The following is a 56,717-nucleotide window of genomic DNA, read 5'->3' as shown; positions in this document are numbered from 1 at the left end:
AACGGCCGCTACTCCCCTGGACCCCGGGTGCGCACCTGGACCTGCTGCTGCCGTCGGGCCGCATGCGCGAGTACTCGCTGTGCGGCGACCCCGCCGACCAGGAGAGCTACCGCATCGCCGTCCGCCGCATCCCCCACGGGGGCGGGGGCTCGGTCGAGGTGCACGAGACCCTGCACATCGGGTCGACCGTGACGATCAAGGGCCCGCGCAACGGCATGCCACTGGCCGTCCCCGGTTACGGCTCGCCCGCACGCAGGATCCGTTTCGTCGCGGGCGGCATCGGCATCACACCGATCCTCTCGATGATGATCGCCGCGGAGCGCATCGGACTCGACTGGTCGATGATCTACACCGGCCGCTCCGAGGACACCATCCCCTTCATCTCGGAGGTCGAGCGCTTCGGTGACAAGGTCGAGGTACGCACCGACGACGTACACGGCATCCCGTCTGCGCAGGACCTCATCGGCGACACCCCGGACCCGACGGCGATCTACGCCTGCGGGCCGCTGCCCATGCTGGAGACGCTGCGCGTCGGCCTCATCGGCCGCATCGACGTCGAACTGCACTACGAGCGCTTCTCCGCGCCGCCGGTCGTCGACGGCCGGCCCATCAGCGTCACGCTCGCCTCGACGGGCGAGACGGTGGAGGTCGCCGCCGACGAGACCGTTCTCAGCGCGGTCCTCGCCCGCCGCCCGGGGGCGCCCTACAGCTGCCGACAGGGCTTCTGCGGAACCTGCCGCGTGCAGGTGCTCGACGGCGAGATCGACCACCGCGACCACACCCTGACCCCCTACGAGCGCGAGCACGGCCAGATGCTGACCTGCGTCTCCCGCGCCAAGGGCGACCACCTGACCCTCGACCTCTAGGACCTCACCAATGACGATCCCCGACCAGACGCGCTTCGACGTGGCCACGTCCGACGGGCTCACCCTCGCCGGATTCCGTTACGGCACAAACGACCCGGACCTCCCCACGGTGCTCGCTGTGCACGGCTACCCGGACAACCACCACGTCTGGGACGGCGTCGCCGCGCGGCTCGCGGGACGTGCGAACGTCGTGACCTTCGACGTGCGCGGCGCAGGCGAGTCCGAGGCCCCCGCGGGCAAGGCCGGGTACCGGTTCCCGCAGATCATCGACGACATCGCGCGCGTGATCGACGCGATCGGGGTCGACCGGGTGCATCTGCTCGGCCACGATTGGGGCTCGATCCAGGCCTGGCACGCGGTATGCGAGCCCGAGGTGGCGGCGCGCGTGGCGTCGTACACGTCCATCTCGGGTCCGAACCTCAACCACGGCGGCCGGATGTTCCGCTCCGTCCGGGACGTGCCCGGCGCCCTGTCCGCGGCGCAGCAGCTCGTGAGTTCGGCGTACATCCCCGTGTTCCTCACGCCCGGCGTCGCCGAGACCCTCTACCGGCGGGGCTGGGGCCAGAAGCTCATCGAGCGACTCGAGCGGCGCGGCGCGGGCCCCGTCGCCGACGGGGTATACCTGCGCAGCGACCGCGACTTCGTGAACGGCCTCAACCTCTACCGGGCGAACATGCCGCGCCCGTTCCTCCGACCCGAACCCGCGACGACGACCGTGCCCGTCCAGGTCCTCACCCCGCGTGGCGATCTGTTCGTACGGCGCGCCACACAGCTCGGCGGGCTCGACGCCTCGCCGCGTTCGCGTGACCGCGAGATCTCGGGCGGTCACTGGGTGGTGACGCAACGACCGGAGGCCGTGGTGGAACCGCTGCTCGAATGGGTCGGGGAGAACAGGTGAGTGCACCCCGGTTCATCACCACTGCCGGCCGGCGCGTCCGCGTGCGGACCACCGAGGCCGATGCCGGGCTACCCGTCGTGCTGCTGCATGGGATCACGCGCAGCCTCGAGGACTGGGACCCGTTGTTCGATCGACTCGGTGATCGGCGCCTGATCGCGATGGACCTGGCCGGGTACGGCTGGTCCGCGGCGCATCCGGACGGTGCGGACCTGCCGCAGCTCGCCGAGGGCGTCGGGCAGACCCTGGATGCGTTGGGCGTCGACGGGCCCGCGCACGTGGTCGGCAACTCGCTCGGCGGCGCGGTGACGATGGCGTTCGCGCGGCTGCGCCCGCACCAGGTCGAGACGATGACCCTCGTCGACCCCGCCGGATTCGGGCAAGAGGTCACACCGCTGCTGCGGCTGCTCGGCCTGCCGGTGCTGGGCCGCTTCCTCGCCACGCAGGTGAACCGCCCGTCCGCGGTGATCCAAGAGCGACTCATCTTCGCGGACAAGGCTTTCGCCACGCGCGAGCGCGTCGATCACGCGCTCGAGATCGGGCGGACCACCGACGCCGGCGTCACCACGTGGCGGACCTCGCGGGCGCTGGGATCACCCCGCGCAGGCATTCTCCCCGAGTGGCGAAAGGAACTCCTCGGCGTGATCAGTGCGGCCCCGCGCCCCACGCTCGGGCTGTGGGGCGACCACGACAGGATCCTGCCCCCGAAGCACCTCGAGATGTTGCGAAAGAGCCTGCCGCACGCCGAGACACACCTCCTTCCCGGGATCGGCCACATGCCGCAGCTCGAGTGCCCTGACGAATTCGCCGCACTACTCACCGACTTCCTCGCGCGAAACGCCGCCTGAGTCAGCGGTTGATCTGCCGCAAGACGCAGCGCTCAGCGTCGTTGCGCAATAGCCGACGTATCGACGCCGTCAGCGGGGCATTGCGGCAGTGCGGGCCGCTAGGCCGAGCTTGCGCCATGCCGGGATGCGGACGCGCTCGGCGCGCACGCCGGCCAGGCCGGCGGCGCGCAGGCGGGTGAGCAGTTCGCCGTAGACGTCGGCCGCCACGTACACCCCACGCCGCACGTCGCGCGGCAATCCCGCGATCGACGCACGGCCGGCGGCGAGATCGGCCTCGGCGTCGGATACGAACACGTCGAACTGTTCGGCCGTCATCGTCTCGGCGTCGGTGTCCGGGAAGTAGGAGCGGCCCAGCCGGCCGGCGTCGTACGCGAGGTCGCGCAGGAAATTGATCTTCTGGAACGCCGATCCCAACGCCCGCGCCCCCGGCGCGAGCTCGTCGTAGCGGGATGCCGCCGAGGGGGCGAGGTAGATCCGCAAGCACATGAGGCCGACCACCTCGGCAGAGCCGTGGATGTAGTCGGCCAGCGACGCCGCGGAGTGGGACGCAGCCACGAGGTCCGCGCGCATCGACGCGAAGAACGGCCGGGTGAGCTCGGTGCCGAAGCCGGTGCGGTGCGCCGTGTCCGCGAACGCGTGCACCACCAGGTTGGTGGAGAACCCGTAGCCCAGCGCCGCCTCGACCTCCCGCTCCAGCGCAGCGAGCTGTGCGGCGGGCGCCGAACCGGCGCCGTCGACCACCTCGTCGGCCACCCGGACCAGGCCGTACACGGACGCCATGTCCCTGCGCACCCGGCGCGGCATCAGGCGGGAGGCGAGTGTGAACGAGCTCGAATAGCGGGCGATGACCACGGCCGCCGACGCGTGCGCTGCGGCCGTGTATCGCTCGCGCGCCGCCTCGTCCACGGCCCCGATCCTATGCAGAACCTGTCGGTGGTCCCCGATACGGTGGACGCCATGCGCGTAGCCACCTGGAACGTCAACTCGGTCAAGCAGCGCCACGCACGGCTGCTGGAATGGCTGGACCAGCGGCAACCCGACGTGGTCTGCCTGCAGGAGCTCAAGCTCACGGACGACGCGTTCGCCACCCTGATAGGCCCGGATCTCACCGAGCGCGGCTACCAGTTCACCACTTTCGGCCAGCCGCAGTGGAACGGCGTCGCCCTGCTCTCCCGCGTAGGCCTCGACGACGTGGTGCGCGGTATCCCCGACGCGCCCGCGTTCGGCGCGGCATCCGACATCGAGGGCCGCGCGATCTCGGCCGTGTGCGGCGGCATCCGCGTGCACTCCCTCTACACGCCGAACGGACGCGAGGTCGCCTCCGACCACTACGCCTACAAGCTGGAGTGGCTCGCGAAGCTGCGCGACCAGGTGGCAGCCGACACGGTGCCGCAGCTGGTGTGCGGCGACATGAACATCGCACCCACCGACCACGACGTCTTCGATCCCGCCGCCTTCGAGGGGCACACCCACGTCACGCCGGCCGAACGCCAAGCCCTCGCCGATCTCGCGGAGCTGGGTCTGCGCGACGTGATACGCGAGCGCTGGCCGGACGAGACCGTCTTCTCCTATTGGGACTACCGCGCCGGGATGTTCCAGAAGAACTACGGCATGCGGATCGACCTCATCCTCGCCGGTCCCGAGGTCGCCGACCGCCGCGCCGCGGCATGGATCGACCGCCAGGCACGCAAGGGCAAGGGGCCGAGTGACCACGCGCCCGTGATGCTCGACCTCGACGCCGCCCCCGACGGTGACATCGGCCCGATGGTGCCGCCGCCCTCCGCCGGGCGTCCCGCCAAGAAGGGCGTGAAACTGCCGCAAGCGCAGTAACATCCGCCTGGTGCGCCGCCACCGAGACACGACGGATCTTCCGCGCGGCCAGGTCGCCGACATCGTCAAGGAGCGCATCTACGTCACCTTCACCGCCCTGACGGTGCTCATCGCGCTCGGGACGCACGACCACGTCGCGGCGGGTGACGCCCTGTGGACACTGATCCTGACGGTGGCGGGAACCGTCGCCGCCGTGACCCTCGCCGACGTGATCGCTCACATCGTGGCTCATGAGCGGCTGATGAACCGTGCGGAGTTCGGGCACGCACTCAAGGTCGCGATCGGCGCAGTGTCGGGCGTGTCCGTGCCGGTACTGCTCCTGATCGCATCCGCCGCCGGCGCCCTCGCTCCGCTCACGGCGGTGCGCATCGGCGAGGTCGTCCTCGCACTCTGGCTGGTCGGCATCGGCGTGCTCGCGGTGCGCCGGGTGTCACTGACGTTCTGGCACCAGGTGATCGTGCTCGCCGCCGAGGCCGCGCTCGGCCTCGGCGTGATCGCTCTCAAACTGCTGGCCCACTAGGCGAGCACGTCGTCGATCGGCCGCCGCAGGTGGACCTGCGTCCGGTGCCACGTCTACCGGCACAGCCCGTAGCCGAGCAGCCCTGCACAGCGACTCACCGCAGAGCGACTATGACGCTCCACACACCCCGCACCGATCGACTATGCGTGGTGGGCCACCGATTTCACCGGTGTCTTGCCATGTCCAGCGCGGCCTTGGGGCGCGAGAGGAGGTACTCGCGGGCGCGATTGCGCACCCAGGCTCGGCGCGTGCAGTCACAGGGGGCACGGACACCGTCGACGTCGAGGCCGAGGTGGCGGCCCAGCGCGACCGCTCGGCGCGCATGGAAGCCCTGCGAGACGACGAGCACCCGGGTGAGACCGAAGTCCTCGCGTGCGTGCCGGCACGTGAGGAACGTGTCGAGACCCACACCGTCGGTGAGCAGGGCGGACGCGGGCACCCCGCGGCTGCGGAGCCAGCCCGTCATGACCTCGATCTCGTCGCCCGACGTGCCTCCGGCGTTGCCCGACACCAGGATGCGCTGCACCCGCCCCGCCTCGTACAGCGCAAGGGCCGCCTCGAGCCGGCCCTCGACGAACGATCCGGGGCGCCCGCCCTTGACCGAGGCTCCGAACACTATGGCGACCGGGGCGGGCGGGGCGTCGTCGGGACCGTAGAGCGGGCCGTCCCCGCGCAGCCCGCGCGCCACCGAACTCGCAATCCACATCGTGCGCAGGCTACTTAGGCAATCCTGCACGATTCGCACGTCCCCGCCTACCTCTACCGTTGCTCTACGAGAGTGGCCAGTTTTCAGCACACCTTACTGGCGAGTAACATACAGCTCATGCCGGCTGGCCGACGCGAGCCCGGCACCGCAGCAGAAAGGTGCACGACGTGGAGCACGATGTGCAGCACCACTGGAACGCCGTGACCATCACCCTCGGCACGATCGGCGCCATCGCCTTCGTCGCCGGTTGGGCCGTCTACCTGTCCGGCGCCTGGCGCATGGTCCGCACGATCGCCCAGGGTCAGCCCGCCCCCGACCGGTGGTCCCCCTTCATCCCGCGCGCAGCCGAGGTCGTCGTCGAATTCCTCGCGCACACCAAGATGATCAAGAACCGCACCGTCGGCATCGCCCACTGGTTCGTGATGATCGGCTTCCTGGCGGGCATGATTCTGTGGTTCGAGGCGCTGCCGCAGACCTTCGATCCGCACTTCCACTGGTGGATCATCGGCGGCTGGAAGATCTATCACCTGGTCGACGAACTGCTCGGTCTCGGCACGGTCGTCGGCATCCTCGTGCTCATCGCGATCCGCCAGGTCCGGCACCCGCGCAATCCCGAGCTGCTCTCCCGTTTCACGGGCTCCAAGTTCGTTCCCGCGTACACGATCGAAGCCATCGTGCTGGTCGAGGGACTCGGCATGACCTTCGTCAAGGCCGGCAAGATCGCGACCTACGGCGAGGGCAGCAACGTCACCGACTTCTTCACGATCCACCTCGCGACGTTGCTCCCCGCGAGCCCGACGATGGTGTCCATCTTCGCCTTCATCAAGCTGCTGTCGGGAGTCACGTTCCTGATCCTGGTCGGCAGCCACCTCACATGGGGCGTCGCGTGGCACCGCTTCTCCGCGTTCTTCAACATCTACTTCAAGCGCGACCTGGGCTCGAAACGCGCTCTGGGAGCGGCGAAGCCCATGATGTCCGGCGGCAAGGTCCTCGACATGGAGACCGCCGACCCGGACGTCGACGCCTTCGGCGCCGGGAAGATCGAGGACTTCTCGTGGAAGGGCTGGCTCGATTTCACGACCTGCACCGAGTGCGGCCGCTGTCAGAGCCAGTGCCCCGCCTGGAACACCGGCAAGCCGCTGAGCCCCAAGCTCCTCATCATGAGCCTGCGTGACCACGGCTATGCCAAGGCGCCGTATCTGCTGGCCGGTGGCCGCACCGACATGGGGGGCGACGAGGTCGGCCTCGTCGACGACGAGGGCAACGTCCGCGAGAGTGAGCTGGAGAAGATCCCAGCCGAGGCCCGTGCCGAAGCCGCCCGTCCGCTGGTCGGCGGCCCCGCGGACGCTTCCGAGGGCGGCGACGCCCTGGGCGGCGTCATCGACCCCGAGGTCCTGTGGTCGTGCACCACGTGCGGTGCGTGCGTCGAGCAGTGCCCGGTCGACATCGAGCACGTCGACCACATCATCGATATGCGCCGCTACCAGGTGCTCATCGAGTCCGAGTTCCCACACGAACTGGCGGGCCTGTTCAAGAACCTCGAGAACAAGGGCAACCCCTGGGGCCAGAACGCCAGCCAGCGCACGGCATGGATCGACGAGTTGGACATCGAGATCCCCGTATTCGGCGAACACACCGACTCGTTCGAGGGCTACGAGTACCTGTTCTGGGTCGGCTGCGCCGGAGCGTTCGAGGACCGCGCGAAGAAGACCACCAAGGCCGTCGCCGAGCTGCTCGACGTCGCCGCTGTGAACTTCCTGGTCCTCGGCCAGGGCGAGACCTGCACCGGCGACTCCGCACGGCGCGCCGGCAACGAGCTGCTGTTCCAGATGCTGGCACAGCAGAACATCGCCCAGCTCGACGAGGTCTTCGAGGGCGTGCCCGCGAGCGGGCGCAAGATCGTCGTTACGTGTGCCCACTGCTTCAACGCCCTAGGCAACGAGTACCCGCAGGTGGGCGGCGAGTACGAGGTGGTCCACCACACGCAGCTGCTGAACAAGCTGGTCCGCGACAAGCGCCTGGTGCCCGTCGCGCCCCCGTCGGAGGACGTCACCTACCACGACCCGTGCTACCTCGGCCGCCACAATCAGGTCTACGAGGCCCCGCGCGAGCTGATCGGCGCGTCGGGCGCCAAGCTCAAGGAGATGCCGCGACACCTCGAGCGGTCGATGTGCTGTGGCGCCGGCGGCGCGCGCATGTGGATGGAGGAGCAACTCGGCAAGCGCATCAACTCCGACCGCGTCGACGAGGCCCTCGACACCCTCGACACGTCCGAATCCGACGGCGCGGGTACGCCCCAGAAGATCGCGACCGGCTGCCCGTTCTGCCGGGTGATGCTCTCCGACGGTGTGACGGCCAAGGCCGAGGAGCTCGGCAACGTGCCCGAGGTCGTCGACGTAGCACAGATGCTGCTCGAGTCCGTCCGTCGGGGCCAGCCCGACGGTGTGGTGGTCGGGAACCCGAACCGCAAGACGGACGCCGGCAAGCCGCTGAAGAAGGAGAAGGAGGCCGCGGAGGCCGAGGCCGCCGCCCCCGAGGCCCCGGAGAAGCCCGCCGAGTCGGCTCCCGCCGCCGCGGCGGGCACTGCCGCCGCGGGTGCCGCTGCTGCCGCGACCGGCCTGGCCGGCGGAGCGAAGAAGCCGGGCGGCCCCAAGAAGCCCGGCGGCGGCCCGAAGAAGCCGGGCGCATCGGCACCTGCCGCGGAGCCCCAGGAGTCCGCGCCCGCGGACGCACCCGCCGCAGGCAGCGGCCTGGGTGGCGGCCCCAAGAAGCCCGGGGCTGCGGGTCCCAAGAAGCCCGGGGCCGCGGGTCCGAAGAAGCCGGGCGGCGCGGGTCCGAAGAAGCCCGGGGCGGCTGCGGTTGCCCCCTCCGCCGAGGAGCCCACCACCGAGGCGGCCGAGACGGCGGCCGAGGGTGCGGCTTCCGCGGGCGGGCTGGGCATCGCCGGGGGTGCTAAGCGCCCGGGCGGCCCGAAGAAGCCCGGCGGCGCGGGGCCCAAGAAGCCCGGCGCAGCGAAAGCCGCACCCGCGGCGGACGAAACGGCACCGGAAGAGGCTGCTGCGGAGCCTGCGGCCCCCGAGGCGGAGACCACGGAACCCGCGGCCGAGAAGCCCAAGGGCATCGGCATCGCCGCAGGCGCCAAGCGACCCGGCGGACCGAAGAAGCCGGGCGCCGCCAAGCCCGCCCCCGCAGCGCCCCAGAGCGAGCCGGCCGAAGCAGAAGCCCCTGACGCCGAGCCTGCAGACGCCGCTACACCCGAGGCGGAGACCACGGAACCCGCGGCCGAGAAGCCCAAGGGCATCGGCATCGCCGCAGGCGCCAAGCGACCCGGCGGACCGAAGAAGCCGGGCGCCGCCAAGCCCGCGCCCGCAGCGCCCCAGAGCGAGCCCGCGGAAGCAGAAGCCCCTGACGCCGAAGCGGCGGAGCCGGCGGCACCCGAGGCACCCCGGCCTCAGGCGTCGGCAGAGCCTGAAGCACCCGCCGCAGACAAGCCCAAGGGCCTCGGCATCGCCGCAGGCGCGAAGCGACCGGGCGGTCCCAAGAAGCCCGGCGCCGCCGAATCCGCATCGGATACGAGGGCTCCGGCGACCGAATCGGCCCAGGACGCAGCATCGGCCCCCGAGAGCGAGGCTGTATCCGACACCGAGCAGGCGTCCCAGACCGAGGCTGCACCCGAGACCGAGGCTGTGCCCGAGACCGAGGCGCCGGCAACAACCGATTCAGCGGATGCGGCGGAGTCGGAGTCGGAAGCAGAGGCATCGTCGACGCCTGAACCCGAGGCTGGACCCAAGCCCAAGGGCCTCGGCATCGCCGCAGGTGCGAAGCGTCCGGGCGGCAAGAAGTAGAGATCCGTCCCACCCGACACGGGGCGCTGCGAACGACATTCGCGGCGCCCCGTCTCGCTGATACGGCAGGATGTACCGAGTGACCGACTACTTGACGTACGAGGAGTTCGGCCGACGCTTCTTCGAGGTCGCCGTGACGGAGGAGCGCGTCGGCTCCGCGTTCTCGGATCTGGCAGGAGAGGACTTCCAGGTCGGACCGATCCCGTCGGGCCCCGGCGGCGTGGCCAAAGTGTGGGCAGACGTTCGAATCTCCGAGCCCAAGCTGACGCGCGCGGTCGGCGACCTCATCACCTTCACGGTGAAGATCCCGCTGCGCATCGGCCTGTTGATCGACCTACGCGTGGACCGCATCCGCTACGACGTGGACGGCCTCATCACCCTCCCGCTCACCGTGCACGCCGCGAACCCGCTGGAACTGCGCATCGAGGTCGACCCGCCGCGCCCCCGCGACGTGTGGGTGGACGTGTCGTCGCACAACATCCGCGCATCGGTGGTGCGCGTGGTGGCGAGCGTCGACAACGAGATCCGGCGCTTCATCGCGCAGTACGTGGCCGACGAGATCGATAAGCCCGAGGTGAAGGCGGCACGCATCATCGATGTGGCGAAGGGCATCGAGGGCGCGTTCCACAGCCTCTGACGGCGACGCCGAGATCGGGCTCCGGGCCCGCGAAGCTAACCTCCCTCGAAGATCCGCTGCACCGCCGGCGCGAACTGTGCGACCACCTCGTCGGCGGTAAGTTGCGCGTACAGCGGCACTGCAACGATGTACCGCAGGAACATCAGCCCGTAGAGGGTGCTCGCCACCACCTGCGCCGTAGCGATGGGCACGCCGGCCTCGCGCGCGACGGTGGGCAGCATCTCGGTGGCGACGAACTCGCCGAAGGCGTGGGCTGCGGCCTCGTCGACGGCGGACGAACGGAACATCGCACGTATCCCGTCCGCCGTGGCGGGGTCGTCCCACACTCTGAGCATGGTCCGCACAAGACGCTCGCCACGCCCGCCGGGGTCCCCGCGTACCGCTCCCCCGATCACCTGACCCGGGTCGATGGGCAGGCTCATCGCCGCGATGAACAGGCCGCGCTTGTTACCGAAGTAGTACGACACGAGCGCCACGTCGACGCCCGCCTTACCCGCGATCGCTCGTATAGAGACGCGGTCGTATCCGTCGGCCGCGAAGAGTTCCTGGGCGGCCGCCAGGATGTCGTCCTTCGCAGTGCTCGCGCCGGCCCTGCGCCCGCTCCTGCTCGCCACCAGGTCACTCTACATTTCAACATCCATTGACATACAGCCGGGGTGAGCCCTACCGTGGGATTCATCATTCGTTGAAATACTTCGGAGGTCACAATGACCCGCAAGCTGATCGGTGTCCTGATCGCACTCTGCGTCGCGATACCTCTGTTGCTGCTGATGTTCACCGGCCCGGCGTCCCGGGCGAACCCGCACGACCTGCCGGTCGGCGTCGCGGGCCCGGGCGCCGCGCAGGCCGCCGCCGCACTGCAGGAGCGCGAGCCCGGCGCATTCGAGGTGCACACCTATGCCACCCCTGCGGAACTGCAGCAGGCCGCCCGCGATCGCGAGGTCTACGGCGGCGTCGCCACCGGCGCGGAGCCGCAGACGGTGATCGCCACCGGCGCGAGCCCGGTCGCCGCGCAGATGCTCACCCAGATCGGCACGCAGGCGTCGCAGGGTCGCGCGCAGGTGGTCGACGTGGCGCCCGCGTCCGCCGACGACCCGCGGGGCGCGGGTTTCGGCTCGATGGTCATGCCCGTCTTCCTCACCGGCGTCGTACTCGCCCTGGCCGCGACGTTCCTCGGCCGGCGCGCGTCGGTCGTCGCCCTGGCACTCCCCGTCGGTGCGCTGGCGGTGGGTGCCGCCGCGATCGCCACCACCTCGGCGATCGGGGTCCTGCCGGGCGGATTCGTGGCGCAGTGGCTCGCCCTGTCCGCGGGCATCCTCGCGATCGCGGCCGCCGTGGCCGGCTTCGTCGCGCTCGTCGGCCTCCCGGGCGTCGGCATCGGTGCCGCCCTGTTCCTGATCGTCGGCATGCCGCTGTCCGGCATCGCGATGCCGCCCGAGTTCCTGCCCCACATCTGGGGCACGCTGGGCCAGTGGCTGCCGCTGGGCGCCACCGGGAGTGCACTGCGGAGCGCGGCGTTCTTCGGCGGCACGGCGGGCGCGGGCGGGGCCTTCCTGGCGCTCGGGGCGTGGATCGTCGCCGGGTACTGCCTCCTGGCGATCGGCGCCGCACGCCACCACGGGTCCGCCACCGACCACGAGCTCGAAGGCGGCGAGACGACGGAGTCGCGGGAAAAGTCCTTGCCGCAGCCTGCGACTATGTAACCCATGAGTAGACCGCATGTGCCCCACATCCGCACCGAACTCAAGCCGCTCGAGCAGTCCGCCAAGCTGCAGAACGTGCTGTACGAGATCCGCGGACCCGTGGTGGCACAGGCGGCACGACTGGAGGCCGAGGGGCACCGGATCCTCAAACTCAACATCGGAAACCCGGCGCCCTTCGGCTTCGAGGCGCCGGACTCCATCGTCCGCGACATGATCCTCACGCTCCCCGAGTCGCAGGGCTACAGCGAGTCGCAGGGCATCGTCTCCGCGCGCCGCGCAGTCGTCACCCGCTACGAGGAGGTCCCCGACTTCCCGTATTTCGATATCGAGGACGTCTACCTCGGTAACGGCGTCTCCGAGCTCATCACCATGACCATGCAAGCCCTACTGGACAACGGCGACGAAGTTCTCATCCCGGCGCCCGACTATCCGCTCTGGACGGCGATGACCAGCCTCGCCGGTGGTACGCCGGTGCACTACCTGTGCGACGAGGAGAACGATTGGAACCCGTCCGTCGAGGACATCGAGGCGAAGATCACCCCCCGCACCAAGGCGATCGTCGTGATCAACCCCAACAATCCCACCGGCGCCGTCTACTCGCGCCGCACGCTGCAGCAGATCGTCGACCTGGCCCGCAAGTACTCCCTGCTCATCCTGGCCGACGAGATCTACGACCGGATCCTTTATGACGAGGCGCAGCACGTCTCCATCGCCACCCTGGCGCCCGACCTCCTGGTGATGACGTTCAACGGGCTGTCCAAGGCGTACCGCGTGTGCGGTTACCGCGCGGGGTGGGTCGTACTGACCGGACCGAAGGAACACGCCGCCGGCTTCGTCGAGGGCCTGACGTTGCTGGCCTCGACCCGACTCTGCCCCAATGTGCCTGCGCAGCATGCTATTCAGGTCGCACTCGGCGGGTACCAGTCGATCAACGACCTGGTGCTGCCCGGGGGTCGGCTACGTGAGCAGCGCGACGTGGCCTTCGAGAAACTCAACGCCATCGACGGCGTCAGCTGCGTGAAGCCGCGCGGTGCCCTGTACGCGTTCCCGAAGATCGACCGCGAGGTCCACGAGATCCACGACGACGAGCGTCTCGTCCTCGACCTGCTCAACGAGGAGAAGATCCTGCTGGTCCAGGGCACCGGCTTCAACTGGCCGACCCCGGATCACCTGCGCGTGGTCACCCTCCCCTGGGCGCGCGACCTCTCCGTCGCCCTCGAACGCTTCGGCAACTTCCTGTCCTCGTACAAGCAGAAGTAACCGCGTCACGAATCGAGGCCTGAGGACGTCTATCCCGCTATATAGCGGGATAGACGTCCTCAGAGCGCGTTTCGTGACGGGCTCAGCGCCGACGCAGCAGGAGCACGGCCGCCAAAGCGCCCGCCAGACACGCGATCGCCGCGACCAGTGTGGCGCTATGCATCGCATCGACGAACGCGACACGTACCGCCTCCAGCACTGCGCCGCCCGATGCGGGCACGGACCGTGCGACCTGCACCCCGGCCGCGACGGATGACGACGCCGCCTCCCTCGCCGCGCCAGGCATCGGCACACCCGCAAGCAGGTCGCCGACCCGTGACGCGAACACCGTCGACATCACCGAGCCGAGCACCGCCACGCCGAGTGTCCCGCCGATCTCACGCGTGGTGTCGTTGACCGCGGAACCCGATCCGGCCCGATCCAACGGCAGGGCCGTCATGATCACCTCGGTCGCCGGCCCCTGCACCAGCGCCAGTCCCGCCGCCATGAGCGACATCGCAACGATCACCAGTCGCCAGTACGACGAGTCGGTACCCGTGACCAGTACCAACGCGAACCCCGCGGCCATCGTCGTCATCCCCGCGGCGATCAGCGCCCATGACGGCACTCGCCTGCTCGCCGCCATCGCGAGTGGCGAGCAGACGGCCATCACGGCCGCGAAGGGCAGCGTGTGCAAACCCGCCGACAGTGTCCCGTAGCCGCGCACCAGCTGGAAGTACTGCGTGACCATGAAGATGAAACCGAACAGAGAGAAGAACGCCACCGCGATGACCGCTGCGGACGCGGTGAACCGGCGGTGCGTGAACAGGCCGACGTCCAGGACGGGATGCTCAGCCTTCAGCTCCCACCCGATGAGGGCCGCCCCCAGGACGACTGCGCCCCCGAACCCCGCAAGCGACGCCGCGGAGGCCCATCCGTGATGCGGTCCCTCGATGACACTCCACACCAGCGTCCCGACGGCGCCGATAGACAGCACCAGCCCCGTCCAATCGAAGCGCCCCACGCTCTTCGATCTCGATTCCGGCAGCACCAACACCCCTACCACCAGCGCCACAAGCCCGTAGGGCACCGCGATCCAGAACACCGACGGCCACGAATAGTGCTCGAGCAGCCACCCGCCGGCCACGGGGCCGACCGCGACGCCGATGCCCGCCATCGCGGCCCACACCCCCACGGCGGCTGCACGCTCGGCGCGGGCGCGGGGACCGTCGCCGGCGAACCGATCCATGATGAGCGCCAGGGTGGCGGGGAAGACGAGCGCAGCCGCGGCACCGAGCCCGGCACGCGCGGCGATGAGCGCGTTCAGCGTGGTCACCGAGGCGGCGACCGCCGACATCGCGGCGAACGCCGCTACCCCGACCAGCAGAACCCGCTTGCGGCCGAGGCGATCCGACGCGTGGCCTGCGCCGAGCAGCAGCCCGGCGAATACGAGCGTGTACGCGTCTACGACCCACTGCAGCCCGGACGTTCCGGCACCGAGGTCGACGGCGAGCGTGGGCAGGGCGACGTTGACGATGGTGTTGTCGATCATGACCAGGAGGACGGTGGCACACAGGACGCCGAGAACGACCCAGCGGTCGGCGTGCAGGCGCTCCCGAACTTCAGAGGTGGTGGACACGGCGTGGGCTCCGATCAGTTGTAGAACCTTGTTCTATATCAATAGAACAAGGTTACATTCTTCGTGTCAAGCCCGGTAACATCGGCGTCCATGACCAACACCCCCACGCGCACCAGAACCGCCGACGTCCGCGGGGCGCTCGTGGGCGCCGCGATCGCCGTGCTCGAGCGCGAGGGACTTCGGGGCCTTACGGTGCGCGCAGTAGCCAAGGAGGCCGGCGTCGCACCCATGGGGGTCTACAACCACTTCACCGACAAGAGCGGGCTGCAGCTCGCCGTGGTCGACTTCGGTTTCGCCCGCCTGGCCGACACGATTCGCGCCGTACCCGATGCAGAACCCGTCGCGCGAATGCTCGCGTGCGGACACGAGTACCGCCGCATCGCCCTCGAGCACCCCCAGGTGTATCGGTTGATGTTCGGACCCGACAAGGGCCACGGGGGCCTCGACAATCCGCCGCGGGCGTTCGACGCTCTCGTGCAGACGATCCTGTTCGCGCAGGCGGGCGGGGTCGTCCGCCCCGGCGAGCCGACATCGCTGGCCAAGAACGTCTGGGCGGCCATACACGGCGCCGTCATGCTCGAGCTGGACGCGGTCGGCCCACCCGACCTACCGACCAGCACGAGCGACGACTACGACGGCGTGCTCGCGATGATCCTGCGCGGCCTCGCGCCCGACAGTGCATGACCCGGATCGTCGGTAGGGTCGTTCGCGTGAACACCGAGCCGCCGCACCGCGAAGACCGGCACGTCGTCGCCCACGCGCACAGCGCGGCGCACGATCATGACGACGAACCGCACGTGCACAGTCACGATCTCGGCCCCGTCGCACTGGGTCGCTGGGCGACGCGCGCCGTCGTCGGGATCCTGGGCGCGGTAGCTGTAGCAGTCGTCGTCGGCGCGGTCGTGCTGTGGCCGTCGCACCTCCGGGTGTCCCTGCCCGACGTTCCGGGCTCGTCGCCGACGGCGAAGGGGACGGTCGAACACACCGTTCTCGGTAAGTGCGACTTCACCGCGCGCTCGAACGGCACCTTGGCGAGCAGCGAGCCGTCGCTCACCCCGGATACCGCGGGCGGCTGTCTGAACAGCACGGTCAAGATCACGTCCGGACCAGACGCCGGTGCGTGGACGCAGTTCTCCATCGGCACTCTGCGCGTCGCGAGTTCGACGACGCCCGGTGTGGCGACCACGAGCGGCGTCGACGAGACCAAACCCGCCACGCCCGGCGCCGGGCAACCCGACCTCGGGCCGGGTACCAGGATCGTCATGGGGTACACGCCGGCGCAGAACGGCGTGGCACCGGCATATTCGTTCTACGACTACGCCCGGGGCGTGTCCCTGTGGGTGTGGGGGCTGCTGTTCGCGGCGGTCGTGGTCGCCGTCGCGCTGTGGCGTGGGTTGCGCGCCCTGATCGGGTTGGCGATCGCCGGGATCGTGGTGGTCGGCTTCGCACTGCCCTCGATCCTGCAGGGGAACTCCGCCGTGTGGGTCGCGTTGGTGTCGTCCGCGGCGATCCTGTTCGCCGTGCTGTACCTCGCGCACGGGCTGTCGCTGCGGACCTCATCCGCCCTACTCGGCACCCTGTCAGCGCTTGCGCTGTGCGCACTGCTGTCTTGGCTCGCGGTGACCACCACCAAGGTCACGGGTCTCAGCAGCGACGACACGGCCAACCTCCAGGCCTACGCGTCGTCGGTGTCCATATCGGGAATCCTGTTGGCGGGCTTCGTCATCGGCGCATTGGGTGTGCTCAACGACGTGACCATCACGCAGGCGTCGGCGGTGTTCGAGCTGGCGCGGCTGTCGCCGAAGGCGTCGCGACGGCGGACGTTCTTCTCCGCGATGCGGGTAGGCCGTGACCACATCGCGTCGACGGTGTACACCCTCGTCTTCGCGTACGTGGGCTCCGCTCTGCCGCTGCTGCTGCTGTTCTCGGTGGCCGGGCGGCCGCTGGGCGAGGTGCTGACGTCAGACGCCGTTGCCATCGAGCTCGTGCGCTCGTTCGTCGGCGGGATCGGGCTCGCACTGTCGGTCCCGTTGACCACGGCAATAGCGGTACTGCTGGCGAAGCCCAGGCACAGCGCCGTGAGCGAGGCAGCCGTCGATCGCTACGCGCACTCGCACCCCGGGCAGGACGTGTCGTCGGTCCCGCTGCGTAAGCGCCCCTCCGCGCCCCAGCCGCAGGCACCGGCATCGCGCGCCGCGCAACCGCCTGCGCCCACGCCGAGGACGGCGCCGCGACCCCGGTCGCCCCAGCCCGCTCCGGAACCGCCCCGCGGCGGACGGCACTCGATGCCGGACTGACTACTTCTGGAAGTTCAGGTACGCCTTCGACGGCGTCGGTCCGCGCTGGCCCTGGTACTTGGACCCGACAGACGCGCTGCCATACGGATGCTCCGCGGGGCTGGAGAGCCGGAACAGGCAGAGCTGCCCGATCTTCATGCCCGGCCACAGCGTGATCGGCAGGTTGGCCACGTTGGAGAGCTCCAGCGTGATGTGACCAGAGAAGCCCGGGTCGATGAACCCCGCAGTCGAGTGCGTGAGCAGGCCGAGCCGCCCAAGCGACGACTTGCCTTCGAGCCGCCCGGCGAGGTCGTCGGGCAGGCTGCAGACCTCCAGAGTCGAGCCGAGCACGAACTCGCCGGGGTGTAGGACGAACGGCTCACCCTCACCGGGTTCGACGAGGCTGGTCAGCTCGTCCTGCCGCTCGCGCGGGTCGATGTGGGTGTACCGGTTGTTGTTGAACACCCGGAACAACCCGTCGAGGCGGACGTCCACGCTGGACGGCTGGACCATCGCCGCGTCGAACGGGTCGATTCCGAGGCGCCCCGACTCGAGCTGGGCGCGGATGTCGCGATCGGAGAGCAGCACCCGGTCAGGGTAACCGGCGGCTACTTCAGAGCGGCCGCGAGCGCCCGATAGCCCGCGGACGGATCGTCGCCGAGCACCTGGATCACGACCTGGTCGGCACCGGCGTCGAGGTGCTCGCGCAGTCCGGTGGCGACGGTGTCCACGTCGCCGTGCAGCGCGAGCGCGTCGATGAGGCGGTCACTCCCCTCACCCTCGAGGTCCTCCTCCGTGAAACCGAGGCGGAGCAGGTTGGCGCGGTAATTCTGTAGGCCGAGGTAGAACTCGACGGTGGGTCGCGCGATCTCCCGCGCGCGAACCGCGTCGGTCTCGAGGACGACCTTCTGCTCGGGAACGAGAAGCACACCCTTCCCGAGGATCTCTCGCGCCTCGCGCGTGTGTTGCGGGGTTGTCAGGTAGGGGTGCGCGCCGGCCGTGCGGGCCGCGGCGAGGCGCAGCACCCGGGGACCGAGCGCGGCGAGTACTCGCTCATCGGCGGGGACGCCGGCAGCGTCGAGGCCGTCCAGATAGGCGACGAGCGCTTCGTACGGCTTGACGTACTCCTGCGTCGCCTCGCGGTGGCCGGCGCCGATACCCAGCAGGAAGCGCCCAGGGAAGCGGTCCACGATGCGCCGGTGCGAAGCCGCGACGGTCGCCGGGTCGTCCTGCCAGATGTTGACGATGCCGGTGGCGATCACCAGCGAATCCGTGGCGGCGAGGGCCTCGTCGACGAAGCCGAGGTCGCCGGAGGGCGAGCCGCCCGCCCAGATCGCGCCGTAGCCGAGGCGCTCCCCCTCGATCGCAAGCTGCGGGGTGAGTGTCGAGTGATGGGTCCAGATGCCGATGCGTCCAAGGTGTGCAGTCACGCTAGGTTGTAACGCCGGCGGCGCCGATACGCTTCCCGCTCGCCGTGTTATGCTTCTGGCCGCGCGTTCGGGAGTTCCCGGGCGGCTCTGCCGATGTAGTTCAATGGTAGAACTCCTGCTTCCCAAGCAGGTAGCGCGGGTTCGATTCCCGTCATCGGCTCCGTAACGAGACCCCCTGCGCCGCAGGGGGTCTCGTTATTACAAGGTCGGGTCTGAGCCACGACCGATCTCCGAACCCGCCAACCGCTGAAGGTGGTGATGGGGCGAGTCGGTTCGTCGACCTCGACCCACGTGAGCTCTGACGGGTCGAACATCGCGGCCGAGTCGGCGCCGCCGGACTTCCTCTGGGTGCGCGGCGGAGACGTGTTCACGCTCCGGATGGCGCTGGCGCCCACCGTCATCTGAACCGACTCTGCTCAGAGGGCCGCGAGAAGCTCACGCGGATCGGTGAGATCGGGCAGCACTACGTGCGCTCCGGCGGCACGGAGATCGTCGGTGGAGTACGAGCCGGTCGCGACACCCACCGCGACGGCGCCGTTCACCAGCGCGGCCTCCACGTCGAGCGGCGTATCCCCGACGATGAGGATCCGGTCGGGTTCCAGACTCGCGCCGTATCGGCTCGCCAGCCGCTCACGGGCCACGTCGACGAGATCCGGCCGGTAGGTGTGGTCGTCGCCGAACGCGGCCACGTCGAGGTCGAGACCGCGGGCCCCGACGGCCGACAGCTTGAGTCGTCCGATCGCCTCGAGGTTCCCGGTGAGGACCGACTGCAGCACCGTCGGGCCGGCCGCCGCGGCGACGGCAGCGGCCGCGCCGGGCAGGGCACGTACGCCTACGGGGTCGACGACGCCCTCGCGCGCGAGTTCGCCGACCAGGGCCTGGACACGTGGCTGCTCGCTCTCGTCGCGCCCCAGTAGGGCGAGCATGTCGCGAAGGATCGACTTGTCCGTGCGCCCCGCCGTCGGGACGCCGTCAGGCGCCGGCACCCCGTACAGCCGGAGGAACGCCTGGCCCATGATCGCCTGGCCGAAGCCGTACGCCTCCAACAACGTTCGGTCCAAGTCCCACAGGATCAGCCGCTCCACCGCCACGGCCAGAACCTAGCACCTCATATATTCCGGCAGCCAGAATCGACGCGGTCGGCCGGGGCGACACGGATCACACTCTCGGAATGACCAGAGCCGCACCACGCGAGAGCCGCGCAGCCGCCGCGTCCCGCGTATCCATCCTCGTGACCGCCATATGCTGGGGACTGGTCGTGCTCGAGGGCTACGACCTCATCTCGTTCGGCAGCGTCCTGCCGGAGCTTCTCAAGGACGAGGCGGCCGGGTACACCCCCGGTAACGTGGGCCTCGTCGCAGCAGCCGCGTTCGTCGGCGCCACCGTCGGCGCGTTGAGTTCCGGTTGGCTGTCCGACCGGTACGGCCGCCGCCCCGTCGCGATCGGTTCGCTCGTGGTGTTCTCCATCTTCACGATGCTCTGCGGCTTCTCCGAAGGGCCATCGCAACTCGGCGTCCTGCGCTTCCTGGCCGGTATCGGGATCGGCGCCATCGTGCCGTCGACCTCCGCGCTGACGCTGGAATACGCGTCGGCGCGCCACCGCACGCTGTCGTACACCCTGATGCTGTCGGGCGTCCCGGTCGGCGGTGTCCTGGCGGCGCTGTCGGGCATGATCCTGATCCCGTCTCACGGCTGGCGCTGGGTGTTCTGGATCGCTCTCGCGCCCGCCGTCGTCGTACTCCCCTTCATCGTCGCCAAGCTTCCCGAGTCGCTCACGTTCCTCGAACGCAGCGGCCGCACCGAGCGGGCCGCCGAACTGCGGGCACGGCTCGGCCTCGATACCGACGGCGAGGCACACGCGGCGGCGCACGCCGGCCCGCGCGACGAGCAGCGCATCTTCGGCGCCGGCTATCGGCTCGCGTCGATCATGTTCGCGGTCGCCACATTCTTCGGGCTACTGACGTGGTTCGGCCTGGGCACCTGGATCCCCGGCATCATGCGCAAGATGGACTACGACCTCGGCTCGGCGCTGACGTTCCTGCTCGTGCTCAACGTCGGTGCCATCGCGGGATCGATCGTGATCGCGGTCGCTACCGATCGTTACGGGCCGAGGCCCGTCCTGGTGGGTACCTACTCCATACTCACGGTCGCGCTTCTGGTGCTGCTCGTCAAGATGCCGCAGCCCCCGCTGCTGGCGGCGATGGCCCTTGCCGGCGTCGGCGGCCACGGCGGTCAGATCCTCATCAACCGCTACGTCGGCCGCTCCTATCCGGCCGCGAGCCGCGCCCGTGCGCTCGGGTGGTCGCTCGGCGCGGGACGGCTCGGCACCGTCGTCGGTCCGATCGCGATCGGCTGGATCGTGGGGCACCTGGAGGCTCGCATCGGTTTCCTGTTCTTCGCGCTCTGCTCCGCCGCATGCGCAATGGTGCTGCTTGCTATCCCCGCGACGCCCGCCTCCGTCCGCGAGGAGGAGTGATGAGCACGAGGATCAACGTCGACGGATATCGGACGGCAGCACGGAAGCGATTGCCCCGCATGGTCTTCGACTTCATCGACGGCGGCGCTGAGGACGAGCGGACGCTACGCGCGAACCGCGCCGCCTTCACCCGCCGCACACTCACACCACGCCTGCTGTCCGGGTCCGCCCGCCGCACGCAGGAGACCATCCTGTTCGGGGAGAAGCTGGCGACGCCGGTGCTGCTGGCGCCGACGGGTCTCTCCCGGCTCGCCGGACGCGGTGGCGAGCTCGCCGCCGCCCGCGGTGCCCGCGCGGCCGGCACGCAGTCCGTCGTCAGCTCCGCGGCATCGGTACCGGTCGACGAGGTCGCCGCCGGTTGCGACGTGCCACCGTGGTTCCAGCTGTACCCCTGGGGCGACTGGGATCTCACACGCGTCCTCATAGACCGGGCGAGACTCGCCGGTTGCACGACGCTCGTGGTCACCCTCGACGTCCCGGTGACAGGCGCTCGCGAGCGGGACTACCGCAACGGCATGACCGTACCGGTCAAGATCACGCCGCGCACGGCGTTCGATGTTGTGCGGCATCCACGTTGGGCCCTGGGGCTGGCTGCAGGACCGCGCCTGACGATGGCGCACCTCGTCGGCCTGCGGGAGGACCGTGGGTCGTCCGCGTCGTCGTTGGCGCAGCTGAACCTGGATCTGCTCAACGCCGCGTACTCCTGGGAGGACCTGCGCCGCGTGCGCGACTACTGGGACGGCCCGCTACTCGTGAAGGGCGTCCTCGGCGCGGCCGACGCACGCCGAGCTGTGCAGTGCGGTGCCGATGGCGTGATCGTCTCCAATCACGGTGGACGCCAGGCGGATGCGGTTCCTGCTTCACTGGACGCTTTGCCGGGGGTCGTCGCGGCGGTCGGCCATGAGGCGACGGTGTTGATGGACGGCGGAGTCCGCCGTGGGACCGATGTCGTCATGGCGGTGGCGCTCGGCGCCCGGGCGGTCCTGATAGGCCGGCCGTGGATGTACGGCCTGGCCGTGGGCGGCGAGACCGGGGTGACCCGGATCGTGGAGATCCTGCGGGACGAGGTCGACCGCACGCTCGCACTGATGGGCGTCGGGTCGACCGCCGCCCTGACGCCGGATATGGTGCGCTCCACGGTCGGCGCAACGCCATGAGCCGGCCGGTACGGGAGATCGTGCACGGCCTGCTGACCGACCGTGGCGTCACGCACGTGTACGGCAACCCGGGCTCGACGGAGATGCGCTTCTTCCGCGATCTCCCCGACGGGCTGACCTACGTGGTGGGGCTGCAGGAGGCTTCCGTCGTGGCGATGGCCGACGGTCACGCGCGGGTGGCGGGCGGCGTGGGGATCGCTATGGTGCACAGCGCGTCCGGCCTCGGGAACGCGCTCGGAAGCCTGTATACGGCCGAGCGGAACGGCACGCCACTGGTGGTGCTCGCAGGCCAGCAGTCCCGCTCGCTGCTTCCGCACGCTCCCTATCTGCACGCCCGCGACGCCGCCTCGTTCCCGAGGCCCTACGTCAAAGACGCCGTGGAACCTGCACAGGCGCAGGATGTTCCGGAGATGATCGCGCAGGCGATGGACCTCGCGGCCGCGTCACCCGCCGGCCCCGTGTTCGTCTCGGTCCCCGAGGACGACTGGGATGCCACCGGCCGCGAGGTCGCGCCACGCCGCACGACTCGGGCCGTCGCACCCGCCGACGACGCCCTTGCCGCCGTCGCCGCGGACCTGACGGATGCACGCAGACCCGCGCTGGTGCTCGGCGGCCGGATCCGGCCCGACGACGCCGGCGCCGCCGTGGCACTCGCCGGCAGCGTCGGGGCCCGGGTCTACGTGGCGCCGCTGGCGGACCGTTCGCCGTTCCCTGAGAACGAACGGCACTTCGCCGGGTTCCTGCCGCCCGTCGCGGCCGGAGTACGCGCGACCCTTGCCCCGCACGACGTAGTGCTGGTCGCCGGTGCCCCCGTGTTCACATTCCACGTCCCGTCGGAGGGGGCTGCGGTCGCGGACGGCACAACCCTGTGGCACATCACCGACGATCCGCGCGAGGCCGCGCGGGCGCTGGCCGGCACGTCACTGGTCGTCCCGCCGGGCGCGGCACTCGCAGCGCTCGCCCGGCTGTGCGCAGGAGCGATCCCCGCAGTGGTGCCCGCCCTCGACCGGCCGGGCACTCCCGCTCACGCGGTGCCGCCCTCCCCGGAGGAGGTACTCGCCGCGCTCTCCGCGGTGCTGCCCGCACACGCACGGATCGTCGAAGAGGCGCCGACCCACCGCAACGCGATGCACGACCACCTGCCCATTCGGGGCGGGCAGGACTTCCATGTCGCAGCGAGCGGCGGTCTCGGCTGGGGCATGCCGGCCTCCGTGGGAATGGCGATCGCCGAGCCCGGGCGACCGACACTGTGCCTGATCGGCGATGGGGCGAGTCTGTATTCGATCCAGGCGTTGTGGACCGCGGCCCGGCACAACGCGACGGTCGTATTCGTGGTGCTCGACAACGGCGGCTACGCGGCGATGAAGGCGTTCGGGCACCTGCTCGATGTGCCGGACGCGCCAGGCCTCGACCTACCGGGCGTCGATCTTCCTCAGATCGCCAGGGGATTCGGCGCGGCGGCGGTCACGGCCGACACCGCGGGAGACGCCGTAGCGGCCGTTGAGAGAGGCTTCGCCGCATCGGGTCCCACGCTGATACGCATCCAGGTCGGTCCCGCCGTCGGCGCGCTCTACCGACGGCTTCCATAGCAGCACCCTGTGGGCGCCGTGCAGGGGCGGATGAGCGGGCCGACGTCTGCGGGCGTCCAGTTACGGAGATCCGCGGAGAACGGCAGGCGTCGAAGCGCGTCAGGGATTGTGTCGAGGCTCTTCCGGCTGCGCGCCGGTGCGCTCCCCGTCTCGGGCGATGCGACGGTAGTGCCCATTTCGCACCCGCAGCAGAACAGCTGCGAGCACGGCCGCGACCGACGAACCGATCAGCACCGCGACCGTCACGTGGCCGCCGCGCTCCGATCCGTACGCGAGTTCCCCGATCAGCAGCGACACCGTGAATCCGATGCCGGCGAGCACCGCGACACCCAACACATCGATCCAGGCCACACTGGCGTCCAGCGATGCACGAGTGACGGCGGCCAGCACGCGTGTCGTGCCGAATATCCCGACGGGCTTTCCCACCACCAGACCCACGACGACGGCGATCGCCACCGGGTCCGCGAACGCCTCCGCCAGCCCGTGGAAACCCCCGATCGTCACGCCCGCCGCGAAGAACGCGAACGCCGGCACCGCCACCCCGGTGGACAGGGGCCGGATCCGGTGCTCGAGGTGTTCGGCCAGACCGGGCCCGGCATGGGGCCCACCGGCGCGGTCACTGCGCAGCACCGGCACCGTGAACCCCAGAGCCACGCCCGCTACCGTGGCGTGGATCCCACTCTCGTGCATGCACACCCACGTCAGCGCCGCGAGCGGCACGAGCACCCACCAGGACCGGACCCGGCACTGAACACAAACGGCGAACAGCGCGAGCGGGACCACCGTGAGCGCAAGAAATGCCATGTTCGGGGAGGCGCTGTAGAACACCGCGATGACGGTGATAGCCAGCAGATCATCGACCACCGCCAGCGTGAGCAGAAAGGTTCGCAGCGCCGACGGCAGGTGCGTCGACACGACGGCGAGCACGGCGACCGCGAAAGCGATGTCGGTCGCGGTGGGCACGGCCCACCCGGCCGCGTCGCCGCCCCCGGTGACGGTGATCGCCACGAACAGGGCCGCCGGTGCGATCATCCCGCCGACGGCGGCAGCGATCGGCAGCGCCGCTCGTGCCGGGTCACGCAGGTCACCGGCGACGAACTCCCGCTTGAGTTCGAGGCCCACGACGAAGAAGAAGATCGCCAGCAGTCCGTCGGCCGCCCAGTCATGCAGCGTCAGGTCGAGGTGCAGACCCCAGAAACTGCTTCCCACGCGAGTCTCCGAGATCCGCGTGTATTCCGCCCGCCACGGCGAGTTCGCCCATGCCAGCGCGACGACGGCGCCTGCGAGCAGGAGGAATCCGCCGATGGTCTCCGTGCGCAGCAGATCTGCAACCCGCGCCGTCTCGGGCCACGAGCCGCGAGCGAAGAGTCTGGAACCGGTGCGCACCGCCGTCTCCCGTCGTCGAACCGGCCGCCACCGAATGCGACGGCCCGCCGACCAGACTTCCCGGCACACCGTGGTTCACCCTATCGATGACGGCCCGGGACAGGAAATCAGCGCTTGCGGGACACCTCCAGGCCACCTGTCCCGGGTATCGTCACCGAGGCGAAGTCTCCGCCGGGATCGCGCACGTACTCCAGATAGTCGCGGTACTGCGCGTGCGCACCGACGACGTTGTCGCAGAACACGAGTGCCCCCGGTCGCAGCTTGGGTGCGATGATCTCGAGCGCCGGGAGAGCCATCGGAATCCAGATGTCGACGAGCATGAAGTCGATCGGCCCCTCGACGTCCAGCAGAGTCTGCCGCAGGTCGCCCTCCCGGACGTCCGCGAATGCACCGACGCCCGCCTCGTCGAGGTGGCGCCGCGCGATCTCCACCTTGCTGGGCTCGTGCTCCGTCCCGATCACCACGCCCTCACCCTCGGCTCCATCGACGTTCTCCGCGACCGCCGACGCCAGATAGATCGTCGACACTCCGAACGAGGTCCCGGCCTCGACGATCCGCCGGGCGCCGCTGGCGCGGCACAGCTGATATGCGAGCGCGGCCTTGGCCGGCGCGAGCGCCACCATCTTGTCGGACAGGAACTTCTTGCCGTCGGGGGTGAACGTCGAGTCCCACGTCCCGTCCTTGACACGGCTGCGCACCATCGAGCCGACCATGCCGGGAACCGACTTCAGCAACTGCTGTTTGGACGCGGAATGCAGACGATCCACGACGGCCTGCGCACGGGGTTCCAGGGGGCGCTTCGCTACCTTCTCCATTCACCCACCGTACTTAGGTCGACCTAAGTACGCCAGCCCCCGCTATCGTCCATCTATGGCCGGATCCGACGAGACACGAACCTGGAGCGCGGGCCGCAGCGTGGGGCGCGGGATGGTGCCCGGGCGGCTCGGGTTGACGCGCACACACGTGACGTTCGAACCGGGAGGAGTGGCCAAGCGCACGGCTGGGCTGCGGTTCAGCGTGCAACTCGAGCACGTCGCCGCCGTCGGCATCACCCCCGGCACCGGGAAGTGGCTCAGCGGCGGCAAACGCGACCGGCTGTGCCTCACGCTCGGGGACGGCTCGGAGGTTCTGTTCGTGGTCCCCGAGCTCGACGATGCCACAGCCTGCATCCGCGACGCGCTCGGAAGCAGATAGCGAGGCACAATGGTCGGATGACCGACGGCCCCCTCATCGTCCAGACCGACAAGACGCTGCTGCTCGAGGTCGACCACGAGCTGGCCGACGCCGCACGGCAGGCGATCGCTCCGTTCGCTGAGCTGGAGCGTGCGCCGGAGCACATGCACACCTACCGGGTGACTCCGCTGGCGCTGTGGAACGCGCGCGCCGCGGGTCACGATGCCGAGCAGGTGGTCGACGCCCTGGTCACATACTCGCGTTACCCGGTGCCACAGCCCCTATTGGTCGACGTCGTGGACACCATGTCGAGATTCGGCCGACTGCAGCTGGTCAAGAATCCCGCCCACGGACTCACCCTCGTCAGCCTGGACCGCGCGGTCCTCGAGGAGGTGATGCGGCACAAGAAGATCGCGCCGATGTTGGGCGCACGGATCGACGACGACACCGTCGTCGTACATCCTTCCGAGCGCGGACACCTCAAGCAACTCCTGCTCAAGGTCGGTTGGCCCGCCGAGGATCTCGCGGGCTACGTCGACGGCGAGGCGCACCCCGTCTCGCTCGACACGGCCACCCACCCCTGGGAGCTACGCGACTACCAACGATTCGCGGCGGACGCGTTCTGGGCCGGCGGCTCCGGCGTCGTCGTGCTGCCGTGCGGTGCCGGAAAGACCATGGTCGGTGCAGCTGCGATGGCAAGGGCCCAGGCTACGACGCTGATCCTGGTCACCAACACCGTCGCCGGGCGCCAGTGGAAGCGCGAGCTGATCGCGCGCACCTCCCTCACCGAGGAAGAGATCGGCGAGTATTCGGGCGAACGCAAGGAGATCCGGCCGGTCACGATCGCGACGTATCAGGTACTCACGCGCAAATCGAAGGGCGAGTACAAGAACCTGGAGCTGTTCGACTCTCGCGATTGGGGCCTGATGATCTACGACGAGGTGCACCTGCTCCCCGCGCCCGTCTTCCGCATGACGGCCGACCTGCAGTCTCGGCGGCGCCTCGGGCTCACCGCCACGCTGGTGCGCGAGGACGGCCGCGAGGGCGACGTCTTCTCGCTGATCGGTCCGAAACGCTATGACGCGCCGTGGAAGGACATCGAGGCTCAGGGATGGATCGCACCCGCCGAGTGCACCGAGGTACGCGTCACGCTCACCGACGACCAGCGCATGCGATACGCCACCGCAGAGCCCGAGGAACGTTACCGGATGTGCGCCACCGCGCCCGCGAAAGTCGCTGTCGTCAAGTCGATCCTGGCGAAGCACGAAGGAGCACCGACGCTCGTGATCGGGGCGTATGTGGATCAGCTCGAAGAGCTCGCCGCCGAGCTGGACTGCCCCGTGATCCAGGGGTCCACACGCAACAAGGAGCGCGAGCGGCTGTTCGACGCCTTCCGCGCCGGCGAGGTCAAGACGCTCGTGGTGAGCAAGGTCGCCAACTTCTCCATCGACCTGCCGGAAGCTGCCGTCGCCGTACAGGTCTCGGGGACGTTCGGATCCCGGCAGGAGGAGGCCCAGCGTCTGGGACGACTGCTGCGCCCCAAGCAGGACGGCGGCCGGGCCCACTTCTACTCGATCGTCTCGCGCGACACCATGGACGCCGAATACGCCGCCCACCGCCAGCGCTTCCTCGCCGAGCAGGGCTACGCGTACACCATCACCGACGCGGACGACCTCCTCGGACCCGCGATCGGCGAACAATAGCCGTGACGGGCCGCGGAACGCGGGCTCAGGACAGGTCGCGGAATGCGAGCGCGAAGCCGCCGACCGCGAGGGCCAGCGCGGCGACGTAGCCGATCGCCGACCACCAACCCAGATGCAGGTATGCCGTGACGGCGACGATGCCCATGGCGAGGAACACCATCACCATCCCGTACAGCGGCGGACGGGCCGCGTATCTGTTGCGTGCCATGGTGTCTCACTCCTTGCCGGTGGAGATGTTGGCGAGCCGTCCCGGCGACAGCAGGCCACGCAGTGCCTCGTCGGTGAGGTATCCACGCTCGAGCACGATCTCGGCGACTCCGCGTCCGGTGGCGAGCGCCTCGTGCGCGACCGAACTGGCAGCCGCGTAGCCGATGTGCGGGTTCAATGCGGTGGCCAGGCCGATCGACGTCTGCACCTGGGCCGCAAGGGCTTCGGTGTTGGCAGTGATCCCCCGGATACACCGCGCCCCCAACGTCTCGCACGCAGCCGTCAGCTCGGCCATGCCGTCGAACAGGCACCGCGCGATCACGGGCTCGAAGGCGTTGAGCTGCAGTTGCCCCGCCTCGGCCGCCATCGTCACCGTCACGTCGTTGCCGATGACCGCGTAACAGACCTGGGTGACCACTTCGGGGATGACGGGATTGACCTTGCCCGGCATGATCGACGAGCCCGCCTGCACGGCAGGCAGGTTGATCTCGGCCAGGCCGGCCCGCGGCCCCGATGACAGTAGTCGCAGGTCATTGCACATCTTCGACAGCTTCACCGCGAGCCGCTTGAGCACGCTCGACAGGTTGACGAATGCGCCCGTGTCGCAGGTGGCCTCGATCAGATCGAACGAAGTCACCAGGGGCCGCCCGGTTAGCTCACCGAGGTGCTCGCGCACCGCGTCGACGTAGCCGTCGGGTGCGTTCAGCCTGGTACCGATCGCCGTTGCGCCCATGTTGATCTCGTGCAGCAGCGCGGCGGCGTCGGCGAGCCTGGCCCGCTCCTCGCCGAGTGTCACCGCGAACCCGCGGAACTCCTGCCCGAGCGTCATCGGCACGGCGTCCTGCAGCTGGGTGCGACCGATCTTGACGACATCGTCGAACTCGGAGGCCTTCGCCGCGATGGCACCGATCAGCCCCTGCAGGGCCAGGTCCAAGCGATCGCAGCCCGTGAGCGCGGCGAGTCGCAGGGCCGTCGGGTAGACGTCGTTGGTGGACTGTCCGAGGTTGACGTGGTCCGCAGGATGCAGATACGCGTAGTCGCCGCGGGGCCGGCCCAGGATCTCGAGCGCCCGATTGCACACGACCTCGTTGGCGTTGAAGTTGGTCGACGTCCCGGCGCCGCCCTGCATGACGTCCACGACGAACTGGTCGGCGTGAGCCCCCGCACGGATCTCGGCGGCGGCCCGGTCGATCGCACTCGCGCGCTCGGCATCGAGCAGCCCTAGATCGGCGTTGGCGCGTGCGGCGGCCTGTTTGACGACGGCGAGTGCCGAGACCAGTTCCGGGTACGCACCGATCGTGCGGCCCGTGATGGGGAAGTTCTCGACGGCGCGCGCCGTGTGCACACCCCACAGCACGTCGACGGGAACCTCCATGTCCCCCAGCAGGTCGTGCTCTGAGCGGGTCGCGGTACGAGTCACCTGTCCTCGCCATCCTTCCCGGAGCCCTCGGGATCCTCGGGGGCCTCGCCCCCGCCGCGACCTGAGCCGCGCCCACGCGGATCCACCTCGGCACTCGGGTCGACCGGCCGGTTGGCGACCACGGGGAACGATCCCGTGTAACCCTCGCGGGCACTCGCCTCGGCCATCACGCGCCCGCGCACGGCGTACCACCCGACGATCAGCATCGGGATCAGCACCACGAGTGATCCGACGGTCCAGGTGCCGATCGGGTAGTCGAAGGCCGTGAGCACGACGACGCCGACCAGGAACACGAGCGTCACGTAGCTGGAGTACGGGGCGAACGGCATGCGGAACTTGGGCCGCGTCAGATCCCCCGCATCGGCGCGGCGCTGCAGCGCGATCTGGCACAGCACGATCGTCGCCCAGGACGACAGGATGCCGAGCGCCGAGATGTTGAGCACGATCTCGAACGCCTGTCCCGGATTGAACGCGTTGAGCACCACACCGAACAGGCAGATGACCGAGGTGAGCACGATGCCGCCGTAGGGAACGCCGTTGCCGGACATGCGCGCTGTGAACCTGGGTGCGGAGCCGTTCATCGCCATCGACCGCAGGATGCGTCCCGTCGAGTAGAGCCCGGCGTTGAGACTCGAGAACGCAGCGGTGAGCACGACGACGTTCATCAGATCGCCCGCGCCTGAGAAGCCGATCTTGGAGAAGAACGTCACGAACGGGCTCTCACCCGCCGAGTACGCGGTGTACGGCAGCAGGAGCGACAGCAGGACGAGGGAGCCGACGTAGAAGATCGCGATACGCGCGATCACCGAGTTGATCGCGCGCGGCATGATCTTCTCGGGCTCGGCGGTCTCGCCGGCCGCGGTGCCGACGAGTTCCACTGCCGCGTAGGCGAAAACGACGCCCGATGTGACGACGACGAGCGGCAGGATGCCGGTCGGGAGGAACCCGCCGTGGTCGCTCCACAGGTGCAGTCCGGTGCTCTGGCCCTGGATGTCGTAGCGCCCCGCCAGGAAGATCGTCCCGACCACGAGGAATGCGAGCAGCGCGACGACCTTGATCAGGGCGGCCCAGAACTCCATCTCGCCGAACAGCTTCACCGAGATCAGGTTCATGGTGAGCACGATCGCCAACGCGATCAGGGCGAGCAGCCACTGCGGCACGACGCCGAACAGGTGCCAGTAGTGGAAGTACGTCGCGATGGCCGTGGTGTCGACGATCGCAGTCATCGACCAGTTCAGGAAGTACATCCAGCCGGCTACGTAAGCCGCCTTCTCACCGTAGAATTCGCGCGCGTACGACACGAAGGATCCCGACGACGGCCGGTGCAGCACGAGCTCGCCGAGCGCGCGCAGGATGAGGAACACGAAGACTCCGCACACGGCGTAGACGACGAACAGACCCGGGCCGGCCGACTCGAGCCGGCCGCCGGCACCGAGGAAGAGCCCCGTGCCGATGGCACCGCCGATCGCGATCATTTGAAGCTGCCGCGGCTTCAGGCCCTTGTGATAGCCCTCGTCCTCGCGCTGCAGCCCCGGGTCGTGTCCGGCACCGGGAGTGGTGGGATGCGTCATCGAGTGTCCCGTCGTACGAAGTGTCTTTAGCAAATCTGTTAGGCTGTCAGACAGCTTTATCAGTGTGAGGCCGAACACGCGGCGCTGTCAAGACTGCCCGCGGCGTCATGGCTCGAGGTCGAGTCCGAAGAGCGCCTCGACCGATTCCTCGACCCTGTCGAGGTGTTGCCGCATCCGGTCGCTCGCGTGCGCGTAGTCCCCCGCCGCGATGGCGTCGACGATGCGTCGATGCTCCCCGTCCGAGGCCTCCCGGCGCTCCGAGATCGACTCGTTGAGCAGGCGCGACTGCTCCGAGAGCGCGCCGCGGATCGCGCCGACCACCGAGATGAAGACGTCGTTACCCGACGCCTCGGCGATCGCCAGGTGCAGACGCGCGTCGAGCCGCACCCAGTCGGCGCCGTCTGTCTCCGCATCCATCCGATCCAACAGCCCGGTCATGACCTTCAGCTGCTCGTCCGTGCGGCGCCGCGCGGCCCATCCGGCTGCCGGAACCTCGATGTACGGGCGAGCCTCGATGAGGTCGCGAGCCGAGAACGCGCCGTAGCGGGGTGATACGGGCCGCGATGCGATCACGAACGTGCCCGACCCGGTCCGGGTCTCGGTCAGGCCGAGCGTCGCGCAGGATCGCAGAGCCTCGCGCACGACGGAACGACTCACGCCGTAGCGCTCGGCGAGCGCAGCCTCGGGCGGCAACTTGACCCCCACCACGAGCTCGCCGCTCTCGATCGCTCCGCGCAGATCTTGGAACACGACCTCCGACGCGCTCGCGCGTGGGATCTTCACCGAGCGATCTGACCAGCTGTCCGGCAGATTCATGTCTCTACCGTAGGCCGACCCGACGCACCGAACGCTTCGGTCAGCCGCACCCGATCGGTACCGCCGGGATCGGCAGCGTCTGCGATCACGGCGGCGAGCAGCACCCTGGCCTGCCCCGCACGCAGCCATCGCGAGACGACCGCACCCACCTCTACCAGGTCGTGCGCCCCACCCGAGCCTCCGTACACGGCCTCGACCGGGCCGTACGGAACGCGCGTCGTGAGGACCACGGACACACCGGCCGCGACGTACTCGGCGACCGCCTCGCGCACCGCCGGGTTACCGTTCCCCGAGCCCATCCCTTCGAGTACCAGCCCCCGAGCACCGGCGGCGACAGCGGCGTCGAGGAGGGCACGGTCCGCGCCCGGATAGAGGGCGACGATGTCGACCCGCACATCCGCGATGGACCTCCGGAACGGTAGCGGACCGACCCGCGGCACGGACACGTACTCGAAGGCGGCGATATCCGCGGTATGCGCCTTCCGCACACCGTGCGCGGGCAGAACCTGCCCGGCGAATGCGACGAACACGCCCTGGCCGGCACCCGCGCGCACCAGATCGACGGCGTGCGCGAGGTTGTGCGGGCCGTCGGGGGCCGGGTGATCCGCGGGCCGCATCGCACCCGTGACGGCGACGGGGCGCGGGTCGTCGTGGTAGAGGTCCAACAGGAGCGCGGTCTCCTCCAGCGTGTCGGTGCCGTGCAGCACCACGACGCCCTGCACGGCCGGGTCGTCGAGCGCTTCGTCGACGGCGGCGCGGATCGAAACCATCGCCGCCAGGTCCAGCGACGACGAGTCGACGGCCATCACCTCACGCACCTCGACGTCGTCCGCAAGCCCGGCGCGTAGGGAGTGCAGACCGCGCGCTCCGGGCGCGACGGCGGGCCCGTCCCAGCTGCCGCTCGCGATCGTCCCCCCGGTCGTCAGGACCACGATGGACACTTCCAGCCTCCGATCTGTCAAGCTGTCTGACAAATACTGCCACGCCGCGGACGCGGTCGCCACGTCCGCGTAGCGGCTCGTCGGGGCGTTCGCACCATTCGGCGTCTGCCGGGACCGCGCAGCTTCGATACCAACGCGGCCCCCGGCGGCCGGATAGCGCTACAGGCAGCGCAGCGCCGCTTTCGCGGCATGCCAACCCGGCATCCCGTGCACGCCCGGGCCCGGCGCGGACGCCGCGGAGCACAGCCACGCGCGATCGGTGAGGCGGTACGGATGCCACAGCGTCGGTCGGCGCAACAACTGCGACGGAACCGCGGCGCCTGCCGCGATGTCGCCCCCGATGTAGTTCGCGTTGCGCGCCTCCAGCTCGAGCGGCCCCGTGGAGCGTTGCTCGACGATGCGGTCACGGACACCCGGCGCGTACCGATCCAGCTCGCGCAGGATCAATTCGGTCACGTCACCCGGGAATCCGTGCGGCACGTGACAGTACATCGACACCGGCACACGGTCACCGGCGCGCCGGGATGGATCGGCTAGGTACTGCTGGGACAGGAGCAGGAACGGCCGGTCGGGCATCCGGCCGGCCGCTACGGACCCGAGGCGCCGCCTGATCTCCGGCGCGCTGCCGCCCACATGCACGAAGACCGCCCGCCCGCAGTCCGGCTCGTTCCACGGGACCCCGCCTTCGAGAAGCAGGTCCACCTTGAATACTCCGGGGCCGTTGCGCCACCGCCTGCGACGGAGCGCCCTCGGCGCCCGGTCACCCAGGATGCGCAGCGCGGCGGGAAGGCCGGTGTCGAACAGCACGACGTCGGCGTCGGGCATCGTCGTCACCCGCTCGCCCGTGCGCACCGAGCCGCCGTTCGCGGCGACCTCGGAAGCCAGCGATTCTGCGATCCGCCGCGATCCGCCGACCGGCACGGTCCACGGCCGCACGCCGCCGAGCAGATACGCGATCGCCGAGGTCATGGGGAGGTTCAGCGGCGCTATGCCGTGCGCCGCGATCCCCGCGAACACCGCGCCGCGCCGCGGCCCGAGTGCCGTGGCCGTCACGGCCGCGGGGAGGACGAAGCGCGGACCCCAACGCATTGCGTCGACGGGGTGGTGCGCCAGCTCCGGAACCGGCGCGAAGAACGCCGCCGCGACGTCTGGCCCGCACTCCGGGAGATCGGCCAGAGTCCGCGCGCCGCCCGGCAGCGGATGCGCCAGGTCCAGCTCGGCGCAGGCCCAGGCCACATCGAGGCCGGCGGCTTCGAACGCCGGCGACACGGGCGCGAGCGGCTGCACCGTCGAGCAGCTGTCGAACAACGCCCCGCCCATTTCGAACGAGCTTGTCCCCCCGCCGATCTCGGCCTCGGCCTCGAGCACCGTCACGTCCATGCCCGCACGCGCCAGCACGGCGGCCGCGGTCAACCCGTTGGGCCCTGAGCCCACCACCACTGCGGTCGTCATGCACCCGAGGCTAGTTCACCCGTAGGGTCGCACCATGCGCACCGTGGCCCGCCTGCAGCCGTTCACCTCGACGATCTTCGCCGAGATATCCGCTCTCGCCGTCGCGCACGACGCGGTCAACCTGGGACAGGGCTTCCCCGACACCGATGGCCCGCAGCCGATGCTGGATGCGGCGCAGAAGGCCATCGCGTCCGGCATGAACCAGTACCCGCCCGGCGACGGCCTACCCGAGCTCCGGCGCGCCGTGGCGGGTCAGGTGCTCCGTGAGTACGGACTCGAGTACGACCAGGACGGCGAGGTACTGGTCACCGTCGGTGCCTCGGAGGGCATAGCGGCGGCGGTGATCGGCCTCGTCGAACCCGGACGCGAGGTGATCCTCATCGAGCCGTTCTACGACTCGTATGCGGCGACGGTCGCCATGGCCGGCGCGAAGCGTCGCGTCGTGCCGCTGGTCGAGGACGGTCCGCGATACGTACTGGACCGCGACCGGCTACGCGCCGCTGTCACACCCGATACCGCTGCGATAGTGGTGAACTCGCCGCACAACCCCACCGGCACCGTGCTGTCGGATGCCGATCTCGAGTTCGTCGCCGGCCTCTGCCGCGAACACGACCTGATCGCGATCACGGACGAGGTGTACGAGTACCTGCTGTTCGACGGCCGCAGCCATCGCCCGCTCGCAACGCTGCCGGGTATGCGCGAACGGACGGTGCGCATCTCGGGCGCCGCAAAGACTTTCAACGTCACGGGCTGGAAGATCGGCTGGATCACCGCGCCGCGCGAGCTGGTCGACGCCTGCCGGTCCGCCAAACAGTGGATGACGTACACCGGCGCCACGCCCCTACAGGCCGCGGTCGCGCACGCGCTCGACACGGAGGACGGCTGGCTCGCCTCGCTGGCGCCCTCGCTACAGTCGGCACGGGATGTCCTCACCGATGCGCTCGTCGGGGTCGGCTTCGACGTGCACCCCTGCGAGGGAACCTATTTCGTCTGTGCCGACCCGCGCCCGTTGGGCTTCGCCGACGGCGATGCGCTGTGCCGCGAGATGCCAGAGCGGATCGGCGTGGCCGCGGTGCCGGTCGCCGCACTCGCCGACGACCATGAGAGGTGGTCGCATCTAGTGCGTTTCGCGTTCAGCAAGAAGGCCGAGGTACTGGCGCTCGGCGCCCAGCGCCTGAGCCGGCTCAGGTCAGCGCGGGAATGACCTCGCGCTCGAACATCTCCAGACCACTGCGATCGTAGGCGACCTCGGGGAAATAGCAGATCGCGTACTCCATGCCGAGCCCCTCGAGCCGCTGCAGGTTCTCGATGATGCGCTCGGCCGTGCCCACGGCCGGCATCCCGCGGAAGGCGTTCAGAGCGGCGTCGGCCACGTCGGCGGGCACGTGCTCGCCGAGCCGGGCCTGCAACTGGTCGAGGCGCGCCTGAGCCTGCTGCTCGGTGGCACCGATCGCCACGTTGTAGTTGGAGCTGCGGACGATCGCGCCGAAGTCGGTCCCGACATCCGCGCAGTGCTGCCGCAGGATCTCCGACTTGTGCGCGAAACCCTCGTAGGTCCCGTCGAAGTTGGTGTACTGCGCGTACTTCGCCGCGATCCGCAGCGTCTTCTTCTCGCCGCCGCCCGCGATCCACAGCGGGAGGCCGCCCTCCTGCAGCGGCCGTGGCTCGCAGATGGCGCCGTCGACCTGGTAGTACCTCCCGTCGAGGGTGGACCTGCCCTCGGTCCACGCCTGCCGCATGATCTGCACACCCTCATCGAGGCGCCCCAGCCGCTCACCCGCCGACGGGAAACCGTATCCATATGCGCGCCACTCGTGTTCGTACCAGCCGCCGCCGATGCCCATCTGGGCGCGTCCGCCGGAGACGAGGTCGACCGTGGCGGCCACCTTCGCAAGATAGGCCGGATTTCGGTAGCTCATCGCGGTGCACATCTGGCCGAGCTTGATCCGCTCGGTAGTCGCGGCGTACGCGGACATCAACGACCACGCCTCATGGGTCGCCTGGTCCGTGGGGAGAGGCACGGTGTGGAAATGGTCGTACACCCAGAGCGAGTCCCACGGCCCCGCGTCCGCGTGCCGGGCGATGTCCCGCATCGTCGTCCACTGCTCGGCGGGATCGATGCCCACCAGATCGAGTCGCCAACCCTGAGGAATGAAGAGTCCGAAGCGCATGGTGCTCACGCTACGCGGGTTCGGCCACCGCTTCAGGACACGCCTACGCGGTACCGTGGCAGGCGTGCAGGAAAGTCTGTTCGAATCGGCACCGCTGCGCCGCGATCTGGGCGACGGCGCGTGGCTCGAGCTGCGCACCGGCTGGCTCCCCGACCCGGACGACGTGTTCACCACGCTGCGCGACGAGGTCCCGTGGGTCGGCGAGCGGCGCCGGATGTACGACCGGGTGGTGGACACGCCCCGGCTGCTCAAGTTCTACGACTCGGGCGCCACGCTGCCGCACCCGGCATTGGCGGAGATGCGGGATGAGCTGTCGCGGCTGTACTGGGACGACCTGCACGAGCCGCTGACCTCCGTGGGCCTGTGTCTCTACCGCGACGGCTCGGATTCCGTTGCCTGGCACGGGGACACGATAGGTCGCGGAGCCACGCACGACACGGTGGTCGCGATCGTGTCGCTGGGCGCGGCACGGCCGTTCCTGCTCCGCCCACGCTCCCGCGGAACGCGGGACGCCCACGGGAGCGGCACACGCTTCGGCGCCAGGTCCACGAAGCTCACCATCTCCCACGGAGACCTGCTGGTCATGGGCGGATCGTGTCAGCGCACGTGGGAGCACGCCGTTCCCAAGGTGTCGGGGACGGGCCCGCGGATCAGCATCCAGTTCCGCCCGCGCGGGGTTCGTTAGCACACCGCCGCGACGCGACGTCCGCGGCAACGCCGACCTCGATGCGGCGTTCGCATCGCATGCGGCCCCGCCGAGAGCCCAGGCATATCCGATTCAGAGCGGGAACGTGACGCCTGTCAGGTCCTCGGAGAGCTGCCACAGCCCGGCGGCGGCCTCGGTGTTCCTGGCCGCTCCCGACATCCGCGACTTCCCCGGCCGGCCGCGCATGCCGAACAGCTGCTTAGGCCCGTAGAAGCCGCCCGAAGCGGCATCAGCCGAGGTCGCCGCGTAGAGCTCGGGCAGTGCACCCTCGGCGGCGGGCTGTGCCAACAGCCGGTTCCCCAGCCCCATCACCGCGTCCATGAACGACTCCGTGTGCGACTGCAGGCCGGTCGCAGCGTAGCCGGGGTGAGCGGCTGCGGACGACACGGACGACCCCGCCGCCGACAGCCGCCGCGCGAGCTCGAGCGCGAACTGCAGGTTCGCGAGCTTCGACTGCCCGTAGGCCGTCCACCGCTCGTACCGGCGGCGCTCGTAGTTGGGGTCTGCGAGGTCGACCTGGCCGAGGTGGTGCATGAACGAGCTCATCGTGACGACGCGCTCGGAGATCCTGTCCAGCAACAGGCCGGTCAGGGCGAAGTGCCCCAGGTGGTTGGTGCCGAACTGCATCTCGAAGCCGTCGGCGGTGCGGCGCAGCGGAGTCCCCATGACGCCCGCGTTGTTGATCAGCACATCGATGTCGCCGACTGCACCTGCGAACTCCCGCACGGAACGCAGGTCCGCGAGATCAAGGTGCCGGACGCTGGCGCGATCGCCCATCTCCGCCGCCACCGGCTGCGCCTTGAGAACGTCCCGGCAGGCGAGCGTCACGGTGGCGCCGGCGCGGCCCAGCGCTAGCGCCGTCTCTTTTCCGAGCCCCGAATTCGCCCCGGTGACGACGAAGTGTCGTCCGGTCTGGTCACCGATGTCTGCTGCACTCCAGTCGCTCACCCGGCCACCGTAACCCCCGCGTCGCAGGGTCGGCTCGACGGATTCGTCCAAACCACATACTGGTAATGACAACATGTGACAAGATGGCGCGCATGATCGAGGACAACTCCGTCCCCAAGCACGAACAGCTGCGGCACCTGCTCGAGCGCCTGTGTGCGGACGAACTCGGGCCGGGCGACATGCTGCCCAGCGAGCGTCAACTGTGCCTGGACTACGGCGTCAGCCGCATCACGGTGCGTGAGGCCATCGGCCAGATGGTCGCCGCCGGCCGCCTGGTACGGATCCGCGGCAAAGGCACGTTCGTCGCCGAGCGCCAGGCGCGGTCGCGTCTGCACCTGGCCTCCTTCCACGAGGACATGCGCCGCCTCGGCCGCACACCCACCACCGTCGTCCTCCAGACCGAGCACAAGGTCCCGGGTCCGTCCACACTGTCCGCGCTCGGCCTGCGCGCCGCCGAGAAGGCATGGCACGTCAAGCGGCTACGGCTTGCGGACTCCCAACCGATCTCCATCGACGACGCCTGGTACTCCGCGGCGCTCGCGCCGGGGCTCGACCGTTACGACCTCAGCCAGTCGATCTACCAGCTACTCAAAGTCCGCTACCACCGGCCGATCGATCACGGCGAGCAGACGATCGGAGCCGAGGCCGCGGATCGCGAACAATCGACGCTGCTGCAGGTCGCGAAGGGCGCCCCGCTACTGGCGTTCGACCGCGTCTCGTTCACCGCCGACGGGACCCCGATAGAACACTGCCGCTCCTGGTACCGCTCGGACATGTATCAGGTTCAGATGACGGTCACCGACCCCGCGTAAAGGTGGTCTACTGGCTTCGGAGAAGGAGGCGGCCATGATCCTGCGAGGCTCCGTCGTCACACCGGAGGGCGCGATCGACGACGGTATCGTCGCCACAGCCGGTGAACTCATCGCATGGGTCGGCCCGGTCGAGGCGTGGCGGGGCGGTACCGTTCCCGATCCGTCCGACGCGATCCTCGTGCCGGGCATGGTCGACGTTCACTGCCACGGCGGGGGCGGGTACGGCTTCCCGGACTCCGACGCCGACGGTGCCCGGCTCGCCGCGAGACACCACCTCTCGCGCGGCACGACGACGGTGCTCGCCTCCCTCGTATCCGCCGCTCCCGAGAAGCTGCTGGAGCGGATCGAGACGCTGTCACCGCTGGTCGACGAGGACACCGTGGTCGGTCTGCACCTAGAGGGGCCGTTCCTCGCCGCGGAATGCTGTGGAGCGCAGGACCCGCGGTACATCATCGACGGCGATCCCGCCCTGCTCACAGAATGGCTCGACGCGGCCGGGGGACGCATCCGATCGATGACGATCGCGCCCGAGACACCACACTTCGGCGAGCTGGCGACGCGGCTGTCCGCGGCCGGGGCGGTCGTGTCCGTAGGGCATACAGCGGGCGACTTCGACACGGTGGCAGCTGCTTTCGATGCCGACGGCACGTTCAGCATCACCCATCTGTTCAACGGCATGAGGCCGATGCATCATCGCTCTCCGGGCGCCGTGGCCGCTGCGCTGACCGCGGCATCGACCGGGCGCGCCGTGGCCGAGCTCATCGGCGACGGCGTGCACCTCGCCGCGGGCACCGTCGCGATGGTGCATGCGCTCGCCGGGCCGGAGCACGTCGCGTTCGTCTCGGACGCCATGCAGGCGGCGGGTATGCCGGACGGTCACTACACGCTGGGCGCGCTGGACGTCACTGTCGGGGGCGGGATCGCGCGGCTGACCAGAGACGACGGCGCGCCCGGCGCGATAGCCGGGGGAACCTCCTGCGTGCTCGACGTGGTCGCCCGCGCGGTGCACGCTTCATCGATCCCCCTCGCCGATGCCGTGCGGTCCGGAGCCACGACGCCGGCCCGGCTCATGGGGCTGTCGGACCGGGGTTCGCTCGTCGCGGGCCTGCGCGCCGATATCCTCGAGCTCGCACCGGAGCTCACTCTGCGCCAGGTGATCCGCGGCGGCAGGGCCGTCGCGGCGTAGTGTCCTCCGACGTGACGGAACCGACCCTCGACGACATCCGCGCCGCGGCCGACCGACTCGCGCCGGTCGCGCACCGCACCCCGGTGCTCACCAGCTCACGCATCGACGACGCGGTCGGCGCATCGCTGTTCTTCAAGTGCGAGAACTTCCAGCGCGCAGGCGCTTTCAAGTTCCGCGGCGCGTACAACAGCGTCGCATCCCTACCCGACGAGGTTCGGGCGCACGGCGTGGTGGCCTTCAGTTCGGGCAACCATGCGCAGGCCTTGGCGCTGGCCGCGCGGCTGCACGGTATCCCGGCCACCATCGTGATGCCGGTCGACGCACCGGCCGGCAAGCGGGCCGCTACCGAGGGCTACGGCGCCACCGTCGTCGAATACGATCGCTACACGCAGGACCGCGAGGCGATCGCCCGCCGTGTCGCGGAATCGACCGGTGCCACCGTCATCCCGCCCTTCGACCACCCACCGGTCATGGCCGGGCAGGGCACCGCGGCCCTGGAGCTGCTCGAGGAGACGGGACCGCTGGATCTACTGTTCTGCCCCCTCGGCGGCGGCGGCCTGCTGTCCGGGACGCTGGTCGCGACACACGGGATATCGCCGGGTACATCGGTTTTCGGAGTAGAGCCCGAGACCGGCGACGACGGCCTGCAGTCACTCGCGGCCGGGCGCATCGTCACCATCGAGACGCCTCGCACCATCGCCGACGGCGCACAGACGCCCGCTCTGGGCTCGCACACCTTCCCCGTGATCGCACGCCTCGCCGCGGGGATCGTGACCGCGACCGACGACGAGTTGATCTCGGGCGTCAGGGAGTTCGCGCGCACCATGAAGATCGTCGTGGAACCCACAGGCGCCCTCGCCTTCGCCGCCGCACGCCGGGAGGCCGCGGGGAGTTCGCTCCGGGTCGGAGTCATCGTCTCCGGCGGCAACGCCGACCCCGTACGCCTCGCGGAATACCTGGCGTAGCCACGACTCCGGCAAGCGCGTCAGCTCCGCGCCTGCTCCGGCGCCCCCGTGAGTTCCGACAGCGACACGGGCTCGTCGACGGTGTGCGGGTGGTAGAAGTCCTCCGGCACGGTCCCGTCCGGGTACACGAGGACGTCGGCCGAGGGAAGCACCTCGGTCCCGTCGGACACGGCGAGGGTGTTCGCGTGGACGCGCACGCGCTCGAGCAACTGCTCGCTGCGAGTGCGGCCGGCCACGATGAACGGGTCCTGCCGCAGGTCCATCATCAGCGCCACGCACATGCCGACCATCACCACCACGAACGGCAGGGCCGCGATGATGGCCATCTGTTTGATGCCGTTGAGCGCGTCGTCGCCGCTCACGGAGAGCAGGAGTGCCGCGACTCCACCGGTGAGCACGCCCCAGAAGATGGTGACGGCACGGTTCGGCTCATCGACGCCGCGCTGTGACAGCGTGCCCATCACTATTGACGCCGAGTCCGCACCGGAGACGAAGAAGATGCCCACCAGCAGCACCACCAGGAACGCTGTGATCGCTGGCAGCGGGAGATGGTCGAGCATGCCGAACAGCATGTCCTCCTCGTTCGCCGCCTTGCTGACGCCGAGCCCCTCGCCCTCCTGGCGCAGCGCCGTGCCGCCGAAGATCACGAACCACAGCAGCGACACGACAGTCGGCACGAACATCACGCCGATCACGAACTCGCGGATGGTGCGGCCCTTCGAGATCTTCGCCAGGAACATGCCGACGAACGGCGTCCAGCTGACCCACCACGCCCAGTAGAAGATGGTCCAGCTCGACAGCCACGCGTCGGCGCCCGGCTCGTTGGCGGCCGACCGCGCGGACATGTTCATGAAGTCGGCGGCGTATTCACCCATCGTGGTGGGCAGCAGATTCAGGATGAACACCGTCGGACCCACGACGAAGACGAACAGCGCGAGAACCAGTGCAAGCACCATGTTGGTGTTCGACAGGAACTGGATGCCCTTCGCGACGCCGGAGACCGCCGACGCGACGAAGCACAACGTCAGAATCGAGATCACGGCGACGAGCAGGAATTTGCTCTGTCCGTTGCCCGCCCACCCGAGCTTCTCGAGGCCTGCTCCGACCTGCGCGGCCCCGAGCCCCAGCGACGCGACGGTACCGAACAATGTCGCGAAGATCGCCAGGATGTCGATCACGCGCCCCCCGATGCCCTGCCCGCCGGTGCGGTTGAAAACCGGCGCGAACACCGAACTCATCAACTGACTCCGGCCGCACCGGTACGTACTGTAGGCGACCGCGAGGCCGACCACGGCGTAGATCGCCCACGGGTGGAATCCCCAGTGGAACATCGTGGTAGCCATAGCAACCGCCACGTCGTGCGGATCGGTACCGGGCGGAGCCTTCACGAAGTGCGCGATGGGCTCGGCCGCGCCGTAGAACATCAGCCCGATGCCCATACCTGCGCTGAACATCATCGCGATCCAGCTGACCGTCCGGTACTCGGGCTCCTCGCCGTCCTTGCCCAGTGGGATCTTCCCGTAACGAGACACGGCGAGGTAGACCGCGAACAGCACGAACAGGGTCGCCGAGACCAGGAACAGCCAGCCCAGATCTTCGATGATCCAGTTCAGGATGTTGCCCGTGGCGGTCTTCATACCGCTCGGCGAAGCCATGCCCCACACCACGAAAGCCAGGACCGACAGCCCGGTCACCCCGAAGACGATCCAGTCGATCGTCGGGCGGCGCTCGGCCGTTTCATCAACTGTAGCCATAATTCCACTACAGCACGTTTGTCTGGCGTGTCCTAATCGAACGGAGAAGATCCTTCGAGCGGATCGAGGATGCGCCGCAGGAACTCCCGCGTGCGGGGGTGCTCCGGCGATCCGATCACCCGCGCCGGAGGCCCACTTTCGACGATGCTGCCACCGTCGACGAAGAGCACCTGGTCGGCCACGTGCCGAGCGAACGCGATCTCATGTGTGACGACGACCATCGTCCAACCCTCCGCGGCAAGATCTTTCATCACCGCGAGGACATCGCCCACCAGCTCCGGGTCCAGGGCCGACGTGGGCTCATCGAACAGCACCACCTTCGGCTCGAGCGCCAATGCCCGCGCGATGCCGACGCGCTGCTGTTGCCCGCCCGAGAGCTCGTGCGGATACCGGTCCGCGAAATCGCCCAGCCCCACCCGCGCCAGCAGCTCGCGGGCGCCCGCCTCCGCGTCCGCCCGCGGCTTCCGCTGCACGACGACGGGCCCCTCGGTCACGTTGCGCAGCGTCGTCAGGTGCGGAAACAGGTTGTGCGACTGGAAGACCATCGCGCTCTGTGCACGGAAGCGCGCCAGCTCGGCGCGCTTCGGCGGGCCGGCACCGAAGTCGATCGTCGCGTCGCCGACCGTGACGACGCCCGCATCGGGCGGCTCGAGCGCGTTGAGTGAGCGCAGCACCGTCGTCTTGCCCGAACCGGACGGCCCGATGACGACGGTCACCGACCCCGCGGGGACATGGAAGTCCACGCCACGCAGTACCTCGTTCTCGCCGAAGGACTTGCGCAGCCCCTCCACCACCACCAGATCACTCATCGCGCAACGTACCTCTCCAGTCGGGTCTCCAGGCGGCCCTGCGCCAGCGACAGTATCTGGCAGATGACCCAGTAGTAGACGGCTGCGACGACGTACATCGCGAAGAAGTCGAAGGTGGGCGCAGCCGCGATCTGCGCCTGTCGCAGCAACTCGGTGACCAGGATCGTGGACGCCAGCGACGTGTCCTTCACCAGCGATATCAGAGTGTTGGCGAGCGGCGGCGTAGCGGTTCGGGCCGCCTGCGGCAGGATGATCCGGCGCAATGTGGTCGGGTAGTCCATGCCGATCGTCGTGGCCGCCTCCCACTGCCCCCTGGGCACCGCGCCGATGGCCGCACGGATGATCTCGGCGGCATATCCGCCCACGTTGAGGGAGAAGGCGATGGCAGCAGCGGGGAACGGGTCGATCACGATGTTCAGGGCCGGCAGGGCGTAGAAGATGATGAACAGTTGGACCAGCAGCGGCGTACCGCGGATGACCGAGATGTAGGCCCGCGCAGCCCCACTCAGGATCCGATTCTTCGAGATGCGGGCGAGCGCCACGAGTAGGGCGATGGCGAGCCCCACCACGAAGCTGATCGCCGTGAGCGGGACGGTCGCCGTCACCGTTGCTTTGAGAAGCGGAACGAGGTTGCGTTGCACGAGCTTCCACTTGCTCGGCGCGGACTGCGTCTCGGCGGACGCACCGAAGTACTTGTCGTAGATCCTCTGCGCGGTGCCGTCGGCCTTGATCTCGGCGAGCCCGCGATCGATGTCGGGCATCAGGCTGGATCCCTTACGAGCCGCGAATACGGACTGCCCCTTGTCCGGGGTGTCGCCCGCGATCTTGACCTTCGCGTTCGGGTTCACCTTGAGGAAGTTCCGCACTACCAGGCCGTCGTTGACGGCGACATCGACGCGCCCCTGAGCCAGCAGGTTCGCGGCATCGGTGAAGCTGCCCACGCCGACGATCTGGGCGCCCGCCTGCCGCGCGACATCGGCCCAGTTGCTCGTGAGGTTCTGCGCCGCGCGCTTCCCGCGGATGTCCGCCAGTGAGTGGATGGAGTTCTCGTCCGAGCGCACCATGATCGACCCGACGGTCTCGATGTACGGTTCGGACAGGTCGTACTGCGCCCTGCGCTCGTCATTGACCGTGACCTCGTTGGCCACCAGATCGAACCGACCGGACTCGAGCGCCGCGAACATCGAGTCCCACGGCGTCTCCACGAACTGCACGCGTAGACCGAGCTTTCCGGCAACGGCCTTGATCATGTCGACGTCGTAGCCCGTGAGCTGACCCGAATCGTCGTGGTAGCTGTACACCTGGTAGACGCCCTCGGTGCCGACCCGCAGCACCCCGGGGACCGGGAGCACGGGCGCCGCGCGGGGACCTTCGGGGGCGGCGCCGGCGGCAAGGGCCGGCGAGGGCAGCCCGACCGCCATCACGATCAGCGCGACGAACGCGACGACCAGCGCGCGAAAGCGTCTCACCCGCGGACCTCCGCTGCGGTCGATGCGCCTACCAGCGTCGGGAACGGTGCCAGTGCCTCGAACTGGTAGGCGGCGTCGAGCAGCGTCGCCTCGTCCCCGAAGCCACCCGCCAACTGGATCGAACCCGGTAGGCCGCAGGGCATCACGGTGTGCGGGAGAGCTACCGCGGGCGCGCCCGAAAGGTTACCCAAGGGGGTGAAGCCGACGTAGTCGACGAGCCGCGCGAGCAGATCGTCGAACGGCTGATCCGGCCGGTACTCCCCGAGCGGCGGCGGGGGCGTGGACAGCACGGGACTCAGCAGCATGTCGTAGGTGCCGAGCTGCCGGGCGTAGACCCGGGGCGTCTGCCGCAACCGCGCGACAGCGGGCCCGATCCGCCACGAGCTCCGCTTGAGCAGACCCAGTAGACCTGTCGTGAACGGGTCGAGGTCCGCCGGCCGGAAGTCCTTACCGTGCGACGCCTTCGACGATGCCACGAGCGCCCCGGCGATCGCCGCCCAGTAGAGCGTGAAGTCATCGATGAACCGTGGGTCGATCTCGAGCTCCACCGGCTCGACCGTGTGTCCGGCGCCCGCGAACACGCGCGCCGCCGATTCGACGACGTCACGCACCTGCGGGTCCACGTCACGACCACGCGCGTCGCGGACGACCAGCCCGATCCGGAAGCGCCGATCAGACGGCCCGCGCACCAGCCCTATCGGATCGAGTCCCGTTGCGGGAGAGAACGCTTCTGCTGCAGCCAGGTAGTGTGCGGTATCCCGGACGGTACGCGTCAGCACGCCCTCGGTGACGAGGTTCACCGGCAGCTGCCGCGTTCCCGGCGGGTCCTGCATCCGGCTGCGCGCCGGCTTTAGTCCTACGAGACCCGCGCAGGCCGCGGGAATGCGGAGCGAGCCACCACCATCGTTGCCGTGCGCCAGTGGCACCACTCCGGACGCCACCAGTGCCGCCGCACCACCTGACGATCCGCCCACTGAGCGCTCGGGATCCCATGGGTTGCGTGTCGGTGGCCGCACCGTCGCGGTCGGTCCGGCCGCAGGTCGCCCGACGCCCGCGTATTCCGTGGACGCGGTCAGCCCGAACTCCGGCATCGTCGATTTGCCCAACGGCGTGAATCCCTGCGCTAGAAACTGTCTCGCGGGAGCGGAAGTCCTGCGAGAGAGCCGACCACCGAACGCGGCGGAGCCGTATCGGGTCGGCATCCCCTCGACGTCGGTGTTGTCCTTGACATACGTCGGCACGCCCGCGAACAGGCCGCCCCGGATGGGCCGCGACTCGTCGTAGCCGGTATGGGCGACAGCATTCAGCGCAGCGACGGCTTCTGCGCGCGAGAGAGCCGCCGCCGCCAGCTCGCGGGGGGCGACGGCTCCGGTGCGGACCGCGTCCGCGAGAGCGAGGGCGTCCGACGCACCAAGGGCGTCGTCACTGAAGGCGTGCATGGGCATGGTGTCGTTCCTATCACTCGCGGGACCACGTGCCCAGCATTTCCACCGGTATTCAACCAAGGGGTTGAACACCTGCCTCACTCGATGTAGCGTGTTCAATAGATCGGTTGAATACGCAGGAAGGAGATATCACGGACCAGCTATCTCAGGCATTCTCCGCCCTCGCGGATCCGACCCGGCGCGACATCGTCGCCCGGCTCGCCATCGGTGACGCCACGCTGAGTCAACTGGCCGAGCACTACAGCGTCAGCATCCAGGCCGTGTCGAAGCACCTCTCCGTGCTCGAGAAGGCGGGGCTGATCAGTCGTGGCCGCAAGGCGCAGACCCGACCGGCCCACCTGGAGGCAGACGCCCTCACGGACATGACCGCGTGGATCGAGCGTTACCGCGTACGCGCAGAGCAGCGATACGCACGCCTCGACGCCCTACTCGCAGAACTCGACAATCCCGAACCGGATTGATCAGCAAGGAGATCCATCATGACCACGCACACCAAGGCCACTATCAGCGCCGACCCCGACATCCCCGCCATCAGCATCACACGTGACTTCGCCGCAAGTGTCGAACAACTGGTGAAGGCGCACACCGACCCCGAGCTGTACATGCGCTGGGTCGGCCCCGACGACCTCGAGACGACGATCGACTACTGGGATGCGCGCACCGGCGGCAGCTGGCGTTTCGTGCAACGCCGAGGTGACGAGGAGTTCGCCTTCCACGGCTGCTTCCACGAGGTCTCACCCACCCGGCTCGTGCAGACATTCACGTGGGAGGGCATGCCCGACGGCGTCTCCCTCGACACGATGACCTTCGAAGACCTGGGCGACGGGCGCACCCGCCTGCACGGCCGGAGCATCGTCGACGGCTTCGCTGCGCGCGACGCAATGCTGGAGAGCGGGATGGAGACGGGCGTCGACGAGGGCTACGCGAAGCTCGACCGCCTGCTCGCCGGCGACACGTTGTAGAGCGCTACCGGTCGACCGGCTTCTCGGCCACGAAGTTCCAGTAGCCGCGGGGACCGTCCTGCAGATGCAGGCGGTTCCCGACCACGGTGAAGGTCCTCGTACCCTTGAACGCCTCATGAAAGATGGCACCAGCGCCGGGACGGATGCAGGCCATCATCGTGGAGATCAACGGGCCGAACGTCACGGAATGACCCCGCACCTCGGCATCCCCACCGAAACCGTTGCACCCGTCGTTGCCGCCGACACCCTTGGAGCTCAGAGTGAACGATGCGTGTGCGTCCTTATACGCCTTGGGCGCCGTACGCGCATAACCCGTCGAGACGAGACGCCATTGAGTCCCGACCACGGGCGTCACCGGCGGCAGCAGGCCCGGGCCGACAGGAGCCGCCGACGCGCCGGGCGCGACGGTCACGACCGAGGCGACCGCGACGGCCGCTGCGGCTGCGCGCGCGAAAGTCATACGAGTACGTCTGGTCATATGTCCACCTTACAAAACAACGCAAGAGACTCTTTCTGATACCGCAGTACGGACGGTGGTTGTCGGAACCCGTTGAACGCGAACGGGCGGGCGGCGGATAGTGGTCGCATGCACACCGCCCCGATATTCAGCACCGAGGTCGAACGCGAGCTGCCCGACGACGTATTCGCCGATATCCTCGCGCAGGTGCACCGGTTCGTGCGCGATCGCGTGCTACCGCGCGAAGTGGAGATCATGCAGACCGGAGCTGTCCCGTCCGACCTACGGGAGCAGATCGCCGAGATGGGTCTCTTCGGTTTCGCGTTGCCGCAGAGGTGGGGCGGCATCGGGATGGATCTGCAGCAGGACGTCGAGCTCGCGATGGAGCTCGGCTACACATCGCTCGCGGTGCGTTCGATGTTCGGCACCAACAACGGCATTGCGGGCCAGGTCCTGGTGGGGTTCGGCACCGGCGGGCAACAGGAGGCGTGGCTGCCCCGACTCGCGTCGGGTGACGTCATCGCGTCGTTCGCCCTCACCGAGCCGGGCGCCGGCTCCAACCCGGCGGGCCTGCGCACCACCGCCAAGCGCGACGGCGACGGCTGGGTCATCGACGGCGGGAAGTGCTTCATCACCAATGCGCCGTCGGCGGATCTGTTCGTGGTGTTCGCGCGCACCCGCGAGGCGGACACCTCCGGGCCCGGCATCGCGGTATTCCTGGTGCCCGCGGACACGCCGGGAATCACGGTGGGCGCCAAGGACGCCAAGATGGGCCAGGACGGCTCGACGACCTCCGACGTAGCGTTCGCGGGCGTACGAGTCGGGCCCGACGCCCTCGTCGGGGGCGATGCGGACGCTGGATACCGGGCGGCCATGACGTCACTCGCCCGCGGACGCGTACATATCGCGGCGATGGCCGTCGGACAGGCGCAGCGAGCCCTCGACGAGTCGGTGCGGCACGCCGCGACGGCGACGCAGGGCGGCACGGTGATCGGGGATTTCCAGTTGGTGCAGGCGATGCTCGCCGACCAGCAGACGGGCGTGATGACGGGGCGCGCGCTGGTGCGCGACGCCGCTCGCGCTTGGGTCGAGAACACGGATCGGCGAACAGCACCGTCGGTGGCCAAGCTCTACTGCTCCGAAATGGTCGGGCGGGTAGCGGATCTCGCAGTGCAGGTTCACGGCGGCAGCGGCTACATGCGCGACGTGCCGGTCGAGCGGATCTACCGCGACGTCCGGCTGCTTCGGCTGTACGAGGGCACCAGCGAGATCCAACGGCTGATCATCGGCGGCGGATTGGTACGAGCGGAGAAGCGCCGCCTCATGTGAGTGCGAGCAGGAGCACATCGTCGGTGTTATCGATCCCGCCCACGACGAAGACCCGTTCCCCGACCACCTCGAATCCCTGCTTGGCATAGAAACGCCGGGCGCGCACATTCTTCCGATTCGTCCCGAGGAAGGCTGCGGCACATCCGTCGGCTCTGGCGCCGTCCAGCGCCGCGATCATGAGGTCCCGCGCGATCCCACCGCCGTGCTCACCGGGGTCGACGTAGAGCTTGGACACGTATGCGGTCCTCTGGCGCACCCACGACCCGGGCGCATCGCCGTGGACGCCGTGCAGCACGAGGCCGTAACCGACGGGCGCAGCCGCCGCCCCCGCGACGTAGACGTGCGCACCGGGATCCGCGAGGTGTGCGGCGAACGCCGCCGGGCTCAGATTGTCGGCTATGAACGCGCCGACGGCCTCAGCCGACAGCTCCGGCGGGCACGCGAGCGGAAACGTGCGCGCCGCCAGCGCGGCAAGCGCCTCCGGCTCGATCTCCCCCACCGTCACCCGCCGCGCTCGCGTCATGCTCCCAGTCTCGCACTCGACCGACGTCACGCCCCGTCCGGCTGCGGCAGCATCAGGGACAGCACGACGGCAGCCACCGGAACCGCACACAGGGCGGTGAACACCGCGCCCGGGCCGTGGCGGTCGGCGAGTTCGCCGAGCACCGGAGTGAACAGGCCGCCGACGCTGACGGCAAGGCCCAGCGTGACGCCTGCTGCCGTGCCCGGCCGGCTCGGTAGATAGTCCTGCCCCAACTTCACCAGCACCCCGAACGGGAGGTTGACGCTGATTCCCGCCAGGACCGCACAGGCAAGCGCCACACGGGGTTCCGGCACCACACGCAATAGGATCAATGCGGGTATGACGAGCATGCTGCCGGCCTGCACCGCCCGGACCGCGCCGAGGCGGTCGCCGAGCCGCCCACCGAGCAGCGTCCCGCCGACACCGCCCACCAGGAACGCGGCAAGCGCGATCCCGCCCAGCCCCTGCGACGCGCCGAGGCCACGGATCCAGTACACGCCGATGAACGTGTTGACCCCGAAGAACGTCACGGACCGCGCGACCTCGAGTGCTGTCAGTAGCGCGAAAGGTACCCAGCGATCGCGCCCAGCGGCGTCGGTCACCGTCGTCGCCCGTGTCCGAGCCCGGAGTTCGTGTCGCCACAGCACGAAACCGATCAGGACGGCGGGCGGAACGAAGATCGCCGTCGCACCCAGGCCCAGCTCTACAAGCGCCGGCGTGACCAGCGCCGGGGCCAGGAAGAACCCCACACTTCCCCCGGCCGCGAAAAGACTCATGGCGCTTGTGCTTCCGGCGGCGTCGCGGCGCGCGCCCTTACCCGCCGCGGGGTGGAAGGCTGCCACGCCCAAGCCCGACAGCAGGAGCATCGCCCACACGAGCCAGTACTGCTGCGCGAGGCCGGCCGCCCCCGCGCCGACGCCTGCCACCGTGACGCCGAGAGGCGACATCCACGGCATGCGGCGGCGGTCCGCAATGATCCCGAACAGCGGCTGCGGTAGCGAGCTGCCGAGCGTCGCCGCGAGCGCGAGCCCCGAAGCCGCGGTGTAGCTGTAGCCGCGGTCGAGCACGAAGAACGGGATAGCGGCAGGGATGAGCCCCTGGTAGAAGTCGTCGACGGCGTGAGCCGTCATCCACACGCCCATGCGCCGCACCAGCGGCATCCTCGTGGCGCCGATCGGGGCCTGCGTCGTGGTCACTGAATGAATCCTCCTGTCTGACCGTGCTGTTCACGCTATGCCTGGCGGGCCACGGCAGACTTCCGATAATCTGCCTAGTCATGTCGGATATCGGCCAACTGCATGCGAACCCGACGGCGTCTCAGTCGCGTATCGCCGGGGACACGATCGAACGGCACCATCACCACGAGCACCAGGTCGTGTATCCGAGCCGGGGCGCGGTAGCCGTCACCACCGAGCGTGGCACCTGGCTCGCGCCCAGCGATCGCGCGGTCTGGATCCCGGCCGGGACGTGGCATGAGCACCGGTTCTACGGCGATACCCGATTCCACTGCGTCGGACTCGATTCCACCCTCTACCCGATATTCTCCGTGGGGCCCGAGATCGTCGGAGTCACCCCACTGCTACGTGAGCTCATCGTGGCCTGCTCCAGGCCCGACGATCCCCGGGCCGTCGCGTGCCACGAGGAGGAGGCACGGCTGCGGGCCGTGCTCGTGGATCAGCTATGGCACCAGCCGCGCGAGCCGCTGAGCGTCGCCACCCCGCGCGACCCACGCCTGGTCGCCGCCCGGGACGCGATAGAGGGCGACCTGACCCGCCCCCTCGACCTGAGCCGGCTTGCCGATCTGTGCGACTCGAGCGCGCGCACCATGAGTCGGCTGATCCGTTCCGAGCTCGGAATGACGTTCCCGCAGTGGCGTACTCAGCTACGTCTGCATCGCGCCCTGATCCTGCTGGTGGAGGGCAGCTCGGTCACGGACACGGCGTACCTGACCGGGTGGCCGACACCCAGCGCGTTCATCGACGCCTTCCGCGGCGCCTACGGCCGCACCCCGGGCACCTATGCGGAGTCACCCGACCGCTGATCCGCTGCCGAGGCGTCTGCCCCCTTCTCCCTGGCCGCGGCCACGAACCCGATCCCCCACGCGGCCATGGCGTCCAACAGATCCTGCGCTCCCGTGCCGAGATCGGTGAGCCGGTACTCGACCCGCGGTGGGACCTCGGGATACACCTGCCGGCTGACCAGGCCGTCCTGCTCGAGCTCGCGCAGCTGGCGTGTGAGCACGCGGGGCGACGGCTCACCGAGCTCTCTGGTGAGCTCACCGAATCGGAGCACGGTCGCCCTGTCGAGAGCATGCAGGATAGAGGGCTTCCACGCTCCCCCGAGCACTGCGACGGCGATCTCGGCCGAGCATCTGCTCTCCCATGCGTCGATGACCTTCTCTATATGGGCGCGCATACCGTCCCCTTCCAGCATTGCTATCTATTCGGTGAGTATGTCACCACGATGTCAGTACTTGCGCTGTGAAAAGTATGCCGCCAGCGTGGACTCATGACATCCGACTGCGCACGCGATGCGAGGGCGGCCGGCGGCCGGTGGGCACTGGTCCCCCTTCTCATCGCGATCCTCTCTGCCAGCCTCGCAGTCAGCATGCTCACGACCGCCCTACCCTCGATGGCAAGCGATCTCGGCACCTCGGCGGCAGCCCGCTCCTGGCTGGTCGACGTGTACCCGTTGGCACTCGCGGTATCGATCGTCGTCGCAGCACGGGTCGGAGACCGGTTCGGCCGGGTACCGACACTGGTCGCGGGGCTGTCGGCGTTCGCACTGCTCGACATCGCCGCGCTTGCCGCGGACAGCACCGCACAGGTGGTCGCGATCCGCGCACTCTCCGGTGTCGCCGGCGCGCTGATCATCGCCAGCGTCGTCGGCACGATCGGCCATCTGTATCGGGGGCGCGCGTTGGCTGTCGCGAACGGGGCATGGGTCGCCGTGTTCGGGGCCGCCAACGCAGTCGGGCCCGCGCTCGGTGGAATGGTCACGCAGTCGCTGGGCTGGCGATGGGTACTCGGAGCGTGCGCTCCCATCGCGCTCGCCGCGGCCGTCTCGGCCCCGAGGGCGATCCCCTATTCGGCTCCCGCCCAGAACGTCTCGTTCGACCCACCGAGCATCGCGGCCTCGGTCGTCGGGATCGGCGGCATCGTGTACGGAATCCAGCGGACCGCATCGGAACCGTTCACGGGCGTTTCGATGCTGTTGCTCGGAGTCGCCGCCCTTTTCGTGTTCATGCGGCGACAGCTCCGGTCGGCGTCGCCGTTCCTCGCGATCGATCTGTTCCGGATCCGCCGCTTCCGTGTCGCATTCGGGCGGATCGTCGTGTCGGGCGGCGCGGCTTCAGCATGCGCGTACCTGACGAGCATCCACCTCCAGCACGACATGGGATGGTCGCCGGTACAGGCGGGCATGGCACTCGTACCCCAGGCCGCCGCCACCGCGGCGGGCGGCTTGTCGGCACCGTTCCTGAACCGCCTGGTCGGTGACGTCGCAGTGCGGACGGCACTGGCGATACAGGGAGTCGGTCTCGGTGCGCTCGCCTTGCAGCGGGTCGGGATCACTCTGCCGATCGCGGCGGTCGGCCTCGGACTCGGCATCGTCGGGACCCTGGCCGCCACACACCTCTTCGAGACGGCTCCGCGCGAGGACAGCGGTCAGGTCGGCGCCCTACAGGAGATCGCGTTCGCAGTGGGTAGCGGTCTGGGCATCGCGCTGTTCGATGCGATCGCCGTCGCCTTCGGCCCTCACGGCTTTCGTGTCGCCCTGGTAGCTGCGGCCGTTCCGGCCGCGTTCCTGGCCACGATCGCAGCGAGACCGCGCGCACAATGAACGCATGGGACATCGGTACCAGCACATAGCGTTCGGGGCGGAGGCGGTGGAGCGACAGCGCGAGGCAGGCAGCATCGTGGCGTACGGGGCAGGACTGGAGACGCCGGACCAGGGCCCGCAGGAACTGACCACACGCGAGGTCGCGCTGATAACCTCGGTCTTCCAATTCCACATCGCCACCGTTGCCCCGTCGGGCTGGCCGTACGTGCAGTGTCGCAGTGGTCCACGCGGATTCCTGCACCACCTGGGCGGCAACCGGATCGGATTCGCCGACTTCCGCGGTAACCGGCAGTTCGTGTCGGTGGGGAATCTGGAGGCCGACGGCCGAGTGGCGCTGTTCGTCGCCGACTACGCGCGGAGGTTGCGACTCAAGGTCTTCGGCCACGCGCACGTGATCGACGGCGACGACGAACTCCTCGCCCGCTTGCGCACCATCGACGGCCAGACGATGACCGCACGCTGCGAGCGCAGCATCGTGATCGACGTCGAGGCTTTCGACTGGAACTGTCAGCGCAGCCTCGTCCCCCAGCTCACCGTCGACGAGGTGCGTGAGCGCGTGCGCCCCTATGCCGAGGAGATCATCAGCCTGCGAGACCGGGTCGCCGAACTCGAGCGCCGCCTGCGGGAGATGGAATCGCCGTCGGACTGACTCGGTCCGCGAGCATCCCGTCAGCGTGGTCGACCACCCAGTCGAGCAGCGGCAACATGCGCTGCATCAGCTCGCGACCGAGTGGGGTGAGGCTGTATTCGACGTGAGGCGGCACCGTCGGGAGCGACTCACGGAGGACGAGCCCATCGGCGCCGAGGGTCCGGAGCGTCGAGGCGAGCATCTTCTCGCTGATGCCGTCTACGGCACGACGCAGCTCGCCCCAGCGCAGAGTGCCGTCTGACAAGCACGCCAGCACCAACACGCCCCATTTGCTCATGACGTGGTCGAGGATCACGCGTGAGCTACAGCCCTGATCGAACACCCGCGGCTGTTTATCCTTGATATCGGCAAAACTTTCCATCAGGTATGTACCTTACTTGAAAGTGGGTACCGGCGATCTGGAATGCCTGTGCACGGTCGGACGGTTGTGCTCCGTGAAACCAACGGAAGGACCGACCATGACCATTCTCGTCACCGGAGCCACCGGCCAGCTCGGCCGTCTCGTGATCGACAGCCTGCTCGCACGCGGAGCCGAGCCCCAGAGCATCGTCGCCGGCGCGCGCGACACCGCAAGAGCCGCCGATCTCGCGACCCGCGGCGTCCGCGTCGCCCGCCTCGACTACAGCGAACCCGCAACTGTCGCTGCAGCCTTGGAGGGTGTCGATTCCGTACTGCTGATCTCCGGTTCCGAAGTCGGGCAGCGCGTGCCGCAACACCAGGCAGTCATCGACGCCGCCAAGGTGGCGGGCGTAGGCAAGTTCGTCTACACCAGCGCTCCGAAGGCCACGACCAGCGACCTTGTCCTGGCCCCCGAGCACAAGGCAACAGAGGAGGCCATCGGTCGTTCCGGTCTGCCCGCCGTGATTCTGCGCAACAACTGGTACACCGAGAACTTCGCCGGCGATCTCACGGCCGCACGCGAAACGGGCGTACTCACGGCCGCCGCAGGTGCCGGGCGCGTGGCATCGGCCTCGCGGGCCGATTTCGCCGAGGCGGCCGCCGTCGTGCTGTCGGAGGACGGCCACATCGGTTCCGTGTACGAGCTCGGCGGCGATACCGCCTGGGACTACCGCGATCTCGCGGCGGCCATGTCCGATGTCCTGGGCCGCCCGGTCGAGTACCGGAACGTGACCGTCGACGAGCGGGCGACCGCACTCGAGGCCGCCGGGCTCGACGCCGACACCGCGCGCTTCTTCGCTGCCATCGACACGGGCATCGAGAACGGCGCCCTGGCATACACCGACGGCACCCTCGCGCGCCTCATCGGCCGCCCTACGACGCCATTGGCGGAAGGCCTGAGCATCATCGCGTAGGGCTCATCGGCCCGGCCCGGGTATCAGCAGCGCTCGGCCTGGGCCGAGACCGGGATCGTCAGATGCCAGCGTTGCAACGCCGGATCGACGTACGCGACGGTGTTATCGCGATCCGTCGGACCGTCGTGTAGAACCCCCAAGGCGCACACGCTCCGATCCGGGTTCACAACGAAAAGCGCTGCGCCCGAGTCTCCGTCGACGGCATAGCCACCCCAGTGCAGCGTCTTGGTGTCCGCGTCCAACAGCGGACCACAGACGGCTCCGGCCCGCGCGCCCAGCATGCAGACCGGCGTCCCCCGCGGTAGTCCCGCGACCTCCCGCGGTGCGAGGACGCCGGCGATCGGGTGGCCTGCCACCGACGTCCCCCAGCGCTCGGGTGGGGTGTCGGCAGGCAGGAACGCGGCTGCTGCGTCGACCATGGTTCCGTCGTGCAGCGTGTCGTCCTCATGCAGCACGTAGGGGCCGAGGTCCATGCGGCCGCGGGCGCCGCCATCGGTGTAGACCCATGTCGCCCCGCCCAATCCGCCCGAACAGTGCCCAGCAGTGAGATAACCGCGGTGCCCGTCGGATGCGGTGACGGGCCATCCGATAGTGCAGTCGCTCGGAGCCCCTGCTGTGGCGTCGACGATGGTCAGACCGGGCCGGAGACCACCGTCGGGCGTCCACGTGAACGCAGCCGGGTGGCCGCCGGCACTGTCGGGCAGCGACACGAAACGCCCTGTGACCGCTGGCGGCACGGGGCTACACCCGGCCGTCAGCACTGCAGCGGCGAACACCGCCAGCGCCCTGCCGGCCATCGGACTCCGATCGTCGTCGATCAGCGCAGCGTAGGCCCCGTTCCTGTGCGTCTCCTCCGTGCCTAACGGTCGGTCAGCTTCCAGACGGCACCCTCACCCTGGTGCCGCCAGAACTCCGCGAATCGGCCACTCGCCGCGAGTAGAGCGTCTGGGGTGCCGGTTTCGACGACTCGGCCGCCGTCGAGGACGATTACGCGGTCCACCCGTCGGATACCCGCACGGCGATGGGCGACGACGACCCGGGTACGGGGAACGTC

General features: G+C 69.3%; 55 protein-coding genes, 1 tRNA gene and 1 pseudogene (2 of these 57 cut by a window edge). 29 read left to right on the top strand and 28 right to left on the bottom strand.

Annotated elements, in window-relative coordinates; genetic code table 11:
• The 3 genes in view from P0W64_RS06155 to P0W64_RS06145 are tightly spaced (at most 10 nt apart) and all read left to right on the top strand, a layout consistent with a single transcriptional unit that may run on beyond the window.
• Positions 1-866, top strand: partial view of a PDR/VanB family oxidoreductase gene (locus tag P0W64_RS06155; protein ID WP_275479212.1) — the 3' portion only. 211 nt of this gene lie to the left of the window's left edge; the window shows 866 of its 1,077 coding nt (coding positions 212-1,077); its start codon lies beyond the left edge, outside the window; its stop codon occupies positions 864-866.
• Positions 867-876: 10 nt separating this feature from the next.
• On the top strand, positions 877-1,764 hold the full coding sequence (locus P0W64_RS06150; protein ID WP_275479185.1) for an alpha/beta fold hydrolase: 888 nt from the start codon (positions 877-879) through the stop codon (positions 1,762-1,764).
• Positions 1,761-2,609 carry an alpha/beta fold hydrolase gene (locus tag P0W64_RS06145; RefSeq protein ID WP_275479184.1) on the top strand — a complete coding sequence of 283 codons (849 nt, stop codon included), beginning with the start codon at positions 1,761-1,763 and terminating at the stop codon, positions 2,607-2,609. Before P0W64_RS06150 ends, P0W64_RS06145 begins: the two co-directional genes overlap by 4 nt.
• A gap of 69 nt (positions 2,610-2,678) precedes the next feature.
• On the opposite strand, the gene P0W64_RS06140 is transcribed toward P0W64_RS06145, so the two are convergent.
• The gene (locus P0W64_RS06140; protein WP_275479183.1) at positions 2,679-3,515 is read right to left on the bottom strand and encodes a squalene/phytoene synthase family protein; all 837 of its coding nucleotides are present in this window, start codon (positions 3,513-3,515) and stop codon (positions 2,679-2,681) included.
• 51 nt (positions 3,516-3,566) lie between these two features.
• Between P0W64_RS06140 and P0W64_RS06135 the strand changes: the two genes are divergently transcribed.
• Together P0W64_RS06135 and P0W64_RS06130 are read left to right on the top strand one after the other, a co-directional pair.
• The gene (locus tag P0W64_RS06135; protein ID WP_275479182.1) at positions 3,567-4,439 is read left to right on the top strand and encodes an exodeoxyribonuclease III; all 873 of its coding nucleotides are present in this window, start codon (positions 3,567-3,569) and stop codon (positions 4,437-4,439) included.
• 10 nt (positions 4,440-4,449) lie between these two features.
• Complete coding sequence (locus P0W64_RS06130; protein WP_275479181.1) at positions 4,450-4,959, top strand: hypothetical protein; 510 nt, start codon at positions 4,450-4,452, stop codon at positions 4,957-4,959.
• A 163-nt stretch (positions 4,960-5,122) separates the two neighbouring features.
• Here P0W64_RS06130 and P0W64_RS06125 read toward each other — a convergent pair whose 3' ends face one another.
• On the bottom strand, positions 5,123-5,665 hold the full coding sequence (locus P0W64_RS06125) for a YdcF family protein (protein ID WP_275479180.1): 543 nt from the start codon (positions 5,663-5,665) through the stop codon (positions 5,123-5,125).
• A 167-nt stretch (positions 5,666-5,832) separates the two neighbouring features.
• On the opposite strand from P0W64_RS06125, the gene P0W64_RS06120 reads away from it, so the two are divergent.
• Both P0W64_RS06120 and P0W64_RS06115 read left to right on the top strand, forming a co-directional pair.
• On the top strand, positions 5,833-9,510 hold the full coding sequence (locus P0W64_RS06120) for a heterodisulfide reductase-related iron-sulfur binding cluster (protein ID WP_275479179.1): 3,678 nt from the start codon (positions 5,833-5,835) through the stop codon (positions 9,508-9,510).
• 70 nt (positions 9,511-9,580) lie between these two features.
• Complete coding sequence (locus tag P0W64_RS06115; RefSeq protein ID WP_275479177.1) at positions 9,581-10,147, top strand: hypothetical protein; 567 nt, start codon at positions 9,581-9,583, stop codon at positions 10,145-10,147.
• Positions 10,148-10,182: 35 nt separating this feature from the next.
• On the opposite strand, the gene P0W64_RS06110 is transcribed toward P0W64_RS06115, so the two are convergent.
• The gene (locus P0W64_RS06110) at positions 10,183-10,761 is read right to left on the bottom strand and encodes a TetR family transcriptional regulator (RefSeq protein WP_275479176.1); all 579 of its coding nucleotides are present in this window, start codon (positions 10,759-10,761) and stop codon (positions 10,183-10,185) included.
• A 93-nt stretch (positions 10,762-10,854) separates the two neighbouring features.
• Here P0W64_RS06110 and P0W64_RS06105 point away from each other — a divergent pair, with 93 nt between their 5' ends.
• Entirely contained in the window at positions 10,855-11,850 is a 996-nt protein-coding gene (locus P0W64_RS06105) for an ABC transporter permease (protein WP_275479174.1), read from the top strand.
• A 3-nt stretch (positions 11,851-11,853) separates the two neighbouring features.
• Entirely contained in the window at positions 11,854-13,110 is a 1,257-nt protein-coding gene (locus P0W64_RS06100; protein ID WP_275479172.1) for a pyridoxal phosphate-dependent aminotransferase, read from the top strand.
• 82 nt (positions 13,111-13,192) lie between these two features.
• On the opposite strand, the gene P0W64_RS06095 is transcribed toward P0W64_RS06100, so the two are convergent.
• Positions 13,193-14,728, bottom strand: a complete 1,536-nt coding sequence (locus P0W64_RS06095) for an MFS transporter (protein ID WP_275479171.1) — start codon at positions 14,726-14,728, stop codon at positions 13,193-13,195.
• 90 nt (positions 14,729-14,818) lie between these two features.
• Between P0W64_RS06095 and P0W64_RS06090 the strand changes: the two genes are divergently transcribed.
• Complete coding sequence (locus tag P0W64_RS06090) at positions 14,819-15,412, top strand: TetR/AcrR family transcriptional regulator (protein WP_275479170.1); 594 nt, start codon at positions 14,819-14,821, stop codon at positions 15,410-15,412.
• A 26-nt stretch (positions 15,413-15,438) separates the two neighbouring features.
• A complete protein-coding gene (locus tag P0W64_RS06085) occupies positions 15,439-17,025 on the top strand; it encodes a YibE/F family protein (protein ID WP_275479169.1) in 1,587 nt (528 codons plus the stop codon).
• Here P0W64_RS06085 and dcd read toward each other — a convergent pair whose 3' ends face one another.
• Positions 17,026-17,592, bottom strand: a complete 567-nt coding sequence (gene dcd / locus P0W64_RS06080; RefSeq protein WP_275479168.1) for a dCTP deaminase — start codon at positions 17,590-17,592, stop codon at positions 17,026-17,028.
• A gap of 20 nt (positions 17,593-17,612) precedes the next feature.
• The gene (locus tag P0W64_RS06075) at positions 17,613-18,434 is read right to left on the bottom strand and encodes an LLM class F420-dependent oxidoreductase (RefSeq protein ID WP_275479167.1); all 822 of its coding nucleotides are present in this window, start codon (positions 18,432-18,434) and stop codon (positions 17,613-17,615) included.
• Between the two features lie 89 nt (positions 18,435-18,523).
• Here P0W64_RS06075 and P0W64_RS06070 point away from each other — a divergent pair.
• Positions 18,524-18,594, top strand: a tRNA-Gly gene (locus P0W64_RS06070).
• Positions 18,595-18,850: 256 nt separating this feature from the next.
• Here the strand turns inward: P0W64_RS06070 and P0W64_RS06065 are convergent.
• A complete protein-coding gene (locus tag P0W64_RS06065; RefSeq protein ID WP_275479166.1) occupies positions 18,851-19,525 on the bottom strand; it encodes an HAD hydrolase-like protein in 675 nt (224 codons plus the stop codon).
• An 80-nt stretch (positions 19,526-19,605) separates the two neighbouring features.
• Between P0W64_RS06065 and P0W64_RS06060 the strand changes: the two genes are divergently transcribed.
• The 3 genes from P0W64_RS06060 to mdlC are packed head-to-tail and all read left to right on the top strand — an operon-like array spanning position 19,606 to position 23,656.
• Positions 19,606-20,910, top strand: a complete 1,305-nt coding sequence (locus P0W64_RS06060) for an aromatic acid/H+ symport family MFS transporter (protein ID WP_275479165.1) — start codon at positions 19,606-19,608, stop codon at positions 20,908-20,910.
• Positions 20,910-22,067 carry an alpha-hydroxy acid oxidase gene (locus tag P0W64_RS06055; RefSeq protein WP_275479164.1) on the top strand — a complete coding sequence of 386 codons (1,158 nt, stop codon included), beginning with the start codon at positions 20,910-20,912 and terminating at the stop codon, positions 22,065-22,067. Before P0W64_RS06060 ends, P0W64_RS06055 begins: the two co-directional genes overlap by 1 nt.
• Positions 22,064-23,656 (top strand): benzoylformate decarboxylase, encoded by a 1,593-nt coding sequence (gene mdlC / locus P0W64_RS06050; RefSeq protein WP_275479163.1) that lies wholly within the window; start codon positions 22,064-22,066, stop codon positions 23,654-23,656. The genes P0W64_RS06055 and mdlC overlap by 4 nt, the downstream gene beginning before the upstream one ends.
• 99 nt (positions 23,657-23,755) lie before the next feature.
• On the opposite strand, the gene nhaA is transcribed toward mdlC, so the two are convergent.
• Together nhaA and P0W64_RS06040 are read right to left on the bottom strand one after the other, a co-directional pair.
• A complete protein-coding gene (gene nhaA / locus P0W64_RS06045; RefSeq protein WP_275479211.1) occupies positions 23,756-25,078 on the bottom strand; it encodes a Na+/H+ antiporter NhaA in 1,323 nt (440 codons plus the stop codon).
• 71 nt (positions 25,079-25,149) lie between these two features.
• Positions 25,150-25,857, bottom strand: a complete 708-nt coding sequence (locus P0W64_RS06040) for a class I SAM-dependent methyltransferase (RefSeq protein WP_275479162.1) — start codon at positions 25,855-25,857, stop codon at positions 25,150-25,152.
• 55 nt (positions 25,858-25,912) lie between these two features.
• Here P0W64_RS06040 and P0W64_RS06035 point away from each other — a divergent pair, with 55 nt between their 5' ends.
• Complete coding sequence (locus P0W64_RS06035; protein WP_275479161.1) at positions 25,913-26,236, top strand: hypothetical protein; 324 nt, start codon at positions 25,913-25,915, stop codon at positions 26,234-26,236.
• A gap of 17 nt (positions 26,237-26,253) precedes the next feature.
• The gene (locus tag P0W64_RS06030; protein WP_275479160.1) at positions 26,254-27,918 is read left to right on the top strand and encodes a DNA repair helicase XPB; all 1,665 of its coding nucleotides are present in this window, start codon (positions 26,254-26,256) and stop codon (positions 27,916-27,918) included.
• Between the two features lie 25 nt (positions 27,919-27,943).
• Here the strand turns inward: P0W64_RS06030 and P0W64_RS06025 are convergent, their stop codons facing one another.
• The 6 genes and pseudogenes from P0W64_RS06025 to P0W64_RS06000 all read right to left on the bottom strand — a co-directional run bounded on the left by P0W64_RS06025 (position 27,944) and on the right by P0W64_RS06000 (position 34,325).
• A complete protein-coding gene (locus P0W64_RS06025) occupies positions 27,944-28,126 on the bottom strand; it encodes a hypothetical protein (protein ID WP_275479159.1) in 183 nt (60 codons plus the stop codon).
• Between the two features lie 6 nt (positions 28,127-28,132).
• Positions 28,133-29,545, bottom strand: coding sequence for an aspartate ammonia-lyase (locus P0W64_RS06020; RefSeq protein WP_275479158.1), 1,413 nt, complete (start codon positions 29,543-29,545; stop codon positions 28,133-28,135).
• Positions 29,546-29,646: 101 nt separating this feature from the next.
• Positions 29,647-31,116: pseudogene (locus P0W64_RS06015) on the bottom strand (amino acid permease); the annotation flags it as partial.
• 105 nt (positions 31,117-31,221) lie between these two features.
• Positions 31,222-31,932, bottom strand: a complete 711-nt coding sequence (locus P0W64_RS06010) for a FadR/GntR family transcriptional regulator (protein WP_275479157.1) — start codon at positions 31,930-31,932, stop codon at positions 31,222-31,224.
• Entirely contained in the window at positions 31,929-32,879 is a 951-nt protein-coding gene (locus P0W64_RS06005; protein ID WP_275479210.1) for an asparaginase, read from the bottom strand. The genes P0W64_RS06010 and P0W64_RS06005 overlap by 4 nt, the downstream gene beginning before the upstream one ends.
• Positions 32,880-33,032: 153 nt before the next feature.
• Positions 33,033-34,325, bottom strand: coding sequence for an NAD(P)/FAD-dependent oxidoreductase (locus P0W64_RS06000; protein ID WP_275479156.1), 1,293 nt, complete (start codon positions 34,323-34,325; stop codon positions 33,033-33,035).
• A 34-nt stretch (positions 34,326-34,359) separates the two neighbouring features.
• Here P0W64_RS06000 and P0W64_RS05995 point away from each other — a divergent pair, with 34 nt between their 5' ends.
• The gene (locus P0W64_RS05995; protein WP_275479155.1) at positions 34,360-35,529 is read left to right on the top strand and encodes a pyridoxal phosphate-dependent aminotransferase; all 1,170 of its coding nucleotides are present in this window, start codon (positions 34,360-34,362) and stop codon (positions 35,527-35,529) included.
• On the opposite strand, the gene P0W64_RS05990 is transcribed toward P0W64_RS05995, so the two are convergent.
• Complete coding sequence (locus tag P0W64_RS05990) at positions 35,510-36,496, bottom strand: LLM class F420-dependent oxidoreductase (RefSeq protein ID WP_275479154.1); 987 nt, start codon at positions 36,494-36,496, stop codon at positions 35,510-35,512. The two genes, P0W64_RS05995 and P0W64_RS05990, sit on opposite strands and share 20 nt — an antisense overlap.
• A gap of 64 nt (positions 36,497-36,560) precedes the next feature.
• Here P0W64_RS05990 and P0W64_RS05985 point away from each other — a divergent pair, with 64 nt between their 5' ends.
• Positions 36,561-37,181: an alpha-ketoglutarate-dependent dioxygenase AlkB gene (locus tag P0W64_RS05985; RefSeq protein WP_275479153.1), complete on the top strand. Its 621-nt coding sequence runs from the start codon at positions 36,561-36,563 to the stop codon at positions 37,179-37,181.
• 93 nt (positions 37,182-37,274) lie between these two features.
• On the opposite strand, the gene P0W64_RS05980 is transcribed toward P0W64_RS05985, so the two are convergent.
• The gene (locus P0W64_RS05980) at positions 37,275-38,150 is read right to left on the bottom strand and encodes an oxidoreductase (protein ID WP_275479152.1); all 876 of its coding nucleotides are present in this window, start codon (positions 38,148-38,150) and stop codon (positions 37,275-37,277) included.
• Between the two features lie 65 nt (positions 38,151-38,215).
• Between P0W64_RS05980 and P0W64_RS05975 the strand changes: the two genes are divergently transcribed.
• From P0W64_RS05975 to P0W64_RS05965, 3 genes are read left to right on the top strand one after another with little or no spacing between them, the layout of a single operon-like run.
• A complete protein-coding gene (locus P0W64_RS05975) occupies positions 38,216-38,962 on the top strand; it encodes a GntR family transcriptional regulator (RefSeq protein WP_275479151.1) in 747 nt (248 codons plus the stop codon).
• Positions 38,963-38,996: 34 nt separating this feature from the next.
• Positions 38,997-40,148, top strand: coding sequence for an amidohydrolase family protein (locus P0W64_RS05970; RefSeq protein WP_275479150.1), 1,152 nt, complete (start codon positions 38,997-38,999; stop codon positions 40,146-40,148).
• Between the two features lie 11 nt (positions 40,149-40,159).
• Complete coding sequence (locus P0W64_RS05965) at positions 40,160-41,113, top strand: threo-3-hydroxy-L-aspartate ammonia-lyase (protein WP_275479149.1); 954 nt, start codon at positions 40,160-40,162, stop codon at positions 41,111-41,113.
• A 20-nt stretch (positions 41,114-41,133) separates the two neighbouring features.
• Here the strand turns inward: P0W64_RS05965 and P0W64_RS05960 are convergent, their stop codons facing one another.
• The 4 genes from P0W64_RS05960 to P0W64_RS05945 are packed head-to-tail and all read right to left on the bottom strand — an operon-like array spanning position 41,134 to position 46,590.
• On the bottom strand, positions 41,134-42,867 hold the full coding sequence (locus tag P0W64_RS05960) for a BCCT family transporter (RefSeq protein ID WP_275479148.1): 1,734 nt from the start codon (positions 42,865-42,867) through the stop codon (positions 41,134-41,136).
• A gap of 32 nt (positions 42,868-42,899) precedes the next feature.
• On the bottom strand, positions 42,900-43,676 hold the full coding sequence (locus tag P0W64_RS05955) for an amino acid ABC transporter ATP-binding protein (RefSeq protein ID WP_275479147.1): 777 nt from the start codon (positions 43,674-43,676) through the stop codon (positions 42,900-42,902).
• On the bottom strand, positions 43,673-45,145 hold the full coding sequence (locus P0W64_RS05950; RefSeq protein ID WP_275479146.1) for an ABC transporter permease subunit: 1,473 nt from the start codon (positions 45,143-45,145) through the stop codon (positions 43,673-43,675). Before P0W64_RS05950 ends, P0W64_RS05955 begins: the two co-directional genes overlap by 4 nt.
• Entirely contained in the window at positions 45,142-46,590 is a 1,449-nt protein-coding gene (locus tag P0W64_RS05945; RefSeq protein WP_275479145.1) for an amidase, read from the bottom strand. The genes P0W64_RS05950 and P0W64_RS05945 overlap by 4 nt, the downstream gene beginning before the upstream one ends.
• A 128-nt stretch (positions 46,591-46,718) precedes the next feature.
• On the opposite strand from P0W64_RS05945, the gene P0W64_RS05940 reads away from it, so the two are divergent.
• Positions 46,719-47,051 (top strand): metalloregulator ArsR/SmtB family transcription factor, encoded by a 333-nt coding sequence (locus P0W64_RS05940; RefSeq protein ID WP_275479209.1) that lies wholly within the window; start codon positions 46,719-46,721, stop codon positions 47,049-47,051.
• Positions 47,052-47,069: 18 nt separating this feature from the next.
• The gene (locus P0W64_RS05935; protein ID WP_275479144.1) at positions 47,070-47,552 is read left to right on the top strand and encodes an SRPBCC family protein; all 483 of its coding nucleotides are present in this window, start codon (positions 47,070-47,072) and stop codon (positions 47,550-47,552) included.
• A gap of 4 nt (positions 47,553-47,556) precedes the next feature.
• On the opposite strand, the gene P0W64_RS05930 is transcribed toward P0W64_RS05935, so the two are convergent.
• Positions 47,557-48,030 carry an META domain-containing protein gene (locus tag P0W64_RS05930; RefSeq protein ID WP_275479143.1) on the bottom strand — a complete coding sequence of 158 codons (474 nt, stop codon included), beginning with the start codon at positions 48,028-48,030 and terminating at the stop codon, positions 47,557-47,559.
• Positions 48,031-48,138: 108 nt separating this feature from the next.
• Between P0W64_RS05930 and P0W64_RS05925 the strand changes: the two genes are divergently transcribed.
• Positions 48,139-49,338 (top strand): acyl-CoA dehydrogenase family protein, encoded by a 1,200-nt coding sequence (locus P0W64_RS05925; RefSeq protein WP_275479142.1) that lies wholly within the window; start codon positions 48,139-48,141, stop codon positions 49,336-49,338.
• Here the strand turns inward: P0W64_RS05925 and P0W64_RS05920 are convergent.
• Entirely contained in the window at positions 49,331-49,861 is a 531-nt protein-coding gene (locus P0W64_RS05920; protein ID WP_275479141.1) for a GNAT family N-acetyltransferase, read from the bottom strand. The genes P0W64_RS05925 and P0W64_RS05920 overlap by 8 nt on opposite strands.
• 26 nt (positions 49,862-49,887) lie before the next feature.
• Complete coding sequence (locus P0W64_RS05915) at positions 49,888-51,003, bottom strand: MFS transporter (RefSeq protein ID WP_275479208.1); 1,116 nt, start codon at positions 51,001-51,003, stop codon at positions 49,888-49,890.
• A 134-nt stretch (positions 51,004-51,137) separates the two neighbouring features.
• Here P0W64_RS05915 and P0W64_RS05910 point away from each other — a divergent pair, with 134 nt between their 5' ends.
• The gene (locus P0W64_RS05910) at positions 51,138-51,902 is read left to right on the top strand and encodes a helix-turn-helix transcriptional regulator (protein WP_275479140.1); all 765 of its coding nucleotides are present in this window, start codon (positions 51,138-51,140) and stop codon (positions 51,900-51,902) included.
• Here the strand turns inward: P0W64_RS05910 and P0W64_RS05905 are convergent.
• Positions 51,878-52,276, bottom strand: coding sequence for a helix-turn-helix domain-containing protein (locus P0W64_RS05905; protein ID WP_275479139.1), 399 nt, complete (start codon positions 52,274-52,276; stop codon positions 51,878-51,880). The two genes, P0W64_RS05910 and P0W64_RS05905, sit on opposite strands and share 25 nt — an antisense overlap.
• 93 nt (positions 52,277-52,369) lie before the next feature.
• Between P0W64_RS05905 and P0W64_RS05900 the strand changes: the two genes are divergently transcribed.
• Together P0W64_RS05900 and P0W64_RS05895 are read left to right on the top strand one after the other, a co-directional pair.
• Positions 52,370-53,701: an MFS transporter gene (locus P0W64_RS05900; protein ID WP_275479138.1), complete on the top strand. Its 1,332-nt coding sequence runs from the start codon at positions 52,370-52,372 to the stop codon at positions 53,699-53,701.
• 4 nt (positions 53,702-53,705) lie between these two features.
• The gene (locus P0W64_RS05895; protein WP_275479137.1) at positions 53,706-54,350 is read left to right on the top strand and encodes a pyridoxamine 5'-phosphate oxidase family protein; all 645 of its coding nucleotides are present in this window, start codon (positions 53,706-53,708) and stop codon (positions 54,348-54,350) included.
• Here the strand turns inward: P0W64_RS05895 and P0W64_RS05890 are convergent.
• Positions 54,283-54,711: a helix-turn-helix domain-containing protein gene (locus tag P0W64_RS05890; RefSeq protein ID WP_275479136.1), complete on the bottom strand. Its 429-nt coding sequence runs from the start codon at positions 54,709-54,711 to the stop codon at positions 54,283-54,285. The two genes, P0W64_RS05895 and P0W64_RS05890, sit on opposite strands and share 68 nt — an antisense overlap.
• 97 nt (positions 54,712-54,808) lie before the next feature.
• Here P0W64_RS05890 and P0W64_RS05885 point away from each other — a divergent pair, with 97 nt between their 5' ends.
• Entirely contained in the window at positions 54,809-55,663 is an 855-nt protein-coding gene (locus tag P0W64_RS05885) for an SDR family oxidoreductase (RefSeq protein ID WP_275479135.1), read from the top strand.
• A gap of 23 nt (positions 55,664-55,686) precedes the next feature.
• On the opposite strand, the gene P0W64_RS05880 is transcribed toward P0W64_RS05885, so the two are convergent.
• The gene (locus P0W64_RS05880; protein ID WP_275479134.1) at positions 55,687-56,460 is read right to left on the bottom strand and encodes a hypothetical protein; all 774 of its coding nucleotides are present in this window, start codon (positions 56,458-56,460) and stop codon (positions 55,687-55,689) included.
• Between the two features lie 62 nt (positions 56,461-56,522).
• A protein-coding gene (locus P0W64_RS05875) for an ATP-binding cassette domain-containing protein (RefSeq protein ID WP_275479133.1) crosses the window boundary here: on the bottom strand, positions 56,523-56,717 show its end. Its footprint extends 1,542 nt past the window's final position; only the last 195 of its 1,737 coding nucleotides appear in the window; the start codon falls outside the window, past its right edge; its stop codon occupies positions 56,523-56,525.

Origin of the sequence: Tsukamurella sp. 8F (assembly GCF_029167375.1) — a bacterium.
Lineage (GTDB): Bacteria > Actinomycetota > Actinomycetes > Mycobacteriales > Mycobacteriaceae > Tsukamurella.
This window is presented reverse-complemented; position numbering and strand designations above follow the sequence as displayed.

Bases quoted from the DNA above. Each gene is read 5' to 3' on its own strand.
- P0W64_RS06150 (WP_275479185.1), top strand. From the start codon at position 877: ATGACGATCCCCGACCAGACGCGCTTCGACGTGGCCACGTCCGACGGG.
- P0W64_RS06135 (WP_275479182.1), top strand. From the start codon at position 3,567: ATGCGCGTAGCCACCTGGAACGTCAACTCGGTCAAGCAGCGCCACGCA.
- P0W64_RS06125 (WP_275479180.1), bottom strand. From the start codon at position 5,665: ATGTGGATTGCGAGTTCGGTGGCGCGCGGGCTGCGCGGGGACGGCCCG.
- P0W64_RS06115 (WP_275479177.1), top strand. From the start codon at position 9,581: ATGTACCGAGTGACCGACTACTTGACGTACGAGGAGTTCGGCCGACGC.
- P0W64_RS06105 (WP_275479174.1), top strand. From the start codon at position 10,855: ATGACCCGCAAGCTGATCGGTGTCCTGATCGCACTCTGCGTCGCGATA.
- P0W64_RS06100 (WP_275479172.1), top strand. From the start codon at position 11,854: ATGAGTAGACCGCATGTGCCCCACATCCGCACCGAACTCAAGCCGCTC.
- P0W64_RS06090 (WP_275479170.1), top strand. From the start codon at position 14,819: ATGACCAACACCCCCACGCGCACCAGAACCGCCGACGTCCGCGGGGCG.
- P0W64_RS06060 (WP_275479165.1), top strand. From the start codon at position 19,606: ATGACCAGAGCCGCACCACGCGAGAGCCGCGCAGCCGCCGCGTCCCGC.
- P0W64_RS06055 (WP_275479164.1), top strand. From the start codon at position 20,910: ATGAGCACGAGGATCAACGTCGACGGATATCGGACGGCAGCACGGAAG.
- mdlC (WP_275479163.1), top strand. From the start codon at position 22,064: ATGAGCCGGCCGGTACGGGAGATCGTGCACGGCCTGCTGACCGACCGT.
- P0W64_RS06040 (WP_275479162.1), bottom strand. From the start codon at position 25,857: ATGGAGAAGGTAGCGAAGCGCCCCCTGGAACCCCGTGCGCAGGCCGTC.
- P0W64_RS06035 (WP_275479161.1), top strand. From the start codon at position 25,913: ATGGCCGGATCCGACGAGACACGAACCTGGAGCGCGGGCCGCAGCGTG.
- P0W64_RS06030 (WP_275479160.1), top strand. From the start codon at position 26,254: ATGACCGACGGCCCCCTCATCGTCCAGACCGACAAGACGCTGCTGCTC.
- P0W64_RS06025 (WP_275479159.1), bottom strand. From the start codon at position 28,126: ATGGCACGCAACAGATACGCGGCCCGTCCGCCGCTGTACGGGATGGTG.
- P0W64_RS06010 (WP_275479157.1), bottom strand. From the start codon at position 31,932: ATGAATCTGCCGGACAGCTGGTCAGATCGCTCGGTGAAGATCCCACGC.
- P0W64_RS06000 (WP_275479156.1), bottom strand. From the start codon at position 34,325: ATGACGACCGCAGTGGTGGTGGGCTCAGGGCCCAACGGGTTGACCGCG.
- P0W64_RS05995 (WP_275479155.1), top strand. From the start codon at position 34,360: ATGCGCACCGTGGCCCGCCTGCAGCCGTTCACCTCGACGATCTTCGCC.
- P0W64_RS05990 (WP_275479154.1), bottom strand. From the start codon at position 36,496: ATGCGCTTCGGACTCTTCATTCCTCAGGGTTGGCGACTCGATCTGGTG.
- P0W64_RS05975 (WP_275479151.1), top strand. From the start codon at position 38,216: ATGACAACATGTGACAAGATGGCGCGCATGATCGAGGACAACTCCGTC.
- P0W64_RS05970 (WP_275479150.1), top strand. From the start codon at position 38,997: ATGATCCTGCGAGGCTCCGTCGTCACACCGGAGGGCGCGATCGACGAC.
- P0W64_RS05960 (WP_275479148.1), bottom strand. From the start codon at position 42,867: ATGGCTACAGTTGATGAAACGGCCGAGCGCCGCCCGACGATCGACTGG.
- P0W64_RS05955 (WP_275479147.1), bottom strand. From the start codon at position 43,676: ATGAGTGATCTGGTGGTGGTGGAGGGGCTGCGCAAGTCCTTCGGCGAG.
- P0W64_RS05945 (WP_275479145.1), bottom strand. From the start codon at position 46,590: ATGCCCATGCACGCCTTCAGTGACGACGCCCTTGGTGCGTCGGACGCC.
- P0W64_RS05935 (WP_275479144.1), top strand. From the start codon at position 47,070: ATGACCACGCACACCAAGGCCACTATCAGCGCCGACCCCGACATCCCC.
- P0W64_RS05930 (WP_275479143.1), bottom strand. From the start codon at position 48,030: ATGACCAGACGTACTCGTATGACTTTCGCGCGCGCAGCCGCAGCGGCC.
- P0W64_RS05925 (WP_275479142.1), top strand. From the start codon at position 48,139: ATGCACACCGCCCCGATATTCAGCACCGAGGTCGAACGCGAGCTGCCC.
- P0W64_RS05920 (WP_275479141.1), bottom strand. From the start codon at position 49,861: ATGACGCGAGCGCGGCGGGTGACGGTGGGGGAGATCGAGCCGGAGGCG.
- P0W64_RS05915 (WP_275479208.1), bottom strand. From the start codon at position 51,003: ATGGGCGTGTGGATGACGGCTCACGCCGTCGACGACTTCTACCAGGGG.
- P0W64_RS05910 (WP_275479140.1), top strand. From the start codon at position 51,138: ATGTCGGATATCGGCCAACTGCATGCGAACCCGACGGCGTCTCAGTCG.
- P0W64_RS05905 (WP_275479139.1), bottom strand. From the start codon at position 52,276: ATGCGCGCCCATATAGAGAAGGTCATCGACGCATGGGAGAGCAGATGC.
- P0W64_RS05900 (WP_275479138.1), top strand. From the start codon at position 52,370: ATGACATCCGACTGCGCACGCGATGCGAGGGCGGCCGGCGGCCGGTGG.
- P0W64_RS05895 (WP_275479137.1), top strand. From the start codon at position 53,706: ATGGGACATCGGTACCAGCACATAGCGTTCGGGGCGGAGGCGGTGGAG.
- P0W64_RS05890 (WP_275479136.1), bottom strand. From the start codon at position 54,711: ATGGAAAGTTTTGCCGATATCAAGGATAAACAGCCGCGGGTGTTCGAT.
- P0W64_RS05885 (WP_275479135.1), top strand. From the start codon at position 54,809: ATGACCATTCTCGTCACCGGAGCCACCGGCCAGCTCGGCCGTCTCGTG.
- P0W64_RS05880 (WP_275479134.1), bottom strand. From the start codon at position 56,460: ATGGCCGGCAGGGCGCTGGCGGTGTTCGCCGCTGCAGTGCTGACGGCC.